Below are 44930 nucleotides of genomic sequence, written 5' to 3' on the forward strand. Positions count from 1 at the left end.
GAAAATATCAGGGCTTTGGAGCTACCTGTGGTCGCCACCACATGTGCTCTCATATCTCGCGCAGTTTGCGCCAACTCAGATGCTGCATTGACCAAGGGAGAGATATCTCGTTTCAGGTTACTTAAGTTTTGTTTGTTGATATTGAATTGCTCAACAACCGGGTTGCTGGTAGCAACAGAACTTGAATACATCTTGAATAGTCCTCAAATTTGTGAAAAGGATAAGTCTGTTAACCAACCAAAAAAGAAGTTCGATTTATCAACAAAACTCAATCCGTTCTGCACAACAAAAATCCCGCTCGGGGGTTTGAACCCGGCGGGATTTTCTGAACTACACCAACAGTTGGCGGCGATTAAAACCAGATATCAGACAACCTGAGCCAACCTGCGTTTGCGCACACCTTGTGCCAAGGTTTCCAGTACTTGCAGGCTGTCGTCCCAGCCCACGCAACCATCGGTGATGCTTTGGCCGTAAGTCAAAGGCTTGCCGGGTTCAAGGTCCTGGCGACCTTCCACCAAATGGCTTTCAACCATCACGCCCATAATACGGGCGTCACCGGCAGCCAGTTGTTCAGCAATGTTTTCGCACACGCCTACCTGGTTCTTCGGCACCTTGCTGCTGTTGCCATGGCTTGCATCAATCATGATTCGGGCGGCGAGACCCGCCTTGCCAATATCAGCCGCAGCTGCCTCAACAGACGCTGCATCGTAGTTCGGGCCCTTCCCGCCACGCAAAATAATGTGGCAATCTTCGTTGCCCGAGGTGCTCACAATGGCGCTACGCCCTTCCTTGGTCACACTTAAAAAGTGGTGCGGGTGCTGAGCAGCTTTGATGGCATCCACGGCAATTTTCACGTTGCCGTCTGTGCCATTCTTGAAACCGACCGGGCAGCTTAGGCCCGATGACAACTCACGGTGAATCTGGCTTTCAGTGGTGCGGGCACCAATGGCGCCCCAGCTGACCAAATCAGCAATGTACTGTGGGGTGATCATGTCGAGAAATTCAGTGCCAGCGGGCAAACCAAGGCCGTTGATGTTCAGCAGCACTTCACGCGCCATGCGCAGGCCTTTGTTAATCTCGAAACTGCCGTCCAGATTGGGGTCATTGATCAAACCCTTCCAACCCACGGTGGTGCGGGGCTTCTCAAAATAAACACGCATCACAATTTCCAGGTCTTCCGCGTATTTTTCGCGGTACACCTTCAGCTTGTTGGCGTACTCCATGGCCGCTTTCACGTCGTGAATGGAGCAAGGCCCCATCACCACGATCAAACGGTCGTCGCCACCATGCAGAATTTTGTGCAAAGCGGTACGGCAACCTGCGACTGTGTCAGCAATTGCGGGGGTAATGGGCACGTCTGCGATCAAGGCCGCAGGGGTGATCAGTTCTTTAATTTCTTTGATTCTCAAGTCGTCTGTTACCGTGTTCATGCCAATTCTCCTGAATGCTGGCGCGCTTTTTGTTCAAAGTGTCGGTTCAAAAAAAAACCGCCAGGAGGTTCAGGCCTGGCGGTTTTGGGATCTGTTCGAACTATGTGTTTTTACGCACAACCCTCTTCCGCCGCTTGCCCAAACCAGGCAAAGAAGCCAAAAAAAGCATAAAAAGAGTGCGCGAAATTCGTGTTCATCTTTTAAATGTAATCAATTCATGGCCGCTGTGCAAGCGCGCTAAACCAAATTCTAACAAGTCACGGGTGGGTGTGGTTGGCATCCCACTGAAAAACAAGGAACTTTGACAGCTTTGAGTCCACTCAGGCGTTCAATTTCAATACACCACCGACGAATCATGAGCATGAACGGAATCAACCCAATTCAAGTGAACCCATTGAATTTTGCCCCAGCACCTCCCCAGGCCCAACAACGCCCCACCGTGGAAGCAGTAAGGCTCTGGCCACACAAATCAGGGGGCAGACTGCGACATTAATTCCGCTAGTCAACAATTTCTACATGGCATGGATGGTGTTGCCGCAAGCGCAGGCTGTCGCCGTTTCAGCCACACAACAACTCAAAAGCACGTTCCTGGAACCCGATGAGGGTCATGCGGATTTTCTTCGTAAACTGGAGAACTGTACTGATGAAGTGCGACACAACGCCAGAGAAGTTACTCGTTTGGCCATTTCATTGGACAACAGCTGCTTCGAGGCGCTCGAAATCGCAAGCCATTTGCTTGAGCAAGGTCCGAGCAACTTGCTGGTGACAACACCGTTGGGGCCTTGGTCTTTGTCAAAGCAGGCTATTGACACCAATTTGCTCTACCGGCTTACAGGAGACATAGACCTGCTGCAGGGCCCACAGCCCGGGGACCAAGGCAACCTGGCTGCCTTGCATGCAGAATGGGCGCAAGACGATGCGATCGACCCTTACGGCATGCCGCGCTGAATTACTGCGTACCGCCCATCACCAGCCCATCGATGCGCAGGGTGGGCTGGCCCACACCAACAGGTACGCTTTGACCTTCCTTGCCGCAAGTGCCCACGCCATCGTCAAGCGCCATGTCGTTGCCCACCATTGAAATTTTCGTGAGCGACTCTGGGCCGTTACCGATCAAGGTTGCACCCTTGAGTGGGTAAGTGATTTTGCCGTTTTCAATTTTGTAGGCCAGCGAAGCTGAAAATACAAACTTGCCACTGGTAATATCGACCTGACCTCCGCCAAAGTTCACGGCGTACACACCGTCTTTCACACTGGCGATAATTTCCTCAGGCGTTTTGTCGCCGTTCAACATGTAAGTGTTGGTCATGCGGGGCATGGGCAAATGCGCAAAGCTCTCGCGGCGACCGTTGCCGGTGACCGGCATTTTCATGAGCCTTGCGTTCGTAATGTCTTGAATGTAGCCCTTCAAAATACCGTCTTCAATCAAGGTGGTGCATTCGGTTTTGTTGCCTTCGTCGTCAATGTTCAACGAACCCCGGCGGCTGGCCAAAGTACCATCATCAACAATCGTGACCCCCTTGGCGGCCACGCGCTGGCCAATCATGCCTGAAAATGCGCTACTGCCTTTGCGGTTGAAGTCACCTTCCAGACCGTGGCCAATCGCTTCATGCAACAAAATACCGGGCCAGCCAGAACCCAGCACCACGGTCTGCAAGCCTGCCGGTGCTGGGCGGGCTTCCAGATTGATCAAGGCTTGGTCTACTGCAGTGTGGGCATGGTGCATCAAAAACGCGTCTGTAAACTGTGCAAAGTCGTAACGGCCACCAGCACCCGATGAACCAGTTTCACGACGGCCTTTTTGTTCTACCACCACACTCACGTTCACACGCACCAAGGGGCGCACATCTGCGGCGAGTACACCGTCACTGCGAGCCACCAGTACCACATCATAGGCGCCCACAATATTGGCCATCACTTGCTTCACGCGCTTGTCGCGCTTGCGTGCGAATTGCTCAAGACGCTTGAGCAGGTCTACTTTTTCAGTCGATGTCAGCGTGGGAATCGGGTTCAGAGGGCTGTAGAGTGCCCGGCTTTCAGCGCCAGCGAAGCCCTTGCCAGTTTTCAGGTTGCGATTGGCTGTTTTACCCAAGCTTGCAATTTCACGCACCGATTTCGCCGCTGCCAAGATGGGTTTGAAGGCGATGTCGTCGGAATAGGCAAAAGCAGTTTTATCACCGCTGACAGCGCGCACACCCACGCCCTGCTCAATGTTGTAGCTGCCCGATTTCACAATGCCTTCATCGAGCGACCAACCTTCAATGCAACCGTACTGAAAGTACAGGTCGGCGAAATCCACCTTGTGGGAAAAAATTTCACCAAAGGCCTTTTGAATGTGGCCTTCGTCGATACCGTAGGGGGTCCACAACAGGCTTTGGGCGGTGGCCAGGTTGGCGATGGCGGGGTCTACTACTTTCATGTTGAATCCTTTAAAGCACGCGGTGCGTAAGCGCGGGCAAGCTGTTTCGCACATCGACTATCTTAGCAGGGTCAAGCTGGCCCAGCACCACACCCTCGCCTTCTTCCAACACATTCTCGACCTCGCCCCACGGGTTGACCAGCATGGAATGGCCCCAGGTGCGGCGCCCATTCTCGTGCACACCGCCCTGACCGCAAGCCAGCACATAACACTGGTTTTCAATGGCGCGGGCACGCATCAACACCTCCCAGTGAGCGCGGCCAGTGGTATAGGTGAATGCAGCGGGCATCACGATCAAATCAACAGGTCCCATGGCACGGTAAAGTTCTGGGAAACGCAAGTCGTAGCATACGGACAAGCCTATTTTGAAGCCCTCCACATCGGCCACCACAGGTGTTTTTCCGGGAAGTAGCACGCGCGCTTCGTCGTAGCTTTCCTGCCCTTTGGTGAAACAAAACAGGTGAATTTTGTCGTAGCGGGCCGTGCATTCGCCTTGCGGATTGAATACCAGCGTGGTGTTGTACACACGGCCGTCCACCTCGCTGGCAATTGGCAGGGTACCCGCCACAATGTGTAAGTTACGTACCACGGCCTGATCGGCCAGAAATTGCTGGATCGGACCATTGCCGATAGGCTCTGCAATCGCCAGCTTGTCGGTGTCTTTGTGGCCCATCAAGCAAAAATATTCAGGCAGCAACACCATGCGTGCGCCTTGCTTTGCAGCATGCCCGATCAAACGCTGTGCGATGTCCAGATTCCGTTCAAGGTCAGGGGTGGCAATCATTTGCAGGCTTGCAACGGTCATGGACTTGCTCATGCTAATTCCTTGTGTTGGTGTCGTTGGTGGGCGGGGTGACCGGATCGCCCCTGCGCACACGCTCAATAACCGGGGCCACCCACGGGCCGCTCACCTTGTACTGGAAGGAGAAGATTTTCGAAAGCGGATCTTTCAGCACAAAATCGGCAATCAATGATGCAATACCCACCGCCGGGTTGGCTGCAATCACAGAGTAGATCAGTGAACCGCCGGCGGGGTTCAGGTCTGGCAACACAACCACATTCAGGTTTTGCGTTTCGCTTTCCAGGTCCAGTTTTCCGTCCATCAACACGGTGGCGCTAGGTCCGGTCATTTTGAAGTTCTGGGTGCTGGCAATGCCCTCTTTCATGGCCACATCGGCCTCCATGGTGTCGTAGGCAAAGCCCTCGGAAAACACATCCTTGAAATCGAGCGTGAATCGACGCGGAATACTTTGCAAGGAAAGTACGCCCAGCAATTTGGCCACGCCAGGGTCTGCTTTCAAAAACTGCCCCTTGCTGCTTTTCAGCTTGAATTGCCCGCTCAAGCTGCCGTAGTCAATATTCGTGGGCGCATCATTCCAGCGCAATCGCCCAAGCAGCGTACCTTCACCACCCTGAAAAACCCCGGCCATGCCGAGTCGGGTTAACAAGCCACCCGCATTCTTCACGGTTTGGTCCACTTCAATGTCGGTGCGCTGATTTTTCAGGTTTTCACCGTACTGCCAAACTCCTTTGGCCCGGGTAATCGATTCCGGGTTTTCAATGCGGAGTTCTTCCAGTTTCCATTCTTTCGGGCGTTGACCCAGAGCGGCGCGCGCCTGTTCTTCACGGGTTTGGTTCACCGCGATTAATTTCAGGCTGCCCAGAGCCAAATCATTCAAGGTGAAATTGTCCACCTGCACATCCAAAGCTGGAATGCTGGAGGCGGGCTCCTCCACCAAATCACGTAGATCACTGTCGAGCGTTTTGGGAATGACCAGCGTTTTAAAACGCGCCAACACAGCACCATCAGGCCTTTGTTTGTCAGAAATCCAGGACAGATAACCATCAACCCCCTTGGCTTTCACATCAAACTGCCATCGTTTTTCGACCGTGCGGGCCGCTACCGACACGCCTTCAAATGATTTGCTGCCCACATTCAGGCGTTCGGTGCGGATACCCACCTTTAACTTGATGTCGGTGTCAGCGGTGGGGTCACCCATCAACTCGCCCATCAAGCCCTTGTTGCCCGGGGCCGAGGTGATGTCATTGAAAATAGAGCGCCAAGTGTCCAAATCGATTGCAGGCACCCGAATGTCGCCTTGTATTCCTGCTGTGGGGGCCGCCAGGGGCGCACCGATGGCGAACTGCATGGAATCAATACCCGCTTGACCCGCCTGTTCCAGAACAATCGCACGAAGTTGTGCCAGCGGTTTCGCATCGGGGCCCAAATCCACTTGCCAACGTTCACCCTGGGCTGTGGCGTTTTGGTTCAATTTGAAGGGCAATCTGGCATCTGCTTTTTTGGCGAAAGGCGCAGGCAATTTCACCTCCAAGCCCTGCAACTGACTGTTCACATCCACCGCCACGCCATTCTCACGAGTGGCCACGAGCACCGAATACGGCGTGCTGCCAGCCAGGTAAGGCTCACTCAGGGGGTTCAAATACTGGGCCAAGCCCTTGGCACGCGCAGTGCCATTGGCCCGAATTTCCATACGCCCATTGGCATCTGTGGTGCCTTTCACCACCACTGGCCCGCCCAGGGCTTGGCCTTGAAGTTGGTCAATAAACAAACCTTTGTTGGAAAACTGGATGACGCCATCCACATTGCTGACCACCGGCATGCCCCGCACCACTCGGATGGAATTGCCTTTCAATTTCAGGTCGCCCTTGACCTGTGTTTTTTCAGGATCAGCAATCGGAATATTCAAACGCAAATCGAGGTTGGCATTGCCTTCCACCTGTGCATTAACAAGTGCCTCGTTCAATATTTCACGCACCGGGCTTTGATTCACAAAGGCCACCATTTTGCCCAAATCGCCTTGGCCTTGCCCTTTAATTTCAAGCAGTGGTTCCCAAGCGTCCAGGTTGTCAATGGTCGCTTGCACGCCTTTCAGGCCTACCCCGGAAGTTTCAGCTTGCTCCGCTTCAATCAACATGCGTTTGCCAATAAACAAGGCCTTGCCATTCACTTTCTGAATGCCGGGCCAGCCGGGGGCATAAGTCAGTTCACCGTTTTCAAAAGGCACATCGATTCTAAACACACCTGGGTGTTTGGGATCCGCAAAGGGAAAGTCGCTCAAGCGGCCTGACAATTCAAACTGACCGTTTTTTGCCATGCCCGCTTTCAGATTCTCTGTCAGCCATTCACGCGCACTGGCCCCAACCACCAGTGGCAAGTAATTGGCTACACGCGCAAGATTGGCCGACGGCAAGGTGCCCCGGATGTCGATGACATCCGATTCATCCCGGCGAAACTGGTAACTGCCCGCAACCTGGGCCTGAAGGTCTGTGTTGCCGACCTTCAGTTGCTCCACAGAAAATTCCGCTGGCTGATTGGCCGTGAAAACATCTCGCCAACCGCCTCGGCCTTCGATGGAATCAAAGGCCAGGGTTTCAGCTGCAAATATTTCTGGCAGGGAAATTTCAGAATTGCGGCCAACCAAGGTCCATTCGCCTTTGGAATCGCTGCCTTTGAATGTGCCACTGAGGTTCTTGAACCCGGTAATTCGTCCGTTTGATTTTGGCGACGGGTCGCGATACAACACGGTGAGCTTGCTGAAATCAACATCGGATTTGAACGAGACTGATTCCTCAAAGGGCTTGTTACCAGAAGTCCGCCAATCCAGCGCCACACGGTTGATTCGCCCGGCCACTTCGAAAGACTTCAAGGCTTCAAGCCGCTGAAGCTGCCCCAAATGTGGACCCAACTCGAGCACAATTGCCTGGGCCTGAGCCGCGTCCAATTGCTGAATCTGCACACCCCAATCCACCCCCTCTGAACCTGCTTCTTTCTTTAGGGACAAATCGGTCGGGCCAAACTGTTTTTGCCCGGCAATCTGGCCTTTCAGTTGACGGATCGAAATGGCATTCGGCTCAAACAAAGCGTGCTGACCTTGCACCTCGATCAAGGCACTGGTGTTAGTCATGTCAAAAGGGGTGGCCTCAACCTCTGGGTTGGAAAAACGCAACTTTCCAATTCGGGCATCCAGCAAGGAACGCTGCACCAAACCGTCTTCAAAATCGATCCACAGTTTTCCCTGTGGCTGGGTTAAATCCACATCCAGACCGAAAGTTTTGAACACCGACTCAAGCGGCTCCGTTTGATCCACCAAAGCACTGAGATAAAAACTGCCTTTCCATTTGGACACATCGCCCAACTTGCGCTCCAGCAACGGTGTTTTGAAGTTCAAGCGCGCGTTCACAGGCGTTTGAGCCAGCACCGGCAATTTTAAAGTCAGGCCGGCCTCGTGACGGCTGAGGCCATTTTCCAGCAACAGTTCAGCCTCGATGGCTTGAGCGCCGGGGAATTGCCCCATGGCATCCTGCCAGTTCAACACGCCGTTTCTCAGCAACACACGTTGCTGGGCCAACAACCAGTCCAGCCCGGGGTTGCCCTGGCTGCCATCGTCGACCAAGGGTATGCCGGCCACTTCGATTACACCCTGTGAATTGCGCACCACACTAAGCGCTGGCGATTGCACTTCCAGGTTTTTCAGGCGTGGATTGAAGGCAAGAATACTTGGCAAAGACCAGGTTAAGTGAACCCGATCCGCGGTGAAGCCCGGCTCACCATTGGCTTGGGGCAAGCGAATGTTTTGCACTACCAGCAAGGGACCAAAACCGCGCCAGCTGGCCTGAATCTCGCCAATTTCAAGTGCAGTGCCTGTTTGTGTTTGCAAGTACTGCTGAATTTCGGGGCGGTAGTGGTCAATTTCAGGCAAGACCAACCACTTGACGGCCAACAGGGCCATGCACAGGGGGGTATACACCGCAATCAACACCCAAAACAGCACCGCCCCTGCACGCCGAAGCGCGGGGTTGCCCTTGACTTGTTGCACCAGTGCCTGGTTTGTTCCTTCCTGCAAGAAATACCGCCCGAATAATCGTCAACACCTGTAGTACGCTATTGTAGAACCAAGCTCCCCTTTATTACGACACGCATGAACGACCCACTGGATTTCTATCATCAGGTTTGGCCCAACCACTCCGAATATGCCAAACGCTGGCTTCACCGTTTTCCACAATGGGACAGCACCGAGCACGATGAAAATCATCTTTTGAACTGCATTGAAACCTGGCTGGAGAAAGCGCGCGAGTTAAACGACGAAAAAGCCTGATGGCAGAACTTCGCCTGGTTCGGCAACGCAGCATGATTGAAATCATGCGCCGCGACCTGCAAGGCAAGGTGGACCTGTTCGAAGTGACAGAGGCCTTGTCCTTTCTGGCCGATGCCGCCGTACAAATTGCACTGAAATTCAGCCACAAAATGCAGGCAGAGCGTTTCGGCGAGCCCGCCGATGGTGATTGCATGATGGTGGTTGGCATGGGCAAGCTGGGCGGTCTTGAATTGAATGCATCCAGCGACATCGACCTGATTTTTTTGTACAACCAGGATGGAGAAACCCTCGGAGGCCCCACGGGTAAAACCCAATCCCATGCAGAATTTTTCACGCAGGTGGGCAAACGGGTCATCAAGATTATTTCGGAAGTGACCGACGAAGGTTTTGTATTCCGGGTCGACATGCGCCTTCGTCCAAATGGCGATTCTGGCCCACTGGTGGTGAGCCTGGATATGCTGGAAGAATACTTTGTGGTGCAGGGCCGCGAATGGGAGCGCTATGCCTGGATCAAGGCCCGCGTGGTGAATTGGGCAGTGGACCCGGCTCAAGATGCCGCTTTTCAACAAAGCCTGGACAACCTGAACAACATTGTTCGGCCCTTTGTATTTCGCAAATACCTGGACTTCGGGTCCATTCGCGCCTTGCGAGCACTGCATGTGCAAATTCGCAATGAGGTGAACAAGCGGGAAAGCCAACACCCAGGCTCGGTGCATGTCAAACTGGGGCGCGGTGGCATTCGTGAAATTGAATTCACGGCACAGGCTTTTCAGCTGATTCGTGGCGGGCGCGAACCCAAGCTGCAATTGCGGCGTACGGTCGATGTGCTGGAAGTGTGCGTGGAATTGGGGCTGATCACCAAAGACGACCACGACAAAATGGTGGCGGCGTATCGCTTTCTGCGCAACCTTGAACACCGTCTGCAATACGTGGACGATGCCCAAACCCACCGCCTTCCTGCCAGCCCGACCGAGGTACTGCGCATTGCACGATCCATGGGATTTCAAGACCCGGGCAACTTCATGAAGGCCTTGAACCGCCACATGGATTACGTGGCCAGCCACTTTGATGTGGTGTTTGGCGACAAACAGGAAGACGAAGAAACCCCCAGCCTTGAATTGCCTTGGGCAGACACCCTGACCCAGGGATTCACCAACCCCAAAGCCGCACAAGACCGTTACCAACACTTGATTGAATCGAGCCGGTACCAGGCTTTGCCCAGTGCACATCGGGAACGGGTTGACCGCTTGATGCCCACTTTGCTGGCGGCAGCAGGCGCTTCCTCAGCGCCAGACTCCTGCTGGCGTTACTGCTGCGATCTGATTGAAACCGTGTCGCGGCGCGGGGCCTACCTGAGTTTGCTGGATGAATACCCCATTGCCCGCATGCGGGTCAGCCGAATGCTTGCGGCCAGCCCTTGGGCTGCCAACTTTTTGATCAAACACCCGCTGTTGCTTGATGAGTTACTGGACAGCCGAACCTTGCTGACACCACCCGACTTCAAACAATGGAAGCAACAGCTGAGAGACCTGCTGGACCAAGCCAAACTGCCCGACGGGCAGCCCGACCTTGAACGGCAAATGGATCTGATTCGGGAGCAGCACCATGCACAACTGTTCAGGGTGCTGACGCAGGACCTTGAAAATCTGCTGACTGTTGAGCATGTATCCGATTTGCTGTCCGAACTGGCCGATTGCACGCTTGAAATTATTCTGGAACGTGCGTGGGACCAGCTGCCAAAACGGCACCGCGCGCAACCGCGATTTGCAGTGGTGGCTTATGGCAAACACGGCGGCAAAGAGTTGGGCTACTCCTCCGACCTGGACCTGATTTTCCTGTTTGAGGATGAGGACGACCGCGCGCCCGATTTGTACGCCCAACTGGCCAAGCGCATGAACCGCTGGCTCACCACTCAAACCGCAGCAGGCACCTTGTTTGAAACTGATTTTCGCTTGCGCCCCAACGGCGAGGCAGGCTTGCTGGTAAGCAGCGTGGCATCGTTTGAAGATTACCAACGCCGCGAAGGCGGAGTGGGTGCGTGGTTTTGGGAACACCAGGCACTGACCCGTGCCCGTTTCTGCGTGGGTGATGTTGAAATTGGAAAAAAATTCGAGACGCTGCGGGAAGAAATTTTACAACTGCCCCGCGACTGGAATGACGTCAAAAAAGAAGTGATTACCATGCGCCAGAAAATGCTGGATGGACACCCCAACCACACCGAGCTGTTTGATGTAAAACACGATTTGGGTGGCATGGTCGATGTGGAATTCATGGTGCAGGCCTTGGTACTGGGCTTCGCCAACAAGTACCCTGAACTGACCAAGAACAAAGGCAATATCGCCCTTTTGAAAAAAGCAGGGGAACTGGGGCTAGTGCCGGCTGAGCTTGCCAATTATGTGGCTGATGCCTACCGACAACTGCGGGCCAAGCAACACGCCTTGCGGCTGGCAGGACATGACAAATCACGCACCAGCGACCCAGCATTGATGGTGATGCGAAAACCCATTCGGAAGCTTTGGGAAACCCTGCTGGGCTAAAGTGCAAGTGTTCAGTGCCCTGCGTTTACTTCGGCACAGTCACTTGGTACATGCGCTTTTGAAGGGTTCCGGTTTTTCGAGCCAGGAAAGGTGAATTTCTGCGTTTGTCAAAATAGCGTGGCGCTGGCAACATGCCCGCCATGCGCGCCGCCTGGTAACTGTTTAATTGTGCGGCACTGACACCATAGTGGTGTTTCGCACCAGCCTGCACACCATACACGCCATTGCCCCACTCCACCACATTCAGGTACACCTCCAGAATACGGCGTTTGTCCCAAAGCGCCTCAATCATCAAGGCGATGACCAATTCCTGACCTTTGCGAACATAGCTTCGCTTGCTGGTCAAGAACAGGTTCTTGGCCAATTGCTGGGTAATGGTAGAACCACCGTGTGTCACCCTGCCGCGTCTCTCATTGCGCTTGATGGCCAGTTGGATCGCTTCCATTTCCACACCCTTGTGGGTCATGAACCCGCTGTCTTCAGCGGCGATTACGGCACGCTTTAAATTCAGGGAAATTTTGTCGTAAGGCACCCACTCGTGTTTAAGCTGAAAACCAGGCTCGGTCTTGCGAATTTCAGCCAAACGGGTTTGCATGAAACTGGTGCTGCTGGGGTTCACATGCGTCCACACCGCAATTTGTGCCAAATACCAAAGCTGCAACAACACGACAGCACAAAACCCCCAAAAGAAAATTCGCCACAGCCAAACCAATGGATTCAGACTGAATTTACGCTTGCTGCCGCCAGGAGAGGATTTTCTGCGCGCCATGGTCATTGTTGTTTTGCTTTGGCAAGCAAGGCTTGCCGAACTTTGGTTAAGGTTTCAAGTGCATTGGGTGACTGCCCGGTCCACACCTCAAAAGCGAGTTGGGCTTGAAACACCAACATACCCAAACCGTCGCTGCATGGTAAATCCAGCTTGCTGAGAGATCGAATGAACGCTGTGGGCTCGGCGGCATACATCATGTCGTACACCAGCACGGCACGCTCGTACCAATCCGGGTGAAGTGCGGGTACGTCCCCTTTCAAACTGCTTGAGGAGGCATTGACAATCACGACAGGCGCACCGGGCAAATCAAAATGTGATGGCGGTGTATCCAGCCCGCCACCCGCCGCCGGAAGGTCAATGGCCTCCGCACGCTGCGCCAGCTGGCGCGCTTTGTCCACAGTTCGGTTAAGTACCGTAAGGTGCTGAACACCCGCTTGCTGAAAAGCCGCAACGCAACCACTGGCTGCGCCACCAGCACCAATCATCAATATCTGGCATTGCTCCAGGTGCAAACCCAGAGCATTTAACTGCCGGTTCAAATCGCGGCACAAGCCGCCGCCATCGGTGTTATCCGCCAGCACCGTGCCATCGGCATTGAATTTCAGAGTGTTGGCTGCCTGCGCAAATTCAGCCGCAGGTGTCAGAGAATTGGGTGGGGCGCAGGCCAGTGCAAAAGCGTCCAGCTTGAAGGGCACGGTCACGTTGGCCCCCTTCACACCGGCCGCTTGCAGCGCAGCCACTGTTTGCGCAAAGCCGTCCAAAGGCGCCAGCACGCGTTCATATTGCAGCGGCAAACCAAGCTGCGCTGCAAAATTGGAATGAATGAAAGGCGACATGCTGTGTGAGATAGGATTGCCAATCACGACGTAGCGATCTGCCTGATGGATTAATGCATTCAACACGAAATCTCCATGCCCTTAGTACTCTGTGCTGATGGTGTCACGGCTGAACACCCAAGTGCGGGTAATCGCCAAAATATCGGCCTTCTGTCTCATCTCTGAAGGGAAAGGCGGAAAGGGTGTCGACATTCTTAAAATTCTCAATGCGGCCCGATCCAGCACTGCTGAGCCCGAGGAACGGTCTACCTCCACGTCTTCCAGCGTGCCGTCTGCGCGCACATAGGCCGTCAACCTCAGCTTGCCGTAAATACGGCCCTTCAGTTCATCGGGGTAATTTGCATTGCCCACCTGTTCTACTTTGGCGCGCCAGGCTTCCTCGTAAATTGCAAAGGCATAGGGCGAGGTGCGTGGCGAGAAAAAATGCTTGCGAGGACGCTCGTTGTAGCTTTTGATGTTGTCGGCAATTTGAGCCTGCAACCGTTTTATTTCAAGCGCGCGCTGGCTTTTCGGATCATTGCCAGGGCGAGTGTCCAACACTTCGTTTTGCGGTGTGGTGCGCAACTCCGCACCGGCCAAATTTCGCTGCAAGGCTTCCAGTTCCTTGAGCCGCTCCTGGCTGGCAATCAGTTCGCGCTGGTTGACCTTGTCGTCGGCTTGCCCGGGCAAGGTGGTCGCTCGGCCCTTGTCGGCTTGCCCGCCACCATCCAGCGCAACCTGCGCAAGCACCTTGGCGTCGGTGGGTGTTTTTTGCGATTGCGCATTCACCAAAATCACCTCAAGCGGACGGCTAAAAGCGGTGTCTGCTTTCGGTTTTGAGAAATGCACCAGCAACAACAAGGCGTGAAGAAACACCGACAACACCAGTGCCTTTTTCAGGTTTATCTCGCCAACTGGTGCACGCAGCGAATTCAAGCCGCTGAACCTCCCACGGAATCGTCAGGCGGACTCAGCCCCTCTGACTCACCTGCATCAACCACAGCCACTGGTGCCTGCGGAAGTTCAATTTCCTCTTCCTCATCATCATCGAGCAAACGTGTGGGTGTTCCTTTCTTCAAAGCAATCAATTTGCAGGAAACAGTCAAGGTGAGTTCATCCACCTGATCCAACTCAACCTCAACCTGCACGCCGCGGCCTGGCGAAGTTACTCCCACCAGGCGAACAAACAGGGGAATGTCGTCCAGGCGCACCAGTTCGTCTTTCACCACCACACCGTCAAACTGCTTGCGGCCCTTTTGCTGAATCCAGCGCAGGCACCAGTAGCGTTCCATGCTTTGCTGGAACTCGGCATAAGCCTTGTAAGTCACATCAAAACTGTTCACTGCTGATAGCAATTCCGCATCGGTTGCGGTGTACACCGGTGGTTCCTGGCGAAGCAGCGAAATCAATTGCTGCTGGTTCACCAAATCAACATAACGGCGCAATGGCGACGTACTCCATGCGTATTGCGGCACGCCCAAACCCACGTGGGGCGCAGCATGGGTCGACATTCGCACGCGACCCATGGGCGGCTGCACACGATAAATGCCGGTGACCTTGCATTCGTCCAGCATGCCACCCCATTCACGGTTCACGTAAATCATCCACTCGGCCACCAACAAATCCAGTGGTGCATCGCGGCGGCGTGGTTGAATTTCAACGGTTCCGTCATCGCTCACATAGAAATTGAAATCAATGCGCGTGTGCTTCTCAGGCTGCCCGCGCACAATTTCGCGCTCCATTCGCAGCACACACGAACTTTTCCACAGCATTTTCAATGCTGGAAAAAACTCGCCCACCACCTCAAGCTCATGCAAATCGGGGTCTTCCAATACCTCTTTGGACAAAGCCGCATCCAGGTGATTGTGGCGCAAGTTCGCTGCCATGGGCACTTGCTCAATGGCGCTGTAGGGCTCGCTGATCAGTTCACCAGTTTCAGTACTTACTTCAACGTAAATACTGACCGATGGAACGGTACGCCCTTCAGCCAAGGTGGCCAGTTCAACCACCTGATCGGGCAGCATGGTGATTTTGTCACCGGGCGCATACACCGTGGACAGGCGCTCGCGGGCCACGCGGTCATAGGGACTGCCGCGCGAAATCAAGAGCGCAGGCGCTGCAATATGCACGCCAATGCGCGCGCGTTTTTCATCCAGCCACACAACGCTGAATGCATCATCAATTTCCGTGGTTGAAATGTCATCAATCGAGAAAGCACGCACATTGGCCACGGGCAACTCTGTCAACTCGGCGGGCACTTCGGGCGCAGGCAAATCAATTTCCGGCCCTTTGGGAAAATACACCGCCGCAAAACGCGCGCGCATCATTTCATGTACCGATTTGAAGGCACCACATTCAATCAACAACACATCGGGCGACCGGCCGGCTTCTGTGCAGGCCAACATCAATGCTTTGTATTCAGCGCTGTTTTTATCCGGGCGCACCAGCAGTGTGGCTGCCTGTTTTGCAAAACCATCGGGTAGTTCACGGCGCACCAAGGCATCGGCCCAAGCCTGTTGCTGCTCAGCCGCCAAGCGCTTTTTCTCCAGACCCGCCAATGCAGCCTGCAAGATTTCTGGCGGGGCTGCACGGTACATGCCCTTGCCTTTGCGATGAAAATGAATGGGCGCAGCATGCAAAGCCGCAAGGGTAGCTGCCTGCTGTACCACGGTGGGCTTTTCGCCAAAATATTCCTGGGCCATGGCTGTGAAATCAAACTCGCCTTCAGGCGAACATTCCCACAAAAACTCGGTGTCCACTTCTTTGGCCAAGGCCTCAACCTGCGCATGGAACTCAGCACATTCCAACGCATCAAACTTCAGCATCACACTGTTGGATTTCACCTTGGTGCGCTTGCCATGCAAGGTTTCGACCTGATAGGCGTTGCCCTGCTCTTGAAGCACTCGGCCCACTTTGAAGGCTCCGGCCTCTTCGTAATACAAATTCATCAACTGTCCTAAAGATAGTGTTCAAGTTGGGGCAGGAATACTTCCATCACCCACAACGGTGTTCTGTTGGGCTTGCGTGAAAAGCGCGCACAACGGGCGTACCACACACGGCCGTTGCCCTGTCTGTTCATCTCGGCTTTCATCGCCGGGGGCAACAAGCGTTGCACCCAAGGCTGCTGCAAAGGCAAACGTGCAAAATAAAGTTTGCCCCGCTTTACCTGCGGGTCGGAAAACAACACCGTGCCCAATGAGCGGGTGCCCAAACCCCGCCAAAAATGCCAATCATTCACTGGGCCATCCATTTCAACCAGAGTCTGGGCCAGCACCACAGGCGCGTTGTTCACATGCAAACGCACCAGTCTCTGCCGCATCATTTGCCCTGTTACACTTTGCCCCCTGGCGCCAGGCCCGTGTTTGATCAACACCTTGGCTTGCACAACAGGCTCTACTTTAAACCCTTGGTTCAGGCGCACCAAACGCTGGGTGAGCGAACCGGGGGTACTCACCCAGTTTCGGGCCCACACAGGCCAGCTTGGCGGGCAATGCCTGCTCCATGCGACACCACCGTTCATGGCAAACCCACAGCCAGTTTCACGAAGGGCAATATTTCATCGAAATCGCTCAAGGCATGGTCAGAACCCAACAGGTGAAGTTGATGCGCACCGCGATAACGCGCCAGCATGGTGTCACAGTTCAGTACTTCATCGTCCCGGGCGGCCACCAAAAAATAGCGCGATGGATCGGTCAGGCTGGTTTGTTCCATGGCCTTTAGATCACCGAGGTAAGCCGGAACAAACTCAATTTCCTCGTCAGAAAAATACACTTTCTTTTTGCCGATTTGGTCTTGCAAATCGTCATAAGGCTTGATGGCCGGGTTCAACAACACAATCGAAGCCTGAGCGTGCAATTCGCCCAACACAGTGGCGTAATAACCGCCAAGAGAACTGCCAATAAAGGTTAATGACAACTCGGGCTGGCTTTGCAAACGCGCATCCAGGTGCTGCTCGATCATGGCCATGGCCCGCGCAGGCGAGGCCGGCAAATCGGGCACCCACAAGTGGCTGCTTAAACCAGCTTGGTCGAAACAGTCGATCATTTTCTGGGCCTTTACAGACCTGGACGACGAACGAAAACCATGCAGATACACCACCAGGTCAGCTACGCCTGAAGTGCGCACAAAGCCGCCCGGGCTATTGAGGGCAAATGGCGTCAAGCCCGCACCCGTGTGGCCAAGGCTTCGATCAGCTTTTGATGAATGCCGCCAAACGAACCATTGCTCATGGCCACTACCCAGTCACCGGGCTGCGCCAGGGAAACAACATGGTCGATCACTTCGTTCAAGTCATCGCTGGTGAACAGCCGCTCGCCCACGCTGCCCAAAGTATCACGCACATTCCATTGAATGCCCGCGGTGTAACACACTACAGCTTGCGCTTCGTCAAATGAAGCTGGCAGGGCTTGCGCAAGTGTTCCCATTTTCATGGTGTTGGAACGGGGCTCAAACAGCGCAATCAAGTTGCCCGTGGGTACACCCGCCCCTGCAGCAATTTCTGTCATTCGGGCTTTCGCACCCTCCAGCGTGGTGGCAATGGCGGTGGGGTGATGCGCAAAATCGTCATACACCTTGATACCCGCCGCTTCGCCGCGTAATTCCATGCGGCGCTTTACACCCGGGAATTCGCTCAAAGCCTTGCATGCATCCGTTACCTTCACACCAACAGCATGCGCAGCAGCAATCACCGCCAAGGCATTGTTCACATTGTGCAAGCCCGACCAGTCCCATTCCACCCGGCCTTTCACTTCACCGTGTTTCAACACTTCAAATCGTGAGGCACCCAACACGCGGGCTTGCCAGGGGGCTTCATCACCATTGGCGGAAAAACGCTCAACTGGTGTCCAGCAACCCCGTTTCAGTACTCGCTCCAGTGACTCGGTATTGGCAGGACAAACCACCCTCCCTTCCGACGGCACGGTGCGCACCAGGTGGTGAAATTGGGTTTCAATCGCAGCAAGATCGGGGAAAATATCGGCGTGGTCAAACTCCAGGTTGTTCAACACAGCCACCACGGGGCGGTAATGCACAAACTTGGAACGCTTGTCGAAGAACGCAGTGTCGTATTCGTCGGCTTCAATCACAAAGCAGTCGCCCTGCCCCAGTGTGGCCGACACACCAAAGCCACCCGGCACGCCGCCAATCAAAAATCCGGGGTTCAAACCCGCCTGCTGCAACACCCAGGCCAACATGGAACTGGTGCTGGTTTTGCCATGCGTACCCGCCACAGCCAACACCTTGCGACCGCGCAAAATGTGTTCGCCAACCCACTGCGGGCCACTGGTGTAAGCCAGCCCCTGGTTCAAAATGGCTTCCATCAGCGGGTTACCGCGTGAAACCACATTGCCAACTACCCACAGGTCAGGCTTAATCGCCAGCTGTTCCACACCAAAACCCTCGGTCAATTCAATACCGGCTTGGGTTAGCTGGGTGCTCATGGGAGGGTAAACATTGGCGTCGCAACCGGTCACGGTGTGGCCCAGGGACTTGGCCAACTGGGCGACACCGCCCATGAAGGTGCCACAAATCCCGAGAATGTGGATGTGCATTCTTTCTTCCTTTCAGAACAAGCCCATATTGTAGTGCCTGTGAATTTGGATACACTGCCGGTATGGAAGAATTCTTCGCCCCGCAAGACGAACTTCGCATAGAAATTGCGATGACCGCCGCCCGATTGATCGCCGAGGAAGGCTTGGACTACGCCACTGCACGCAATCAGGCCGTGAAAGCCCTCCTTGGAAAACAGCGTGTGCCCCGTGAACGGCTTCCCTCCGATCAAGACATACAAGACGAACTGCGCGCCTATCAAGCCCTGTTTCAAGCCGACAGCCAGCCCGGTGAATTGAACGAATTGCGCGAAGTTGCACTCCAATTCATGCAAGGAATTCAGCAATTCGAGCCCATTGTGTATGGTGCGGCCGTGAATGGCACAGGTAGCGCACATTCAGATGTTCACATCATTGCCTTTGCCGACGACGAAAAAGAAGTGGATTACTGGTTGTTAAACCAAAATATCAATTTCGACGCCTGCGAAGACGCCTTGCTGGCTGGCAAATCATTCCCCGCCGTGGCCTTTCGCTGGAAACAGCGCTGGTTTCAATTGGGCGTGGCCAGCCCGGTACAACGCCGTGGCCTGCTTAACAGGCAAGCACCTGACGGAACCCTTTTTCAAACTGATACAGCGGGCTTGACCCGTTTGATAAGCCAAATAGAAGCACCATGAAAAACAAACTCATCCCCATCGTGACCGCGGTTCTTGCCTTGGCAATTGGCCTTTATTTTGGGCTGAAACCACAAAGTGGTCCTGATTACCCATTAAGTGGTTATACCTTTGACACGCCCCAAGGTGGATCTCTCGACCTTGGCGCATTGAAAGGAAAGGTGGTTGTTCTTAACTTCTGGGCCACTTGGTGCCCACCCTGCGTGGAAGAAATGCCGGAACTGGACGAGCTGTACCCGCAGCTTCAGGCCCAGAATGTGGAACTGATCGGGATCGCAATTGATTCTGCTGGTAACGTACAGCAATTTCTGCAAAAAACACCTGTAAATTACCCGATTGTGCTTACAGGCATGACAGGTACAGAACTTGGAAAAGCGCTCGGCAATCAACAGGGCGGATTACCATTTACAGTCATTTTGGACGAAAATGGTAATGAATTACTGAGAGAAGCCGGCAGAATACAGATGAGTACTATCACTAACGCACTGCAACGTTAAAATCGGGTATGCTCACGCAACGCCTGATTTGGGCGAACCGCGAAGCAAGGTTCACCAATGCCCTCCAAGGTGGAAAATAATTGATTTTCAGTGCACACTAAACGAAGTTAGGCTCAATTCACCTCGCGCTTGGTTGTGTACTGCCATACAAAACCAACCTCCCTAGATGGAGCAAGTAAATGGACCTCAGAAAGCTAAAAACATTGATCGACCTGGTCGCCGAATCTGACATTTCCGAACTGGAAGTGACCGAAGGCGAAGGCAAGGTACGAATCGTCAAAAGCCAGCCCCAGTACACCATGGCCATGCCGCAGCAAATGATGCAGCAGGCACCAGCAGCCATGGCTGCACCCGCTGTGGCCGCAGCAACGCCTGCAGCCACAGAGGCACCGGCAGCGGCACCAGCCGATGCCGGCCACAAAGTAACTTCACCCATGGTGGGCACGTTTTACCGCGCACCCAGCCCCGGCGCCTCCAATTTCGTTGAAATTGGCAGCACTGTGAAGGAAGGCCAAACCATCTGCATTATTGAAGCCATGAAGTTGCTCAACGAAATTGAGTGCGACAAGTCAGGTGTTGTGAAGGCCATTTTGGTCGAAAACGGTCAACCCGTGGAGTTTGGTCAAGCTCTATTCGTCATTGAATAGAACAGGAGCAGCCACCATGTTTGGAAAAATATTGATCGCCAACCGCGGCGAAATAGCCCTGCGCATTCTGCGCGCCTGCAAGGAAATGGGCATTAAAACCGTGGCGGTGTATTCCACCGCAGACGTAGACGCCAAGTATGTAAAGCTGGCCGACGAATCGGTGTGTATTGGCCCCCCCAGCTCCAAAGAAAGTTACCTGAACATTCCAGCCATTATCAGCGCCGCCGAAGTCACTGATTCTGAGGCCATTCACCCGGGCTACGGTTTTCTGTCCGAGAACGCCAGTTTTGCCGACCGTGTCGAAAAAAGCGGATTTGTGTTCATCGGCCCCCGTGCTGAATCCATTCTGCTGATGGGCGACAAAGTGTCTGCCAAGCGGGCCATGATCGCAGCCGGTGTGCCTTGTGTACCCGGCTCAGAGGGTGAATTACCCGACGATCCACGTGAAATCGTGAAAATTGCACGCCAGGTGGGCTACCCGGTTATTATCAAGGCTGCGGGCGGCGGCGGTGGGCGCGGCATGCGCGTGGTGCACACCGAAGCTGCATTGCTGAATGCAGTCACCATGACCAAAACCGAGGCAGGCTCGGCTTTCAACAACCCCGCGGTTTACATGGAAAAATTCCTTGAAAATCCGCGCCACATTGAAATCCAGATTCTGGCCGACGAACACAAAAATGCCGTGTGGCTTGGTGAACGCGATTGCTCCATGCAGCGCCGCCACCAAAAGGTAATTGAGGAAGCACCTGCGCCGAACATTCCACGCCGCCTGATTGAGCGCATTGGTGAACGCTGCGCTGAAGCTTGCCGCAAAATTGGGTATCGCGGTGCGGGCACATTCGAGTTCCTGTACGAAAACGGCGAGTTCTACTTCATCGAGATGAACACTCGCGTACAAGTTGAACACCCGGTTACAGAGATGATCACCGGCGTGGACATTGTGCAGGAACAAATTCGCATTGCCGCAGGGCAGAAACTGCGTTTCCGCCAACGTGACATTGAATTCCGTGGCCACGCCATGGAATGCCGAATCAACGCGGAAGACCCATTCAAGTTTGTGCCCTCACCCGGCCCAATCAAAAACTGGCATGCACCGGGCGGCCCCGGAGTGCGCGTGGATTCCCATGTGTACAGCGGTTACAACGTGCCTCCTCACTACGATTCCATGATTGCCAAAGTGATTACTTACGGCGAAGACCGCAAGCAGGCCATGGCCCGCATGCGCCAAGCACTTGCCGAACTGGTAGTCGACGGCATCAAAACCAACACAGCCTTGCACCGTGAATTGATGGAAGACGCCCGCTTTGTGGAAGGCGGCACCAGCATTCACTACCTTGAGCACAAACTGGAAGCACGTTTCAAGTAAATGAACCCACAGGCCACACCGCTGATACAAGCCAAACTTACCCTGCCCTTTGAGCAAGCCGATGAAGTTTCCGACCTGCTCATGGAGCTGGGGGCCTTGGCGGTTAGCCTGGAAGATGCCAATGCAGACAGCGAAGACGAACAACCCTTGTTCGGCGAGCCCGGCATGGAGCCGGAATCAGCGGCGTGGAATTTAAACCATGTGGTGGCCCTGTTTCGCAACAAGGCCGAAGGTGAGCAAATTTTCGGTGAAATTCCAGCTGAATTGCTGGGAGATGCCGAAATTGAGTACACCGAAGTACCTCAGGAAGACTGGGTTCGTTTAACCCAATCCCAATTCGACCCCATTCCAATTTCAGCCCGATTGTGGATTGTGCCCTCCTGGCACGAACCTCAAGACATCGACGACCGAATCAACCTGGTGCTCGATCCCGGCTTGGCCTTTGGCACCGGTTCACACCCCACCACCGCGCTGTGCCTTCGCTGGCTCAGCGAATTTCCGTTGAAAGGGCAAAGTGTGCTGGATTACGGTTGCGGCTCGGGAATTTTGGGTATTGCTGCACTTAAATTGGGAGCCTCTGAGGCCATCGGCGTGGATATTGACCCCCAAGCTGTCGACAGCACCGCCTACAATGCGGGCAACAATGGCGTTGAAATGCCCTGTGGTTTGCCCGACTTTCCACTGGCCAAACGTCAGTTTCCAATAGTGGTGGCCAATATTTTGTCGAACCCACTGAAAGTGTTGGCGCCGTCATTGTGCAACCATGTTGAAGCGGGCGGGCAGTTGGTGCTTTCCGGCGTGTTGGCCCGACAGGCTGAAGAAGTGATTGCGCATTACCGCCAATGGATCAAGCTGGCCGTGTGGGCAGAGCGCGATGGCTGGGTATGCCTGCATGGCCAAAAAGCCGCTGACTAAGTTGTCAACCAAGTTGCCAACTGATAATCCTGCCATTGACAAGCAAGGTTAAACTAGTGCCATGAGCCTTGCCACCCGCTGCCCCAACTGCAATACCTTGTTCAAAGTGACCTCTGGCCAACTGCAAATGCACGAGGGCAAGGTGCGCTGCGGGCATTGCCAAACCGTATTTTCCGGCATTGAACACCTTACGTCAGCCGACACCGAAGCCTGGCAAAAGCTGGACCTAAGCCCCAGGCAAAGCGACGACAACCGCACCAGCGACCACAACTTGTCAGGCGGAGACGGGACTGGCTCTGAGGCCTTGTTTGCCAACACAGCACCCACGAAACCTCTGCTGAGTTTCAACCAGGGCAACCCTGCCCTGAAAACCGCCTGTATTGCACTGCTGCTGGCGCTCGGTGTGCAGGCACTGTGGTGGCAGCGCATAAACCTGTTGCAAAAAACGCCAGAAATCGCCAAGCACATCAACAATGCAGGGCCCGCCATTCAACGGCTGTTTGCTAGCCCTGCCACCCAAGCTTTGCGCGTTGAAGGCAGCGGCCTGCAAGCGCTGGATGAGCACAATTTGCGGGTTGACCTGACCTTGCACAACCCACTTCCCCTGCCCGCCCGATGGCCCCACCTGAAAGTGGAATTGCTCGACCCGCAAGGCCTGGTGCTGGCCAGCAAATCACTGAGCCCCGGCGACTACCAACTGCGTGACGAGAATGCAGCCAGCCAGGCACCGTTGATAACAGGCAAAAAAACAGTGGAAGTACTGGCATACTTAAACTTGAGCACCCTGAACACACAACTACCCGAAAGCGCCGCGACTGGCTTTCGGCTTGAATTATTCGACCAAGGCCCAAGCGAACAATAAACGCCGAGCCAATTTTTAAATACTGGACTGTTTCACAATGAATTCCCCAACCAACACCAAACGCGTTTTAATTTGCGGCTCTATCGCATTCGACACCATCATGGTGTTTGAAGGTCGCTTCAAAGACCAAATCTTGCCCGACCAGGTACACATCCTGAACGTTGCATTTCTGGTTCCAAGCCTTCGCAAAGACTGGGGTGGCTGCGCAGGCAACATTGCCTACAGCCTGAACATGCTGGGCGGCAAACCAGTACCCATGGCCACGATTGGACATGATGCCGGTGGATACTTTCAGCGCCTGCAAACCTTGGGTATTGAAACCAGCTGCTTGAAACAAATTGGCGAGGAGTTCACCGCGCAGGCTTTCATCACCACCGACCTTGACGACAACCAGATTACCGCTTTTCACCCAGGTGCGATGAGCCACTCACACCTGAACAAAGTGAGCGATGCAGGCGACATTGCCTTGGGAATAATCGCCCCCGATGGCCGGGACGGCATGATGCAACACGCCGAGCAGTTTGCGGCAGCGGGCATTCCATTTGTATTTGATCCGGGCCAAGGCCTGCCCATGTTCGGCAAACCCGAACTTGACCGGTTTTTGGAACTTGCCACCTACGCTGCTGTCAATGACTATGAAGCCAAAATGTTGTGTGACCGCACAGGCCTGACCTTGGAGCAAATTGCAGACAAGCTGGAAGCGCTTGTGGTTACACGCGGTGCGGAAGGCAGCTGGGTGTATACACAGGGTCAACGGCACGACATACCGTGCGTTAAAGCTGAACGTATTGCCGACCCCACCGGCTGTGGCGATGCGTACCGCGGCGGCTTGCTCTACGGCCTCACAGAAGGCATGGGCATTGTGAATGCGGCCAGGCTGGCCAGTTTGATGGGTTCACTGAAAATTGAAGTGAAAGGCCCCCAAACCTACCAGTACAGCCGGGAAGAAATTGCGTCCAGGTTTACCGCCGCTTTTGGTCAACAACCCTGGTAACTTGAAAGGAAAATCAAATCATGGCCAAGTCAATTCAGTTCAGTTTTAGAAGCACCGGCGCAGTGGCCCTGATTGCGCTCTCCGCGCTTGCAGGTTGTGCCACGCAAAGCAGCTCGGGCCAAGTGTACCGCGAAGGTGAAACCCGCCGAGCGCAAATTATCGAGCAGGGCACAGTTGAAAGTGTTCGTACAGTCACCATTCAAGGCGACACCAACGGCGTGGGCACCGCTGCTGGCGGTATTATCGGCGGCATTGCTGGCAGCAATGTGGGCGGCGGTAGTGGTCGCGCAGTGGGTGCAATCGTGGGCGCAGTGGCTGGCGGTGTGGCCGGTCAAGCCATTGAGCGCAACGCATCGACTCGCCAGGGTCTTGAAATCACCGTTCGCATGGACAACGGCACCCTGCGCGCTTATGTTCAAGATGCAGCGGGTGAAGACTTCCGTCCCGGCGACCGCGTTCGGATTGTAAGTGGCGGTGGTACTTCACGCGTTACACGCTAAGAAGCTATTAGGTTCTAAGCCAAATGAAAAAGAGCACTTTCACAAGTGCTCTTTTTTTATCTTGATTCAATAGAATCAAAAACCTGGCATCAGGCTTTGCAGCACCATCATCACAATTTGCAAAATCAGGAAAAATACCAGGGGCGATAAATCTACATTGCCAATGGTGGGCAATACCCTGCGCAGCGGCTCCAGAAAAGGGCGCGACAATTCATTCAAAATGGATGCGATTGGCGAGAACGGATTGACCCAACTCAAAACCACCTGAATCAACACAATACCCATGAGCAGATAGGCCACATTGCGCAGCACCCAGAAAATGGCAATGGGTATGGTCAGGGTAATCAGCGCGCCCACACCAGGCCCGCCGCTGGAAAGCCCAACCGTAAGCAGCACCAACACAATGTGAAGCACAAAAGACACCACAAAAGCACCAAAAATGGAGGCCCAATCAATGCCACCATAGCCCGGTACGCCCTTGCGTAGCGGCTTCACCAGCCAGTCTGTCATGGAAAAAATAAAAGGTGACAGGGGGTTGCTGGGGTGTATACGCACCCACTGCATCAACGCACGCAGCAACAGACAAAAAGCAAGCAGGCTGGCGGCTGTTTCCAGCAGTAAGCGCAGAATATCGATTAGAAGCATAGTGAAGCGTTCAGCAGGTTAAGGCCTTGAGCCGGTTGGGAATGGCCAGGTAGTTGTAGCCCCCTTCAATTTTCTGGGCTTTGCGGCACCCGACCTGCGGCGACGCGCGGGCTTGTTGGGCGTTAGCAGGGCCAGCGGTGTTACCTCAGAAGGAGAAAGCGCTGTTTTGGAAGGTTTGCGGGTTGTAGCCACCGGGCGGGCCTTGCTTTCAGGCGTTTCTGCTTTGGCATCAGTCGCCTTTGTGGCAGGCTTTACAGCCGACTTGGTCAAAGGCTTTGTTGCTGGTTTGCTGGTTTCCTCGGTTGCTCGCTTGGTTGCAGGCATTCAGGAACTCCTTTCAATTCTTCAAGGACAGCCGTACAGTTTAACGATATGACCTTGAATATTCAAGAAATATGACTTTGAACAACACAGGAGACACCCATGAGCCACGTACCGGAACAACTACACAGCGTAAAAGCAGGCGAACGTTACCGACACTACAAAGGTGGCCTGTATGAAATTATCTGCCAGGCCATTCAAGAAAGCGATTTAAGCCCTGTGGTGGTGTACCGCCCCCTGAGTGGCGACACACACACCGCCTGGACTCGCCCTATGAATGTATTTTTTGAAATGGTACAGGTGGGTGAGCGCATGACCCGGCGCTTCACCCTCGTTGACAGCGACAGTTAAATTCAAGCCACTGCTTTCAACTTCGGTTTGGCCCTGTTCCCACCAGCCTTTGCTGGCTCAAACACCAAACCGGGCTCATCCACCGGGTCTTCCAGCAAGGTTTTGGTGTCGTGGTAATAGTCTTGCCGATTGTGCCAGGGGTGGGTCTCGCCCTGGCGGGGCAACTGGTCAGCCACACGTTTCAAGTAGCCTGAATTCAAGCCGCCCAATACTGTAAAGCCTTCCACTGGTTGAACATCGGCCGTTTTGGCCACCGCCACGGCGTGGCCCTTCTTGTCCATGTAGTTCAGCAATCGGCACACAAAACCGCTCACCAAATCTGATTTCAAAGTCCATGAGGCATGCGTGTAGCCTAGAACTACTGCGGCGTTCGGCAGGTCTTGAAGCATGGCGCTTTTGTAGAACATTTTTTCACTCAGGTTGACAGCCTTGTCATCCAGTGAAATCTTCATGCCGCCCACCATTTGTACATTCAAACCGGTGGCAGTCACAATAATGTCGGCCTCGAGAATCTCACCCGAGTTCAATTCAATGCCATTGGCCACAAACTGCTTGATGGTGTCTGTGGCCACGCTGGCTTTGCCGCTGCGAAGGGCTTTGAAAAAGTCGCCATCAGGCACCAGACACAAACGCTGATCCCATGGCATGTAGTTGGGTGTGAAGTGCTTGATGTCCACATTCGAACCCTTCAACTGCCTGCGCATCATGGCAATCAAGAAACGGCGTACCACCTCAGGCTTGCTTTTGCTGGCCTTGAACATGAAGTGCGCCAAACCAATGGTACGCGTGCGGTTCAGCTTGTAGGCCAGTTTGGAAGGCAGGGTTTTCTGAAGCACTTTGGTGAGTGCATCCACGGAGGGCAATGAAAAAATATAAGACGGCGAACGCTGCAACATGGTGATGTGCTCAACCTTGTCGGCCATGCTGGGGATGAGCGTAACTGCTGTTGCACCACTGCCAATCACCACCACTTTCTTGCCGGTGTAGTCCAGGTTTTCTGGCCAATGCTGTGGATGAACAATCAAACCTTTGAAGTTTTTCTCACCCGGAAAATCGGGACGATAACCCTGATCGTAATTGTAGTAACCCGCACAGGCCATCATGAATTTGGCGCGGTATTGTTCGGGTTCGCCAGTCGCTTCATTCACCGCATTGATCACCCAGCGCTGCGCATCACTGTCCCAATTGGCGTCGCTTACCTTGCGCTGAAAGCGAATGTGGTCGAACACCTTGTTCTCGGTGGCCGCTTCGTGCACATAGCTGCGAATGTCATTGCCCTGCGAGAAAAAATGCGCATTCTTCCAGGGCTTGAATTTGAAGCCGAAACTGAACATGTCTGAATCGGATCGGATGCCGGGATAACGGAACAGATCCCAGGTGCCACCAATGGTGGTGCGGCGCTCGAGGATGGTGAACTTTCGGTTGGGGCATTCCTTTTTCAAATGGCATGCAGCACTAATGCCTGACAAACCTGCGCCAATGATCAAAATGTCTTCGTCGAATATCGCCATGGTGTCTCCGTGTGGTTTTTCTCTTTTTTTATTGTGCCGATTTTTCAGGCCTGAAAACAGCGTTTGCGAATCCCCTCCAGATTTGTCCGAATTTATCAAGTGCATTGAAAACTCAGGGTAAACTGGCCAGCACTGGCAGTGCTATAAATACCCCATCCCACTTTCCAAGAGGAACACCATGCCGTCCATTCAAGCCAAAGTGATGAACAAAATTGCGAGCATCGCCCTGAAAAGCTACCGGGGCAACGGTGCCGGTTTTGTGCGCAGGTTCCGCATGGTGACAGCCGCATCCAACCTTCTGGCGCCAGTTCCCAAAGGCTTGAAACACATCAAAGGCGCTTTGGGCGGCGTACCTGGCGAGTGGCTGATTCCCGTCAATCCCAAGGGTGCTCTGCTTTACATTCACGGCGGAGGATTTGTGGCGGGTCACCCACCGATGTACCGCCCTTTTTGCGGTGCCTTGGCCAATGCGCTTGGATTTCGAGTGTTCATGCCTGATTATCGCCTTGCGCCAGAAAACCCGTTTCCAGCGCCATTAGATGACTGCATTGCTGCCTTTGAAGCGCTGGTGGCCGACACACCCACTGGCGAGCCAATTTTCGTGGCAGGCGATTCCGCTGGCGGCAATTTGGGATTGGCAGTGCTGCAACATGCATTGAAGAAAAAGTTGCCCGCGCACGGCGGTCTGCTGATTTCGCCAGCCACCGACATGCGCCGCCTGTCACCTTCGATTGAAGGCAATGACAAAACCGACAGCATGTTGTCCTCCCACATGATTGAACATGCCGCCAACTTGTACATGTGCGGCCATGACCCCGCCGATGAACGCGCATCGCCCTTGCTGGGCAAGCTGAAAGGCCTGCCACCACTGATGGTGACTGCCAGTGAAGACGAGTGCTTGCTGGACGATTCTGTGTTGCTACGTGATGCCGTGGAGAAAGTGGGGGGACAAATTACTTTGCTGACCCGCCCCGGCATGCCGCATATTTGGCCGACGATGAACATTGCCTTGCCGGAAGCCAAAGAAGACTTAACCAAGATCATTCGCTTTTTCTCGCCGCTGGTGAAGGGCATCTAAAACCGCATTGGTGGCAGTACAAGGTGTTGGAGACACATTCAACACCAACAACAATGACTTCTTTCATGTCCCGCACAGGCCTTGCAGCCTGTGCCCTGCTTTGCGCACCACTGTTATCCGCCTGCCTGGGTGGCAATTCCGACACAGGCAGCGCCAGCACGGCAAGAACCAGTCCCAACGAAACACGGCCCAATGTGTTTGAGCCCGCAAACTTCGCACCCCTGCCCGCGGCTGGCACTGCGAATGCCGAACTTCAAGCCACGCGTGAACGCATTTTGGGCCCCAATGCCATGGACCCTGAACAAGTGAAGTTCTGGTGGGTGGGTGTTTCAAGTTTTATCGTGAGCATGAAGGGCCATTTGTTCTTGATGGACGCTTGGGAAATTGTGGGCGTGCATGCCAACTACGTACCGATTGGCCGCGAAGAACTGGCCGCCATTCAACCCGAGGCAATCTTCATTGGCCACGGCCACTTTGACCACGCTGCGGATGCCGGCTATGTGGCCGGCTTGAGCAACGCCCTGCTGGTTGCAGGCAGCAATGTGTGCGACATCGCCCGGGAGCGCGCCGCCAGTGAGGGCATACCCAACACCTTTCCCTGCCTGAACCTGGGCGACCAAACCAACCCAGGTGCTGGAAGCACACGCGCCATTCAAATTTGGGAAGATGTCGAGCCCGTGCATGTTGTACAGCACACTCACTCTGCCGCTGAACCCACCGACCTGCTTAGCGGTGGCATGCCGCTTGTGTACATTCCAGACGTGCTGACCTACCCCACTTACCTGAACACCAGCCTGGCCGAGGCACTTCGGTTTGTGGGCACACTTCGCGACGACGGTGGTGTGGGCCAACCCGCAGGTGGCACCTGGGCCTATCACTTCCGCGCAGGCGACTTTGCCTGGTTTTGGCACAATTCCACCGGAGTGATGAAAGCAGGCAATGCAGAAAGCGAAGCCGTGGCCAACGCCTTGGTCAAATTGCCCGAATGCGTGGATGTGCAACTGAATGCAATTGTGGGTTTTGGTTTGGTGACCAGTGCCTACCGCGACGCCCTGGCGTATGTGGCACTGACCAAACCCAAAGTGGCCTTGCCCAACCACCACGACGCCTGGACACCCGGTATTGGGGGTGGGGCCTCGGCTTATGAAAACAGTTGGCTGGAGGCTGTCAGCAAGCTGCCCAACCCACCCGAAGTAGATTACCTGCGCGACCCGGTGGACTATATGAAACCGCGCAGCTACAACATCAATGACCCACGCTGGGCGGGTGGCTGCTGACCCACCACATCACATGCCAGGCACGCCCCGGCGGATAACTTCGGAAAAGTTTTCACCGGCCTGCATGGCCTTGGCACGGGGCACTATGTAGCCTTTTTCTTGAAGTTCGGCATAACTGAACCCCTCGACCAAACCGCCCTGCGCATGCGCGTACTCCGCGAAGTACCCACTGAGCAGCAAGCGGTAATCCAAGGGCAAATCAGGCACAATTCGCTTGGCAATATCGAACACCACGGTAGTGCAATTGCTGGTCAGCGTGTTGTAAAACTCGGGGGTTTTTTCCAGTTTGTTCGCTTGCTCCACATAAGCCAAAAACAAGGTTTTCAATTGTTCGGGCGGAATGGCCAAGCGAAACATGTACACATCCTCACCACGTGCATTGCTTCGCGTGCGAATAATGTCCGCCTCATCGGCCGCCACCAAAATCGCCTCGTACTGCCTGAAAAACCCCTTCCATGCGGAAAACTTTTCCCCTTGCTCTTTTCGAATTTCGAGTGAAAAAGTAAGGTATTGGCCATCGGCAAAACCGAATGAAACAAGCGTGTGTGCAATTTTTGGCCCCATCCAGTGCGACAGCACCAGGTCGGCGGTTTTCAACTGGCTTAAATCGTATTCACGTGTTTCCCAACGTGGGGTGTAATCGGTTTCGGTGCGCCACTCAAAGTTGCGCACATTCTTCAACACCACCTTGTCGCCATTCACATCGGCATGCAGCATGTGGGCCACATCATCAGCCCATTGTCGATTGTGGCTGGGTTTTTGAAGAAACCACCACGTTGCGAATGCACCCAAGGCAATCAGCAAAAACAACAAGAGCGCACGCATCAGGCAAACGCCTTTCGAGTGGCTTCGTCAGCGGGGAACAAATGTTCAATTCTTAACGATGCGGCAGTGATGTCCAAAGGCGCCCCGAAACTGGTGAAAGTTGACACAAAGCGAAGCTCACCCACCTTGCTTTTAAACCGGGTTACCAAGGTGGGGTTGTTGAAGTTCTGTGGCTGTTTGGTATCGAACATTGATTGCGGAATTTGCTTCAACATGGCCTGTAAGGCGGGCACGTGCAAAGCCTCACGCTGAGCCCTTTTCAGCACATCACCCAGCACCTCGGCCGGGTTCTCCAGGCGCGAGGCCAAGCCACCGGGTGCCGTCAGCGCCAGCAACACATTCGGTGTGGCTTGCAATGCGGCCAAGTCAAATTCCAGCAATTGCAACAAGCGCACAAAGCTGGGATTGAATTTCAGCAAATTCCATTCACTGTCCAACACCATGGCCGGGGCTGCATGCTGCGCAGTCAACATCAAATCAATCACCTCATTGATGGTGCCCATTTCACGGTGATCAATCGGCCGGCTGCCAAACAAGGGCGCAAAGCCCGCAGCCACCAGCGCTTCATTGCGCTCGTTGAGTGGCGCATCCAAACCCTCCAGCAGTGCCAACAACATGTCTTTGCTGGCGCTGGCTTTGCCTGTTTCAATGCAACTTAAGTGGCGCTGGGAAACGCCAACGCGCAAGGCCAAATCAAGTTGGCTGACCTTTTGTCGAGTGCGCAAATTGCGCAGGCGAATTCCGGCGGTATGGGTGGGGGCTTGTGTATGCATGTGCTCATACTGCCACGGAAAATTTCTGAAATCTATGACCTCGCAGGTTATTGCTGCAATGACCCTGATCTCATCAAACTGGTGTTGAACTGATTCACTTTCAACCACGTCAGGAGACCTGCCATGCAAACCAGCACCATGCACAACCGTGCAACAAGTACGCCCACCTTTTGGATCAACTGGCTTACTTACACCGCCGAATTCACAGTGCTGTTTGGCCTGCTCATGGTGCTTGCACCAGGGCTGACTCAACAGGCTTTTGGATTGTTGATATTCCAGAACACCGAACAGTTTGCAGCTTTCGACCCACAAGCCACTGCGTATATTGAACTGGCCCATGCGGTGATGGGCTCAGTGTTGGTGGGTTGGGGCGCGCTGATTTTCATGCTGGTGCGCAAGCTGAACATTGAGGACGCCAAACAGACCTGCAACATGATCGCAATTTCTGTATTGCTTTGGTATGTGCCCGATACCGCATTTTCGCTGTACAGCGGCTTCTGGCAAAACGCGGTTCTGAATTCCGGGTTTGCGGTGTTGTATGCCATACCCTTGCTGGCTTTGCGCAAGTATTACAGGTAAGGAATTTTTATCCACAAGCCATGAAATTCAAGGGAACCACGGCCACGGATTAATTACTCAAGGAGCTACACCACTTACTTTTGATCGCATGTCATCAAGGCCTCTTATACAGGGTCGCGCACAAATCCTGATCGGCGACACCACCAGCCACGGTGGCGTGGTCATCTCGGGCAGCCCCACCACATCGGTTGAAGGCCGACCCATCGCCAGGGTCGGCGACATGGTCACCTGCCCTTTGTGCAAACCCCATGTATTCCCGATTGTCGAGGGACTGAGCACATTCACCGACAACTACATGGCTGTGGCCCTGCACGGTCACAAAATTGCGTGTGGTGCCACCTTGATCGCATCAGCAGCAAACCACCCCCCAAACTCACCAGCACCCGATACCCCCTCCACGGCTTCTCCACTAAAAGGCAAACTCGGGCAAAGCATTGACACATTAATTGGCAAGTCGCCCACACTGGTTAATAACCTGAATACTCTGCAGAGTCAGGGCTGGAAGGTCGACTACGGAGCGGCGGGAGGCGGGTCCTACGCCAACCGCAGAGAGAAAACGATTACCCTGGACAGCAATCTGAGAGGCGATGCCAATCAGGCTACGCAGGTTTTAGCCCATGAAGTGGGCCACGCCTTGCACCCTTATCAGTTAGACACCAGCTCAAGGCAGGCATACCTTAACGGCACCCTGGATGACGAGGGGGCTGCCACCATGAAGAACATTCAGGTTCAACGAGAAATCATTCAAGCAGGTGGCCCCGACATCGGTATTGCCGGCAACCCGAAAAACCATGCAAGCTATATTCGGGCTTACAACCAGTACTTAAAAGATGGCAATGCTCAAAACGCCTATCGAAAAATTGGCTCACAATTCGGTGCCAATGAAATCACATCGACAACAGGTCAAAATTATGCAGACTATTACGGTGGCTGGTATGACAAAAATTATGGCGGGAAAAAGTAATGCGGGTCGAAAACTGCTCCTGTTGTTTGCCCTGCTCTACAGCGCCAGCCAACCGATTACACACGCGTCAAAGGACAACACAATGATCAATCTGAACCGTTCCATCTGGAATTTGATCGACGATATTCAAACCCAGTCTTCTCTCACTTTGGCGCATGTCGAAAAAACACTGGTTCAAACACTTGCCCACGATACTCGACATTCCAATGAGTATTTCAAGTTTTACAAGGGTCAAAGTATTCAATTCGCAGGTGAGGTCAAGGTGAGCACAATTGATCTTCGACTGCCTCAGCAAGGCGCGCAAAGCCCAGGTATGTTACTGATGCACTTGGAAGGCGAATGCATCACCATGCCTCAGCTAAATCAACAATACGAGAACCTGAAGATCACCGAAATTCCTCGTGGTAAATCTTTGGAGGAAGCAACCACCTACACAGCCAATAACTCCTGGGGAGAAATCGACTTCGGTTTTCAGATGAAGAAACCAGATTGCCTGGCCTATGTGATTCTAAAACCGGTGAAATAAGTGCACTTTGGCGGGTAAAAGCATAAAATACGGCCTTGATCCGAAAAACAGATCCACAAGGTACACCCGCCATGATCCGCTTGTCCGAGCTGAAGCTTCCACTCGACCATCCTGAAGACGCCCTGCCCGCATTAATTTGCAGCACACTGAAAATTTCAGCCAACCAGCTCAAAAGCTTCAGTATTTACAAGCGCAGCTACGACGCGCGCAAACAAAAACTGCTGTTGGTGTACATCGTGGATGTGGAACTGGACAGCGCTCAGCTTGAAGCGCAACTATTGGCAAAATTCAGTACCAACTCGCACATTCGGCCTGCGCCCGACATGGTCTACCAGTTGCCAGTGAAACTGAACGAAGCCCCAGCCATTCGCCCGGTGGTAATTGGCTTTGGCCCCTGCGGTATTTTTGCGGCCATGATGCTGGCGCAAATGGGCTTCAAACCCATTGTGATTGAACGTGGCAAACAGGTACGCGAACGCACCAAAGACACCTGGGGCCTGTGGCGCAAACGTATATTGCACACCGAATCGAACGTGCAGTTTGGCGAAGGCGGCGCCGGTACATTTTCAGACGGCAAACTGTACAGCCAAATCAAAGACCCGCGCTTTCTGGGCCGAAAAGTGATGACCGAGTTTGTCAAGGCTGGCGCACCCGAGGAAATTTTGCTGGTCAGCAAACCACACATTGGCACCTTCCGCCTGGTGAAAGTGGTAGAAAACATGCGCGAGCAGATCATCGCCATGGGTGGTGAAATTCGCTTCCAACAACGCGTCTGCGACTTTCACATTGAAGACGGCCACATTCGCGGCCTGACCATTGAGAACCTGAAAGACGGTGGCACTTACGAACTGCGCGCAGACCATGTGGTGCTGGCGCTGGGCCACAGTTCCCGCGACACCTTTGCCAAGCTACACGAGCGCGGCGTGTACATGGAAGCCAAGCCATTTTCAGTGGGCTTTCGGATAGAACACCCGCAAGCTGATCGACCGTGCCCGCCTGGGGCAACACGCTGGCCACCCCCTGCTGGGCGCAGCGACTACAAGCTGGTGCACCATGCTGCCAATGGCCGATCGGTGTACAGCTTTTGCATGTGCCCCGGCGGCACCGTGGTGGCCGCCACGTCAGAAGAACATCGCGTGGTCACCAACGGCATGAGCCAATATTCCCGCAACGAACGCAACGCCAACGCGGGTATTGTGGTGGGAATTAGCCCGGCCGACTATCCCGGTGGCCCACTGGCAGGCATCGCCTTTCAACGCAAGCTTGAATCCAATGCCTTTGTGATGGGCGGCAGCAACTACGAGGCACCCGGCCAATTGGTGGGCGACTTTATTGCGGGCAAAGCATCGACTGAACTTGGCAGCGTAGAACCATCGTACAAACCCGGCGTCAAGATGACTGACCTGGCCGACGCATTGCCCGAATACGCAATCACGGCCATGCGTGAAGCCTTGCCGGCATTCGGCAAAAAAATCAAAGGTTTCGACATGCACGACGCCGTGTTGACCGGCGTAGAAACCCGTACTTCGTCGCCCCTGAAAATAACGCGAGGCGACGATTTCCAAAGCCTGAATGTCAAAGGCCTTTACCCTGCCGGCGAAGGTGCCAGCTACGCGGGTGGTATTTTGTCAGCCGGTGTAGATGGCATTGAAGTGGCTGAAGCAGTGGCGAGGAATTTGGTGGGGGTTTAAGCAACAACTGTTTGTGGACAATCTTCAAAGGTAATGATCATTTTTTTCCCGATTGCTGCTGTCGATTTGACAAGCGTTGCCAAAGTAACCGAGGTGTTTTCGGGATCCAGCAATCGATCCAACTGACTTCGACTGGTTCCAATTTTGCGTGCCATTTCAGTTTTCGGTATTGATCTTGAAATCATCTCTTGCTCAATCATGCAGGCAATCACTTTTTTGATGGCCAAAGCTTCTGCCTCTTCTTGAATGCCCTCTTCTTTCAAGAAATCTTCAAAATTCGAACCCACGTGTTTATTCATTTATAACCACCCATTTCAAGAACGTCGAGCCTCTTCTGTAACAATTACCGGCATTCAGTTCTATTGCTTTGTTTAACCTCCCCACCCATTTGTAGCCCCCAATTACCCCACCTGAAATAGTTCATTCAACGAAGGTTTCCTGATACATTCAAAGCACAAGAACAAACCACACCCACAATGATCGTTTACACCGCCTGCAAATCGAAGTTCCTCGACGACGTGTTGGACGATCAAATTCATGAAGCCATTCACCGGGAATTTCAGCGCAAGCTATTCCGCAGAGCAGGCGAATCAGAAGTCAATTCTTGGCGCAACTCAATGAAAGAAATGCGCCAGGTGTTGAACGACCCCGAAATTCCCGGCGACTCGCTGGTTTCCATCGAATACAACATTCCGTTAACCGGCAAGCGCATTGACTTTATTTTGACGGGCCGCAATGCACAGCTTGAGGAAAGCGCCGTCATCATTGAATTAAAGCAATGGAGCGACGTTCAAGCCACCAAGCAAGACGCGGTGGTGAACACCTGGCTGGGCAAAGGCAATATCAACACCCCCCACCCGTCTTACCAAGCGTGGACGTATGCCGCACTCATCGAAGATTATTCCGAGGTGGTACAAAACGAACAGGTGCGCCTCAGTGCCTGCGCGTATTTGCACAACTTGAACAGTGCCCAGGTTATCAACGACCCGTTTTACAAAGCCCACACCGACCGCGCACCCGTATTCATTTCAAAGGACGCGCGCAAACTTTCTGAGTTTTTAAAAAGGCACGTGAAGTACGGCGACCAGAACGACTTGATGTACCGCATTGAACACGGGAAAATTCGCCCATCCAAAAACCTGGCCGACAGCCTGAGCAATATGCTGCAGGGCAATCGCGAGTTTTTGATGATCGACGACCAAAAGCTGGTGTATGAAATGGCGTTGGACTTGGCCCATTCCCGCAATGATTCAAGCAAACGCGTGCTGATCGTGGAAGGTGGCCCGGGCACGGGCAAATCGGTGGTGGCCATCAACCTGCTCAGCGAATTCACACAGCGCGGCATGGTTTGCCAATACGTCTCGAAAAATGCAGCGCCCCGCGCGGTGTTCGAAGCCAAGCTGACCGGCACGTTTAAAAAGACACGCATCGCAAATTTATTCCGTGGGTCTGGCGGATATGTGGACAACCAGGCCAATCAGTTTGATGTGTTACTGGTGGACGAAGCCCACCGCTTGAATGAAAAAAGTGGCCTGTACGGCAACTTGGGCGAAAACCAAATTAAAGAATTGATCCACGCCAGCAAGCTGTGCATTTTTTTCGTGGATGAAGACCAACGCGTTACCTTCAAAGACATCGGCAGCAAAGCGGAAATTCGCAAATGGGCGCAGGCCCTGGGCGCGGAAGTGGTTGAGCAAGAGTTACGTTCCCAATTTCGCTGTAATGGCAGCGACAGCTACATTGCCTGGCTAAACCACCACCTACAAATTAAACCCACCGCCAACTTGAACCTGGACGGATTGGATTTCGATTTCAAAGTGTTCGATTCACCCACAGCGTTGCACAACGCAATTCGCCAGAAGAACGAAACGAACAACAAAGCCCGTGTGGTGGCTGGTTACTGTTGGGACTGGAAAAGCAAAAAGAACCCAAATGCTTTCGACATCGAGTTTCCTGAACAAGATTACAAGGCCCAATGGAACCTGGACGACGATGGCAGCACATGGATTATCAAGCCCAATAGCGTGGAGCAAGTGGGTTGCATTCACACCTGCCAAGGGTTGGAGCTTGACTATGTTGGAGTAATTGTTGGACCCGACTTCGTGGTGCGCAATGGCGAAGTGCTTACTGACGCATTCAAGCGCAGCAATATGGACCAAAGCATCAAAGGGTTTAAGGGCGGACTGAAAACAAACCGGGAAAAGAACTTGGCCATGGCCGATGCTGTGATCAAGAATACCTACAAAACCCTGATGACTCGAGGCATGAAAGGATGTTACGTTTACTTTACCGACGACGAGACACGCGCACACTTTCAAACACTGGTGAATGGTTTTGAACACGTGGAGGTGGCACCCATGTTGAACAAATACGAAGGGCTGGACCTACCGATAGTGCAAGCTGGCCAAGAGGCCGCCAACAGCGTGCCCATTTTTGATTTGAAGTTTGCCGCTGGGCAGTTTAGCGACTACCAACAGGCTGACACGTTTGACCATGTTGTACTGCCCGCCCACCTGCGAGCCAGCGAAGGCTACTTTGTGGCGCGTGTTGAAGGCGATTCCATGAACAAACGCATACCACCCGGCGCATGGTGCCTGTTTCACTTCAACCCGCAGGGCACCCGAAACGGAAAAATTGTGGTGGTACAACACCGCCGAATTTCAGACCCAGAACTGGGTGGTCAGTACACCATAAAACGCTACAAAAGCGAGAAGCATTTTGGTGAAGATGGCGTGGTGAACAGCGTGATTGTGTTGAAACCAGAATCGACAAATGACAAGCACGAAGCGATTGTGCTGAGTGCTGAGGATGCCGAGGAAATGGTTGTGGTGGCGGAGTTTTTGACGGTGGTTTGAGGGTGAAATGAGTGGCTGGTTTTCGGCCGGAGCGGACTTCACCTATTTCTTGAAAGATGACTGCTTTCGACCCAATTTGGGCATAAAGCCATCGACATTAATACCTGCGAAGCGGCTTTTCGAGTGCTTGAAGATCAACACTCAATATAAGCAGAAGGACTTGGCAAATGTTCCAGTTCAGCGCTGGCGATCGAAATGTCCACGTTGAATGAAATCACGCAATTCAAGAGGGCAATCCGGACTGGTCCACCTGCGCCTTTCATCCGGATCAGGGTGAAGCGCTTCCCATGAATCGGCAGGTGGCTCTATAACCTGAAACCACAAGTCTCGCGTTTCCTTGCTCTGAGTTATAACCGTGGTTGGTGCATGGACAGCATGCCGGTGATTGAGAGCATCGACCCGGTCTAACCCAATCTCGGCGTAGAGCGGGCCGACGGGGTGATGCGTGAATAAAAGGCACTGCGCTGGGGAGATTGGTAGCGTGATCTCAATCGCTGGATTTCCTAGACCGACGGCACGCTCGAATGGATGTCGACGATAAGCTGTTGGGTCGCACCACGTCGATGGGGCATCCGTAGTGATGAACCCGAGAGGGTCAGTTGTGTAGAGCACAGTCTTGTGCATACCAAGCAGCGTAGGAAGTATCACATCCGCGGCTGAATTGAGCAGCGTTGTAGTCGTCATTTCCTTCAGGTTGTCGAAGTCCCCTGGTTGAGGAATGTAAGCCCTCGACCGATCAACGTGAGCTGGAAGCTCTGGCTCGATGGTTCTAGTTTCCCAGTCGGGGCCTGCGACCTTTTCGAACATTTCCTTCACTTCCTCCATCTGACTGAGGAAGTGATCGCGGCTCGCCGCGGTGCGATTGTGTACCGTAGCAGCGAACAAGCATACCCATAACCAATCCCCCTTCGTGAGAGGGCGCTTAAAGTTGAACTTACTGGCCCTTACCTTCGTGAAGTTCGACTCCACAGTTCCAAGGCTGTGCTCGAGCCGGAGGTCATCGCCACCATCGGGTGTGGTCAGTGTGTACATATCAGATTCACGGAAGATCTTCTCGGGCGCCTTGGCCTTTGGGTTTTGCCCCTTCTTATCAAACAGCCAAACGTACGGGGTGTTCTTGCTTGTCTTCGGTGCCGAAGGATCCAGCCAGGCTTTCAGGTAGCATGCTGGTATGAAATGCTGCTTTCGCTGCTCGTACTTCTTTCGCTTCATAGTCCTATGCCCAAAGGAAGTCATGATCGCGCGGATGCTGAGATATGCGCGTGTAACATTAACAGCAGCTCGCCGCCCATCACTCCTGGCCGATAGCTGACCTACGTAACTATACCTTGAAGGCCCGCAATGGCTGAACATAAGTCCCTCTTTTCACCGCAACAGGACACGCAAATCATTTAGAATTGATTACTCTTTTGTAGCCTACCTTTTCACACACCAGCTTTTTCACCTCAATCAGTTTCAATGTCTTCCCTCCCGCCCTAATGCGAGCAAGTCGGGCCTCCGCCTCAAATCAGCTACTTTTGAATTCACTTTCATCGTCTCCACACACCCTATTTAATATCACCTCCCCAGCACATTAATCACCAACAATAAGCGAAACAAAAAGTCTTCTTGACAAAACTACGCCATGCGTTTAACATCCGTCCTTAGGACGGATGTTAACGCATGGCAAAAAACACTAAAATAATTCAAACCGAAAATATAGCCACAACCATTGCTGCGCAGCTGGCCAAACAAAATGGCCCAGCTGTTACGCATTATGAATTGGCTTGCCTGGTATATCAATGCCTCCCGAATAAAAAATCAACAACCGCAGCCACAAAAAAACAACTCGAAGAAGTTTTAAAACTACTTCAACAATTCCACTTAATACGTCCCATTGAACCCTTTGCAGAAACACGCGGGTTCCAGCTGTTTGGGTATGAACGCAGCACGACAATTGAACTTGCATGCAGTCTGGATCCTTTCGCTTACGTATCTCACCTTAGCGCAATGGAACACTACGGCTTAACCGACCGCTTCTCGCAGCTGGTTTATTTAACGCGGCCAAAAGCTTCTGAATGGGCAGCATTGGCTAAGGCAAAAATGAACCGCGACCTTGGGCAGCAAACTGAAAATTTTCTGAAACTGGGTTATCCAAAACTAATTCGCCCTACTTTCAAAAAACTATCTGGAATTACCGTGCACCTGCTTGAACGTTCAAACCAGGGCGCCTTTCGCACCACAGCACACAGCAGCCTGCGCGTTGCAACAATTGGTCGGGTTTTTCTGGACATGCTTCGAGAACCCGCTTTGTGCGGCGGCCTGCAACATGTTGTAGACATGTACACCAACCATGCCAAAAAGTACTTGCCATTTATTGTAGATGAACTGAACACCCACGGCGCGCCAATTGATAAGGTTCGGGCTGGCTACCTACTGTCCGAGGTTTGCAAGCTTGACCACCCAGCTTTTGCCGACTGGGAAAAGTTTGCCCAGCGGGGTGGGTCTAGAAAACTTGATCCCGAAGCCGAATTCGAACCCTTTTATTCTGAGCGGTGGAAGCTATCAATCAACCTACCCTCTTTATTGAACAACGAGAACACTTTTGAATAAGCAGATTGAAACCCTGAATGTAGCCGAATGGGTTGCCAGCGCACCCTTACAGCAACAAGCTTTTCGGGAGGCTGCTCATATTGTGTTGTCTGCAATCGGTAGCAGCGCGCCCCTTCGAACGCAAATGGTGATGAAAGGTGGCATGTTAATGGCCATTCGCTACAACAGCACCCGCTTCACCCGCGACGCCGATTTTTCTACCAAGGCACTTTACCAACAAGGTAACGAGAAGGAATTGACCGAAGAACTTGAAGCCCAAATTCAATACTTCAACCAACTACTTTCTTACAACACCCACTGCACCATTCAATCTTCGAAAATAAACCCACCCGGCAACAACCGCACTCACCCTACACTTAACCTGCGAATTGGGTATGCAGCACCAAGCAACCCATCTGCCATGCGCCGCCTAATTGCAAAGCAGTCCCCACAAATTGTCGAAATTGATTTCAGCTACAACGAGGCAGTACTGGATATTGAAATGCTTCGGCTTAGCGACCTTGACGAACTGCATGTGTATAGCTTGGTCAATTTGATGGCAGAGAAATATCGGTCGCTGCTGCAGCAACCTATCCGGAAAAGAAACCGGTACCAAGATGTTTACGACCTTTACTTTCTGATCGAGAACGCACCGCTCACTGGCCATGGGGAACACATCGATTTACTGGAATGCATACAAACAACTTGCACCACCAAAGGAATTGAAGCCACAACAAACAGCCTGAGAGACCCAGCCGTGCAAAACATGGCGGCGGATGGCTACCGCACTCTTGCAAACGACATTCAAGATAACCTGCCCGAATTTGATTTAGCGTACTCCAAGGTACGCGAGTTTTACGAAAAGCTACCATGGCAAAAATCTGAAAACTAAATACAGGGGGGAAGCTCCATCCCCCTTGCCTTTTCGAAAAACCGCTTCATTTCTACCCCTTAAAATCTTTCACGCATACTGCGGCTTGCCTCGTTTTTATTTTGCTGCCGCATGAACACCCAAGCCCGCACATTTCACGAAGACCATCTGAAGCGCAAAGCGCAATCGCTACAACTCGCCTACACCCGTGCGTTGAATAGCCACGATGGTTCAGCGCCGCTATACCTGCATCAGGAAATGGATTTTCTCGGCCACTTCGAGCCCGATGCCCAAGTAAGCCTGGCGATGGTGCCAGAGGTAATGCAGCAAGACCCTGTGGCTGGGGTCATGCTGATGACATCACAATTGAACACACAGCAAACCAGTGCGCTAGTAGGTGCATTTGAAAAAGGCACAGTGAGCGCTGCCCTGCTTGCTCAGTTGTTTGGCCCCACCAACTTGCCGGGCAACCTGTCCAATTTGATTGAAGCCGCCGCCAAAGCGCGCTTTACTTCAAAAATGAAAACTGAATTGCGAGCCACACTGACCAGCGGTAAACCGCGCACAGTGAAACTGGGCAACGGTGTGGAACTGAAAGCCGTGGGCCTTAAAGGCCCCGACCAGTTTAGCAAACACGCCGATTTACTCATTCGGGTACGCCAAACCAATGCCAAACAAATTACCTTGCTGGAGAAAAATCAATTTCAGCAAATCAGCAAGAACATGAGTACCAAATCACTGGGGCCCAATGCATTCAAATACGACAAGGTACTCAGCTTGAGCAGGCAAGCCTCAGATGAAATGTGGGAGTTGCGCAGGCTTACAGCATCGCCGTGGCTTGGTTCGGTCAAAGTGGGTGGTGTTCTAAGCTTCGGCCCAACGTTAATCAGCGACATCATGAACAACTACAACCACCACGCCACTTTGGGACAACGTGTCAACTGGCAACAATTCGGTGTGGATACGGCAACCAATCAAACCGGCAATTTGCTGGCAATGGGTGGAGGCGCAATAGTGGCAACATTGGCAATCGCAGGTGGCTTAGCTGGGGCGCCCTTAGTCATAGTTGCCTTAGGCGCTGGTTTATTGATTGGGGCACTTTACCAAGCCACTGACGCGGATGACTGGGTAAAGAACAAAGCAAAGATTCTGTTCAACTAATCAAAATTAGGACTGAATAATGTCACTCAGCGCACCACCGCCTCAACACAACTTTATCGCGATTCTGTTAAGTAGCTGCTTTGTCCTGCTTATGGCGGAAATCCCGTTTTTGTTTACTACAAACTGGACCATTTCAGATACGATTTTTGCGATCACACTTAATTTACTGCTCTCTTTTGCTCTCTGGTACTGGTGGCTTTTTGGAAGTAAGAGACCGATTCGCTCTGTCTTGATTTTTCAGTTTTCTCTTTTGTTAATCGTGCATCCATTCATCATTGGCGTACATCACTGGGATCTTGTGAGTGGCTCTGGTGACATCTTGGCATTGAGTGGTTGGATTGAATTTATCAATCCAAACTTCGCCCTTCTCGTACTGCTTACTTCCACATTAGGAGCCTACGCAATCGCTCGAAATCGATCAGATCAACAATCTTTACGATCTTATTCAACCATCGAATGGACTTTATTGACCATCGACCTAAAGAGCCGAACCTTCGGCTCAATGAAAAATCTTCCTTTCATTCACTGGTTATATTGGCCACTTTGCTTAATTGGTGGAGCTTATCTTTTTTGGTTTATCAATGAATTTGCAGATCAACCTGGATTAGTCTCAAACGTAAAAATAATTGGAATTATTCAGATGATCACAATGATCCTCGCCTATCGTGTCGGACTATTTCTAGGTGAAGGTTTCCGCTTAATTCAGATTGAGAAAATGACTCCAGGCACTCAGTTCCATCTGGAAAATTTCGATGAATTCATGAAATGGCGCCACGACTACGTGAAGTACCACCTGCCCGCCCCAATCCGCAAACTCAACTTGAGGCTGTTCAACCAGCATGTGGAGGCGTATGAACGCCTCCAGAACGAAGTTAAATCTTCACGCACTTAATACAATTAAAACCGGCGGTGACAGCAGCACCGCCCGTTCCATCGCCGTTCTGCGGTTTGTATTCTTCCTTGTATTCTGTGAACGCAAAGGTGACTACTTCAAGGTCACCATCTTCACCCGCACCCAGTGAAATATCAATGTCGCTCACGATCACGTCTTTGAAAGTAATGCGCAAATATTCAAGTGGAACAAGACCCGACTTTCTCTTGGTCAACACCATGGTGTCGTAAAGCTGACCGATACAGGTTTGTGCGTGCAGCGTGGGGGAAGCACGGTCTACGCGCTTTTCAACACGTAAAGATTTCACTTCCGCGCGCCCTGCTGGGGCCAACACGCCACCATTGGCACCCACCGCCACTTGCATGCCCCAACGTGCACTTAGCAGCTCCATTTCGCCCGCATGCTTCAAGTCAACCGACTCGCCTTTCACATTGCCCAATTTCAAAAACAGATCTGCTGGCATGGTGCCCCAACTCCAAGAATTTAAAGAATCAGGAAGTGTAGTCAGCCAGCTATAGAGGGTAGAAATTTAGGTTGCTGTCACCCACTCAGGGTGATACTTGAAAGGCCCAATAAAAAAGCAGCCCGAAGGCTGCTTTCTTTTACATCACGGCTTGCAACTGGAAAATTAACGTGTCTTTCAATTAAGAATAAGACTGCACTTCTAGACTTTTCAATCACTTAGCAAATTACCCCTCTTCCTCCGAAATGCAACTAATAGCCAATAATTGTTAAATTTTCGGTGACAAAAACACTTATTTTGAGACTGATTTTCAGCTTATTTTGGGACTGAATAATCGCTCATTTTCCGGGCAGGCATGAGCTGACCGAGAGATAACCAGGCTGCAACGCGCGCCACGCCTAAATCTCCGACAACGAAGAAATGAAAACACGAAGTTTTTTAGAAATTGGGGAGATGGGACCGCCGGATCAGCGGCCCTTGATTGTCAG

Annotated in this window: 44 protein-coding genes (1 of these 44 only partly in view); 24 read left to right on the plus strand and 20 right to left on the minus strand. The window is 53.0% G+C overall.

Going from position 1 to position 44930, the window contains the following annotated elements; genetic code table 11:
- Both BSZ31_RS01385 and aroG read right to left on the minus strand, forming a co-directional pair.
- Nucleotides 1-191 carry the beginning of a hypothetical protein gene (locus BSZ31_RS01385; protein ID WP_105027214.1) on the minus strand. The gene continues 361 nt to the left of window position 1, outside the view, so the window shows 191 of its 552 coding nt (coding positions 1-191); the start codon lies at nucleotides 189-191; the stop codon falls past the left edge of the window.
- 174 nt (nucleotides 192-365) lie between these two features.
- The gene (gene aroG, locus BSZ31_RS01390; protein WP_105027215.1) at nucleotides 366-1430 is read right to left on the minus strand and encodes a 3-deoxy-7-phosphoheptulonate synthase AroG; all 1065 of its coding nucleotides are present in this window, start codon (nucleotides 1428-1430) and stop codon (nucleotides 366-368) included.
- A 14-nt stretch (nucleotides 1431-1444) separates the two neighbouring features.
- Between aroG and BSZ31_RS01395 the strand changes: the two genes are divergently transcribed.
- Together BSZ31_RS01395 and BSZ31_RS01400 are read left to right on the plus strand one after the other, a co-directional pair.
- Nucleotides 1445-1735 carry a hypothetical protein gene (locus tag BSZ31_RS01395; protein WP_105027216.1) on the plus strand — a complete coding sequence of 97 codons (291 nt, stop codon included), beginning with the start codon at nucleotides 1445-1447 and terminating at the stop codon, nucleotides 1733-1735.
- A 211-nt stretch (nucleotides 1736-1946) separates the two neighbouring features.
- Complete coding sequence (locus BSZ31_RS01400) at nucleotides 1947-2378, plus strand: hypothetical protein (RefSeq protein WP_105027217.1); 432 nt, start codon at nucleotides 1947-1949, stop codon at nucleotides 2376-2378.
- A gap of 1 nt (nucleotide 2379) precedes the next feature.
- Here the strand turns inward: BSZ31_RS01400 and tldD are convergent, their stop codons facing one another.
- Genes tldD through BSZ31_RS01415 form a run of 3 tightly spaced genes read right to left on the minus strand, consistent with a single transcriptional unit; the run spans nucleotide 2380 to nucleotide 8714 of the window.
- Nucleotides 2380-3849, minus strand: coding sequence for a metalloprotease TldD (gene tldD / locus BSZ31_RS01405; RefSeq protein ID WP_105027218.1), 1470 nt, complete (start codon nucleotides 3847-3849; stop codon nucleotides 2380-2382).
- A 10-nt stretch (nucleotides 3850-3859) separates the two neighbouring features.
- Complete coding sequence (locus BSZ31_RS01410; protein ID WP_105027219.1) at nucleotides 3860-4666, minus strand: carbon-nitrogen hydrolase family protein; 807 nt, start codon at nucleotides 4664-4666, stop codon at nucleotides 3860-3862.
- 1 nt (nucleotide 4667) lies between these two features.
- Nucleotides 4668-8714 carry a YhdP family protein gene (locus BSZ31_RS01415; RefSeq protein ID WP_105027220.1) on the minus strand — a complete coding sequence of 1349 codons (4047 nt, stop codon included), beginning with the start codon at nucleotides 8712-8714 and terminating at the stop codon, nucleotides 4668-4670.
- A gap of 75 nt (nucleotides 8715-8789) precedes the next feature.
- Here BSZ31_RS01415 and BSZ31_RS16795 point away from each other — a divergent pair, with 75 nt between their 5' ends.
- Both BSZ31_RS16795 and glnE read left to right on the plus strand, forming a co-directional pair.
- On the plus strand, nucleotides 8790-8966 hold the full coding sequence (locus BSZ31_RS16795) for a hypothetical protein (protein WP_168426799.1): 177 nt from the start codon (nucleotides 8790-8792) through the stop codon (nucleotides 8964-8966).
- Nucleotides 8966-11503, plus strand: a complete 2538-nt coding sequence (gene glnE / locus BSZ31_RS01420) for a bifunctional [glutamate--ammonia ligase]-adenylyl-L-tyrosine phosphorylase/[glutamate--ammonia-ligase] adenylyltransferase (protein WP_105027221.1) — start codon at nucleotides 8966-8968, stop codon at nucleotides 11501-11503. The genes BSZ31_RS16795 and glnE overlap by 1 nt, the downstream gene beginning before the upstream one ends.
- Before the next feature lie 25 nt (nucleotides 11504-11528).
- On the opposite strand, the gene mtgA is transcribed toward glnE, so the two are convergent.
- The 7 genes from mtgA to mpl are packed head-to-tail and all read right to left on the minus strand — an operon-like array spanning nucleotide 11529 to nucleotide 18636.
- Nucleotides 11529-12278, minus strand: a complete 750-nt coding sequence (gene mtgA, locus BSZ31_RS01425; RefSeq protein ID WP_105027222.1) for a monofunctional biosynthetic peptidoglycan transglycosylase — start codon at nucleotides 12276-12278, stop codon at nucleotides 11529-11531.
- Nucleotides 12275-13174 carry a shikimate dehydrogenase gene (gene aroE, locus BSZ31_RS01430; RefSeq protein ID WP_240605618.1) on the minus strand — a complete coding sequence of 300 codons (900 nt, stop codon included), beginning with the start codon at nucleotides 13172-13174 and terminating at the stop codon, nucleotides 12275-12277. Before aroE ends, mtgA begins: the two co-directional genes overlap by 4 nt.
- 15 nt (nucleotides 13175-13189) lie before the next feature.
- Nucleotides 13190-14023 carry an energy transducer TonB gene (locus tag BSZ31_RS01435; protein WP_105027224.1) on the minus strand — a complete coding sequence of 278 codons (834 nt, stop codon included), beginning with the start codon at nucleotides 14021-14023 and terminating at the stop codon, nucleotides 13190-13192.
- Complete coding sequence (locus tag BSZ31_RS01440) at nucleotides 14020-16035, minus strand: ribonuclease catalytic domain-containing protein (RefSeq protein ID WP_105027225.1); 2016 nt, start codon at nucleotides 16033-16035, stop codon at nucleotides 14020-14022. The genes BSZ31_RS01435 and BSZ31_RS01440 overlap by 4 nt, the downstream gene beginning before the upstream one ends.
- 8 nt (nucleotides 16036-16043) lie before the next feature.
- Nucleotides 16044-16607 (minus strand): chorismate lyase, encoded by a 564-nt coding sequence (locus BSZ31_RS01445; RefSeq protein WP_105027226.1) that lies wholly within the window; start codon nucleotides 16605-16607, stop codon nucleotides 16044-16046.
- On the minus strand, nucleotides 16604-17248 hold the full coding sequence (locus BSZ31_RS01450; protein WP_168426800.1) for a YqiA/YcfP family alpha/beta fold hydrolase: 645 nt from the start codon (nucleotides 17246-17248) through the stop codon (nucleotides 16604-16606). Before BSZ31_RS01450 ends, BSZ31_RS01445 begins: the two co-directional genes overlap by 4 nt.
- Nucleotides 17245-18636, minus strand: coding sequence for a UDP-N-acetylmuramate:L-alanyl-gamma-D-glutamyl-meso-diaminopimelate ligase (gene mpl, locus BSZ31_RS01455; RefSeq protein WP_105027228.1), 1392 nt, complete (start codon nucleotides 18634-18636; stop codon nucleotides 17245-17247). Before mpl ends, BSZ31_RS01450 begins: the two co-directional genes overlap by 4 nt.
- A 62-nt stretch (nucleotides 18637-18698) precedes the next feature.
- On the opposite strand from mpl, the gene BSZ31_RS01460 reads away from it, so the two are divergent.
- The 8 genes from BSZ31_RS01460 to BSZ31_RS01495 all read left to right on the plus strand — a co-directional run bounded on the left by BSZ31_RS01460 (nucleotide 18699) and on the right by BSZ31_RS01495 (nucleotide 25088).
- Nucleotides 18699-19310: a UDP-N-acetylmuramate--alanine ligase gene (locus tag BSZ31_RS01460; RefSeq protein ID WP_105027229.1), complete on the plus strand. Its 612-nt coding sequence runs from the start codon at nucleotides 18699-18701 to the stop codon at nucleotides 19308-19310.
- Nucleotides 19307-19804: a TlpA disulfide reductase family protein gene (locus BSZ31_RS01465; RefSeq protein WP_105027230.1), complete on the plus strand. Its 498-nt coding sequence runs from the start codon at nucleotides 19307-19309 to the stop codon at nucleotides 19802-19804. Before BSZ31_RS01460 ends, BSZ31_RS01465 begins: the two co-directional genes overlap by 4 nt.
- Before the next feature lie 179 nt (nucleotides 19805-19983).
- Nucleotides 19984-20451 carry an acetyl-CoA carboxylase biotin carboxyl carrier protein gene (gene accB, locus BSZ31_RS01470; protein ID WP_105027231.1) on the plus strand — a complete coding sequence of 156 codons (468 nt, stop codon included), beginning with the start codon at nucleotides 19984-19986 and terminating at the stop codon, nucleotides 20449-20451.
- A 16-nt stretch (nucleotides 20452-20467) separates the two neighbouring features.
- Complete coding sequence (accC, locus tag BSZ31_RS01475; RefSeq protein ID WP_008250526.1) at nucleotides 20468-21817, plus strand: acetyl-CoA carboxylase biotin carboxylase subunit; 1350 nt, start codon at nucleotides 20468-20470, stop codon at nucleotides 21815-21817.
- Nucleotides 21818-22732, plus strand: coding sequence for a 50S ribosomal protein L11 methyltransferase (gene prmA, locus BSZ31_RS01480; RefSeq protein ID WP_105027232.1), 915 nt, complete (start codon nucleotides 21818-21820; stop codon nucleotides 22730-22732). It begins immediately after the preceding gene.
- A gap of 61 nt (nucleotides 22733-22793) precedes the next feature.
- Entirely contained in the window at nucleotides 22794-23594 is an 801-nt protein-coding gene (locus tag BSZ31_RS17175; RefSeq protein ID WP_206018522.1) for a zinc-ribbon and DUF3426 domain-containing protein, read from the plus strand.
- Between the two features lie 37 nt (nucleotides 23595-23631).
- Complete coding sequence (locus tag BSZ31_RS01490) at nucleotides 23632-24588, plus strand: carbohydrate kinase family protein (RefSeq protein WP_105027233.1); 957 nt, start codon at nucleotides 23632-23634, stop codon at nucleotides 24586-24588.
- Between the two features lie 20 nt (nucleotides 24589-24608).
- Nucleotides 24609-25088 carry a glycine zipper 2TM domain-containing protein gene (locus tag BSZ31_RS01495; protein WP_105027234.1) on the plus strand — a complete coding sequence of 160 codons (480 nt, stop codon included), beginning with the start codon at nucleotides 24609-24611 and terminating at the stop codon, nucleotides 25086-25088.
- 75 nt (nucleotides 25089-25163) lie between these two features.
- On the opposite strand, the gene BSZ31_RS01500 is transcribed toward BSZ31_RS01495, so the two are convergent.
- On the minus strand, nucleotides 25164-25733 hold the full coding sequence (locus BSZ31_RS01500; protein WP_105027235.1) for a YggT family protein: 570 nt from the start codon (nucleotides 25731-25733) through the stop codon (nucleotides 25164-25166).
- Between the two features lie 18 nt (nucleotides 25734-25751).
- Nucleotides 25752-26057: a hypothetical protein gene (locus BSZ31_RS01505; RefSeq protein WP_105027236.1), complete on the minus strand. Its 306-nt coding sequence runs from the start codon at nucleotides 26055-26057 to the stop codon at nucleotides 25752-25754.
- Between the two features lie 99 nt (nucleotides 26058-26156).
- On the opposite strand from BSZ31_RS01505, the gene BSZ31_RS01510 reads away from it, so the two are divergent.
- Entirely contained in the window at nucleotides 26157-26405 is a 249-nt protein-coding gene (locus BSZ31_RS01510; protein ID WP_105027237.1) for a DUF1653 domain-containing protein, read from the plus strand.
- 2 nt (nucleotides 26406-26407) lie between these two features.
- On the opposite strand, the gene BSZ31_RS01515 is transcribed toward BSZ31_RS01510, so the two are convergent.
- Entirely contained in the window at nucleotides 26408-27916 is a 1509-nt protein-coding gene (locus tag BSZ31_RS01515; protein WP_105029698.1) for an NAD(P)/FAD-dependent oxidoreductase, read from the minus strand.
- 178 nt (nucleotides 27917-28094) lie between these two features.
- On the opposite strand from BSZ31_RS01515, the gene BSZ31_RS01520 reads away from it, so the two are divergent.
- Both BSZ31_RS01520 and BSZ31_RS01525 read left to right on the plus strand, forming a co-directional pair.
- The gene (locus tag BSZ31_RS01520; protein ID WP_105027238.1) at nucleotides 28095-28994 is read left to right on the plus strand and encodes an alpha/beta hydrolase; all 900 of its coding nucleotides are present in this window, start codon (nucleotides 28095-28097) and stop codon (nucleotides 28992-28994) included.
- Nucleotides 28995-29059: 65 nt separating this feature from the next.
- A complete protein-coding gene (locus BSZ31_RS01525; RefSeq protein WP_146106551.1) occupies nucleotides 29060-30271 on the plus strand; it encodes an MBL fold metallo-hydrolase in 1212 nt (403 codons plus the stop codon).
- Between the two features lie 9 nt (nucleotides 30272-30280).
- On the opposite strand, the gene BSZ31_RS01530 is transcribed toward BSZ31_RS01525, so the two are convergent.
- Together BSZ31_RS01530 and BSZ31_RS01535 are read right to left on the minus strand one after the other, a co-directional pair.
- The gene (locus tag BSZ31_RS01530; protein ID WP_105027240.1) at nucleotides 30281-31096 is read right to left on the minus strand and encodes a DUF4105 domain-containing protein; all 816 of its coding nucleotides are present in this window, start codon (nucleotides 31094-31096) and stop codon (nucleotides 30281-30283) included.
- A complete protein-coding gene (locus BSZ31_RS01535; RefSeq protein WP_168426801.1) occupies nucleotides 31096-31869 on the minus strand; it encodes a helix-turn-helix domain-containing protein in 774 nt (257 codons plus the stop codon). Before BSZ31_RS01535 ends, BSZ31_RS01530 begins: the two co-directional genes overlap by 1 nt.
- 123 nt (nucleotides 31870-31992) lie before the next feature.
- Between BSZ31_RS01535 and BSZ31_RS16800 the strand changes: the two genes are divergently transcribed.
- From BSZ31_RS16800 to BSZ31_RS01555, 4 genes are all read left to right on the plus strand, one after another.
- Entirely contained in the window at nucleotides 31993-32448 is a 456-nt protein-coding gene (locus BSZ31_RS16800; RefSeq protein WP_168426802.1) for a hypothetical protein, read from the plus strand.
- Nucleotides 32449-32536: 88 nt separating this feature from the next.
- Nucleotides 32537-33412 (plus strand): PAAR domain-containing protein, encoded by an 876-nt coding sequence (locus BSZ31_RS17180; protein WP_240605619.1) that lies wholly within the window; start codon nucleotides 32537-32539, stop codon nucleotides 33410-33412.
- Between the two features lie 82 nt (nucleotides 33413-33494).
- The gene (locus tag BSZ31_RS01550; protein ID WP_146106552.1) at nucleotides 33495-33938 is read left to right on the plus strand and encodes a hypothetical protein; all 444 of its coding nucleotides are present in this window, start codon (nucleotides 33495-33497) and stop codon (nucleotides 33936-33938) included.
- Between the two features lie 35 nt (nucleotides 33939-33973).
- A complete protein-coding gene (locus tag BSZ31_RS01555) occupies nucleotides 33974-35629 on the plus strand; it encodes an NAD(P)/FAD-dependent oxidoreductase (protein ID WP_369907251.1) in 1656 nt (551 codons plus the stop codon).
- Here BSZ31_RS01555 and BSZ31_RS01560 read toward each other — a convergent pair.
- Nucleotides 35626-35892 carry a helix-turn-helix domain-containing protein gene (locus BSZ31_RS01560; RefSeq protein WP_369907252.1) on the minus strand — a complete coding sequence of 89 codons (267 nt, stop codon included), beginning with the start codon at nucleotides 35890-35892 and terminating at the stop codon, nucleotides 35626-35628. The genes BSZ31_RS01555 and BSZ31_RS01560 overlap by 4 nt on opposite strands.
- A gap of 213 nt (nucleotides 35893-36105) precedes the next feature.
- Here BSZ31_RS01560 and BSZ31_RS01565 point away from each other — a divergent pair, with 213 nt between their 5' ends.
- Nucleotides 36106-38484, plus strand: a complete 2379-nt coding sequence (locus tag BSZ31_RS01565) for a DNA/RNA helicase domain-containing protein (protein ID WP_105027245.1) — start codon at nucleotides 36106-36108, stop codon at nucleotides 38482-38484.
- 177 nt (nucleotides 38485-38661) lie between these two features.
- Here BSZ31_RS01565 and BSZ31_RS01570 read toward each other — a convergent pair whose 3' ends face one another.
- Nucleotides 38662-39696: a DUF4238 domain-containing protein gene (locus tag BSZ31_RS01570; RefSeq protein ID WP_168426803.1), complete on the minus strand. Its 1035-nt coding sequence runs from the start codon at nucleotides 39694-39696 to the stop codon at nucleotides 38662-38664.
- Between the two features lie 870 nt (nucleotides 39697-40566).
- Here BSZ31_RS01570 and BSZ31_RS17185 point away from each other — a divergent pair.
- The 4 genes from BSZ31_RS17185 (at nucleotide 40567) to BSZ31_RS01590 (ending at nucleotide 43979) form a co-directional block, all read left to right on the plus strand.
- Nucleotides 40567-41076, plus strand: a complete 510-nt coding sequence (locus BSZ31_RS17185) for a hypothetical protein (RefSeq protein WP_240605620.1) — start codon at nucleotides 40567-40569, stop codon at nucleotides 41074-41076.
- A complete protein-coding gene (locus BSZ31_RS01580; protein WP_105027248.1) occupies nucleotides 41069-41947 on the plus strand; it encodes a nucleotidyl transferase AbiEii/AbiGii toxin family protein in 879 nt (292 codons plus the stop codon). Before BSZ31_RS17185 ends, BSZ31_RS01580 begins: the two co-directional genes overlap by 8 nt.
- Nucleotides 41948-42058: 111 nt before the next feature.
- Nucleotides 42059-43087: a hypothetical protein gene (locus BSZ31_RS01585; protein WP_105027249.1), complete on the plus strand. Its 1029-nt coding sequence runs from the start codon at nucleotides 42059-42061 to the stop codon at nucleotides 43085-43087.
- A gap of 19 nt (nucleotides 43088-43106) precedes the next feature.
- Nucleotides 43107-43979 carry a hypothetical protein gene (locus BSZ31_RS01590; protein WP_105027250.1) on the plus strand — a complete coding sequence of 291 codons (873 nt, stop codon included), beginning with the start codon at nucleotides 43107-43109 and terminating at the stop codon, nucleotides 43977-43979.
- Here BSZ31_RS01590 and BSZ31_RS01595 read toward each other — a convergent pair.
- Nucleotides 43960-44442: a type VI secretion system tube protein Hcp gene (locus BSZ31_RS01595; protein ID WP_105027251.1), complete on the minus strand. Its 483-nt coding sequence runs from the start codon at nucleotides 44440-44442 to the stop codon at nucleotides 43960-43962. The genes BSZ31_RS01590 and BSZ31_RS01595 overlap by 20 nt on opposite strands.
- Nucleotides 44443-44930 lie beyond the last annotated feature (488 nt).

It is taken from the genome of Limnobacter sp. SAORIC-690, from assembly GCF_002954425.1.
Lineage (GTDB): Bacteria > Pseudomonadota > Gammaproteobacteria > Burkholderiales > Burkholderiaceae_B > Limnobacter > Limnobacter profundi.

Bases quoted from the DNA above. Each gene is read 5' to 3' on its own strand.
- accB (WP_105027231.1), top strand. From the start codon at position 19,984: ATGGACCTCAGAAAGCTAAAAACATTGATCGACCTGGTCGCCGAATCT.
- tldD (WP_105027218.1), bottom strand. From the start codon at position 3,849: ATGAAAGTAGTAGACCCCGCCATCGCCAACCTGGCCACCGCCCAAAGC.
- BSZ31_RS01500 (WP_105027235.1), bottom strand. From the start codon at position 25,733: ATGCTTCTAATCGATATTCTGCGCTTACTGCTGGAAACAGCCGCCAGC.
- BSZ31_RS01495 (WP_105027234.1), top strand. From the start codon at position 24,609: ATGGCCAAGTCAATTCAGTTCAGTTTTAGAAGCACCGGCGCAGTGGCC.
- prmA (WP_105027232.1), top strand. From the start codon at position 21,818: ATGAACCCACAGGCCACACCGCTGATACAAGCCAAACTTACCCTGCCC.
- BSZ31_RS16800 (WP_168426802.1), top strand. From the start codon at position 31,993: ATGCAAACCAGCACCATGCACAACCGTGCAACAAGTACGCCCACCTTT.
- BSZ31_RS17185 (WP_240605620.1), top strand. From the start codon at position 40,567: ATGAACCGCGACCTTGGGCAGCAAACTGAAAATTTTCTGAAACTGGGT.
- BSZ31_RS01565 (WP_105027245.1), top strand. From the start codon at position 36,106: ATGATCGTTTACACCGCCTGCAAATCGAAGTTCCTCGACGACGTGTTG.
- BSZ31_RS01535 (WP_168426801.1), bottom strand. From the start codon at position 31,869: ATGCATACACAAGCCCCCACCCATACCGCCGGAATTCGCCTGCGCAAT.
- glnE (WP_105027221.1), top strand. From the start codon at position 8,966: ATGGCAGAACTTCGCCTGGTTCGGCAACGCAGCATGATTGAAATCATG.
- BSZ31_RS01460 (WP_105027229.1), top strand. From the start codon at position 18,699: ATGGAAGAATTCTTCGCCCCGCAAGACGAACTTCGCATAGAAATTGCG.
- BSZ31_RS01585 (WP_105027249.1), top strand. From the start codon at position 42,059: ATGAACACCCAAGCCCGCACATTTCACGAAGACCATCTGAAGCGCAAA.
- BSZ31_RS01550 (WP_146106552.1), top strand. From the start codon at position 33,495: ATGATCAATCTGAACCGTTCCATCTGGAATTTGATCGACGATATTCAA.
- BSZ31_RS16795 (WP_168426799.1), top strand. From the start codon at position 8,790: ATGAACGACCCACTGGATTTCTATCATCAGGTTTGGCCCAACCACTCC.
- BSZ31_RS01595 (WP_105027251.1), bottom strand. From the start codon at position 44,442: ATGCCAGCAGATCTGTTTTTGAAATTGGGCAATGTGAAAGGCGAGTCG.
- BSZ31_RS01510 (WP_105027237.1), top strand. From the start codon at position 26,157: ATGAGCCACGTACCGGAACAACTACACAGCGTAAAAGCAGGCGAACGT.
- BSZ31_RS01400 (WP_105027217.1), top strand. From the start codon at position 1,947: ATGGCATGGATGGTGTTGCCGCAAGCGCAGGCTGTCGCCGTTTCAGCC.
- BSZ31_RS01590 (WP_105027250.1), top strand. From the start codon at position 43,107: ATGTCACTCAGCGCACCACCGCCTCAACACAACTTTATCGCGATTCTG.
- aroG (WP_105027215.1), bottom strand. From the start codon at position 1,430: ATGAACACGGTAACAGACGACTTGAGAATCAAAGAAATTAAAGAACTG.
- BSZ31_RS01410 (WP_105027219.1), bottom strand. From the start codon at position 4,666: ATGAGCAAGTCCATGACCGTTGCAAGCCTGCAAATGATTGCCACCCCT.
- BSZ31_RS01440 (WP_105027225.1), bottom strand. From the start codon at position 16,035: ATGAATTTGTATTACGAAGAGGCCGGAGCCTTCAAAGTGGGCCGAGTG.
- BSZ31_RS17180 (WP_240605619.1), top strand. From the start codon at position 32,537: ATGTCATCAAGGCCTCTTATACAGGGTCGCGCACAAATCCTGATCGGC.
- mtgA (WP_105027222.1), bottom strand. From the start codon at position 12,278: ATGACCATGGCGCGCAGAAAATCCTCTCCTGGCGGCAGCAAGCGTAAA.
- mpl (WP_105027228.1), bottom strand. From the start codon at position 18,636: ATGCACATCCACATTCTCGGGATTTGTGGCACCTTCATGGGCGGTGTC.
- BSZ31_RS17175 (WP_206018522.1), top strand. From the start codon at position 22,794: ATGAGCCTTGCCACCCGCTGCCCCAACTGCAATACCTTGTTCAAAGTG.
- accC (WP_008250526.1), top strand. From the start codon at position 20,468: ATGTTTGGAAAAATATTGATCGCCAACCGCGGCGAAATAGCCCTGCGC.
- BSZ31_RS01570 (WP_168426803.1), bottom strand. From the start codon at position 39,696: ATGAAGCGAAAGAAGTACGAGCAGCGAAAGCAGCATTTCATACCAGCA.
- BSZ31_RS01530 (WP_105027240.1), bottom strand. From the start codon at position 31,096: ATGCGTGCGCTCTTGTTGTTTTTGCTGATTGCCTTGGGTGCATTCGCA.
- BSZ31_RS01445 (WP_105027226.1), bottom strand. From the start codon at position 16,607: ATGAACGGTGGTGTCGCATGGAGCAGGCATTGCCCGCCAAGCTGGCCT.
- BSZ31_RS01490 (WP_105027233.1), top strand. From the start codon at position 23,632: ATGAATTCCCCAACCAACACCAAACGCGTTTTAATTTGCGGCTCTATC.
- BSZ31_RS01395 (WP_105027216.1), top strand. From the start codon at position 1,445: ATGCTGGCGCGCTTTTTGTTCAAAGTGTCGGTTCAAAAAAAAACCGCC.
- BSZ31_RS01515 (WP_105029698.1), bottom strand. From the start codon at position 27,916: ATGGCGATATTCGACGAAGACATTTTGATCATTGGCGCAGGTTTGTCA.
- BSZ31_RS01505 (WP_105027236.1), bottom strand. From the start codon at position 26,057: ATGCCTGCAACCAAGCGAGCAACCGAGGAAACCAGCAAACCAGCAACA.
- BSZ31_RS01465 (WP_105027230.1), top strand. From the start codon at position 19,307: ATGAAAAACAAACTCATCCCCATCGTGACCGCGGTTCTTGCCTTGGCA.
- BSZ31_RS01525 (WP_146106551.1), top strand. From the start codon at position 29,060: ATGTCCCGCACAGGCCTTGCAGCCTGTGCCCTGCTTTGCGCACCACTG.
- BSZ31_RS01520 (WP_105027238.1), top strand. From the start codon at position 28,095: ATGCCGTCCATTCAAGCCAAAGTGATGAACAAAATTGCGAGCATCGCC.